This is a genomic window from Microcoleus sp. FACHB-1515, assembly GCF_014696105.1.
Classification (GTDB): domain Bacteria; phylum Cyanobacteriota; class Cyanobacteriia; order Elainellales; family Elainellaceae; genus JAAUTJ01.
In genome coordinates this window covers 1-55818 of record NZ_JACJPO010000011.1, presented here as the reverse complement: position 1 = coordinate 55818, position 55818 = coordinate 1, and the positions used below count along the sequence as shown (strand labels likewise).

The 55818-nt window shown below is 53.3% G+C and carries 55 protein-coding genes, 1 tRNA gene and 1 pseudogene; 28 read left to right on the top strand and 29 right to left on the bottom strand.

The window, feature by feature from the left end; genetic code table 11:
* Positions 1 to 30 precede the first annotated feature (30 nt).
* On the bottom strand, positions 31 to 765 hold the full coding sequence (locus H6F67_RS02155) for a pentapeptide repeat-containing protein (protein ID WP_190762863.1): 735 nt from the start codon (positions 763 to 765) through the stop codon (positions 31 to 33).
* 6 nt (positions 766 to 771) lie between these two features.
* Positions 772 to 1410, bottom strand: coding sequence for a hypothetical protein (locus H6F67_RS02150; protein ID WP_190762861.1), 639 nt, complete (start codon positions 1408 to 1410; stop codon positions 772 to 774).
* Positions 1411 to 1429: 19 nt separating this feature from the next.
* On the opposite strand from H6F67_RS02150, the gene H6F67_RS02145 reads away from it, so the two are divergent.
* Positions 1430 to 1585, top strand: coding sequence for a hypothetical protein (locus H6F67_RS02145; RefSeq protein WP_190762859.1), 156 nt, complete (start codon positions 1430 to 1432; stop codon positions 1583 to 1585).
* Between the two features lie 29 nt (positions 1586 to 1614).
* The gene (gene dapB / locus H6F67_RS02140) at positions 1615 to 2445 is read left to right on the top strand and encodes a 4-hydroxy-tetrahydrodipicolinate reductase (RefSeq protein WP_190762857.1); all 831 of its coding nucleotides are present in this window, start codon (positions 1615 to 1617) and stop codon (positions 2443 to 2445) included.
* A gap of 313 nt (positions 2446 to 2758) precedes the next feature.
* Here dapB and H6F67_RS02135 read toward each other — a convergent pair whose 3' ends face one another.
* The 3 genes from H6F67_RS02135 to H6F67_RS02125 form a co-directional block, all read right to left on the bottom strand.
* On the bottom strand, positions 2759 to 3319 hold the full coding sequence (locus tag H6F67_RS02135) for a sugar O-acetyltransferase (RefSeq protein ID WP_190762855.1): 561 nt from the start codon (positions 3317 to 3319) through the stop codon (positions 2759 to 2761).
* The gene (locus tag H6F67_RS02130; RefSeq protein WP_190762853.1) at positions 3316 to 3837 is read right to left on the bottom strand and encodes a hypothetical protein; all 522 of its coding nucleotides are present in this window, start codon (positions 3835 to 3837) and stop codon (positions 3316 to 3318) included. The genes H6F67_RS02135 and H6F67_RS02130 overlap by 4 nt, the downstream gene beginning before the upstream one ends.
* A 78-nt stretch (positions 3838 to 3915) precedes the next feature.
* Positions 3916 to 4494: a Uma2 family endonuclease gene (locus H6F67_RS02125; protein ID WP_190763031.1), complete on the bottom strand. Its 579-nt coding sequence runs from the start codon at positions 4492 to 4494 to the stop codon at positions 3916 to 3918.
* Between the two features lie 148 nt (positions 4495 to 4642).
* Here H6F67_RS02125 and H6F67_RS02120 point away from each other — a divergent pair, with 148 nt between their 5' ends.
* The 6 genes from H6F67_RS02120 to H6F67_RS02095 all read left to right on the top strand — a co-directional run bounded on the left by H6F67_RS02120 (position 4643) and on the right by H6F67_RS02095 (position 12881).
* On the top strand, positions 4643 to 5644 hold the full coding sequence (locus tag H6F67_RS02120) for an ABC transporter ATP-binding protein (protein WP_190762851.1): 1002 nt from the start codon (positions 4643 to 4645) through the stop codon (positions 5642 to 5644).
* A gap of 1 nt (position 5645) precedes the next feature.
* Entirely contained in the window at positions 5646 to 6443 is a 798-nt protein-coding gene (locus H6F67_RS02115) for an ABC transporter permease (RefSeq protein WP_190762849.1), read from the top strand.
* Between the two features lie 166 nt (positions 6444 to 6609).
* On the top strand, positions 6610 to 7722 hold the full coding sequence (locus tag H6F67_RS02110; RefSeq protein WP_190762847.1) for a spermidine/putrescine ABC transporter substrate-binding protein: 1113 nt from the start codon (positions 6610 to 6612) through the stop codon (positions 7720 to 7722).
* Between the two features lie 18 nt (positions 7723 to 7740).
* A complete protein-coding gene (locus H6F67_RS02105; RefSeq protein WP_190762845.1) occupies positions 7741 to 8652 on the top strand; it encodes an ABC transporter permease in 912 nt (303 codons plus the stop codon).
* Positions 8653 to 8670: 18 nt separating this feature from the next.
* A complete protein-coding gene (locus H6F67_RS02100; protein ID WP_190762843.1) occupies positions 8671 to 9474 on the top strand; it encodes an ABC transporter permease in 804 nt (267 codons plus the stop codon).
* A gap of 68 nt (positions 9475 to 9542) precedes the next feature.
* On the top strand, positions 9543 to 12881 hold the full coding sequence (locus H6F67_RS02095) for a PAS domain S-box protein (protein ID WP_190762841.1): 3339 nt from the start codon (positions 9543 to 9545) through the stop codon (positions 12879 to 12881).
* A gap of 1 nt (position 12882) precedes the next feature.
* Here H6F67_RS02095 and H6F67_RS02090 read toward each other — a convergent pair whose 3' ends face one another.
* From H6F67_RS02090 to H6F67_RS02080, 3 genes are read right to left on the bottom strand one after another with little or no spacing between them, the layout of a single operon-like run.
* Entirely contained in the window at positions 12883 to 13275 is a 393-nt protein-coding gene (locus H6F67_RS02090; RefSeq protein ID WP_190762838.1) for a DUF4346 domain-containing protein, read from the bottom strand.
* A gap of 38 nt (positions 13276 to 13313) precedes the next feature.
* Positions 13314 to 14513 (bottom strand): GNAT family N-acetyltransferase, encoded by a 1200-nt coding sequence (locus H6F67_RS02085; RefSeq protein ID WP_190763028.1) that lies wholly within the window; start codon positions 14511 to 14513, stop codon positions 13314 to 13316.
* A 44-nt stretch (positions 14514 to 14557) separates the two neighbouring features.
* A complete protein-coding gene (locus tag H6F67_RS02080; RefSeq protein ID WP_190762836.1) occupies positions 14558 to 15244 on the bottom strand; it encodes a RibD family protein in 687 nt (228 codons plus the stop codon).
* Positions 15245 to 15449: 205 nt separating this feature from the next.
* Here H6F67_RS02080 and H6F67_RS02075 point away from each other — a divergent pair, with 205 nt between their 5' ends.
* Positions 15450 to 17381, top strand: coding sequence for a sensor histidine kinase (locus tag H6F67_RS02075; RefSeq protein ID WP_242020453.1), 1932 nt, complete (start codon positions 15450 to 15452; stop codon positions 17379 to 17381).
* A 141-nt stretch (positions 17382 to 17522) separates the two neighbouring features.
* On the opposite strand, the gene H6F67_RS02070 is transcribed toward H6F67_RS02075, so the two are convergent.
* Positions 17523 to 17741, bottom strand: coding sequence for a hypothetical protein (locus H6F67_RS02070; protein ID WP_190762832.1), 219 nt, complete (start codon positions 17739 to 17741; stop codon positions 17523 to 17525).
* Between the two features lie 481 nt (positions 17742 to 18222).
* Here H6F67_RS02070 and H6F67_RS02065 point away from each other — a divergent pair, with 481 nt between their 5' ends.
* From H6F67_RS02065 to pyrR, 3 genes are read left to right on the top strand one after another with little or no spacing between them, the layout of a single operon-like run.
* A complete protein-coding gene (locus H6F67_RS02065) occupies positions 18223 to 18795 on the top strand; it encodes a GNAT family N-acetyltransferase (protein WP_190762830.1) in 573 nt (190 codons plus the stop codon).
* Entirely contained in the window at positions 18792 to 19751 is a 960-nt protein-coding gene (gene cbiB, locus H6F67_RS02060) for an adenosylcobinamide-phosphate synthase CbiB (RefSeq protein ID WP_190762828.1), read from the top strand. The genes H6F67_RS02065 and cbiB overlap by 4 nt, the downstream gene beginning before the upstream one ends.
* 43 nt (positions 19752 to 19794) lie before the next feature.
* Entirely contained in the window at positions 19795 to 20334 is a 540-nt protein-coding gene (pyrR, locus tag H6F67_RS02055) for a bifunctional pyr operon transcriptional regulator/uracil phosphoribosyltransferase PyrR (protein ID WP_190762826.1), read from the top strand.
* A gap of 52 nt (positions 20335 to 20386) precedes the next feature.
* Here the strand turns inward: pyrR and H6F67_RS02050 are convergent, their stop codons facing one another.
* The 3 genes from H6F67_RS02050 to surE all read right to left on the bottom strand — a co-directional run bounded on the left by H6F67_RS02050 (position 20387) and on the right by surE (position 23464).
* Positions 20387 to 21193 carry a cyanophycinase gene (locus H6F67_RS02050; RefSeq protein WP_190762825.1) on the bottom strand — a complete coding sequence of 269 codons (807 nt, stop codon included), beginning with the start codon at positions 21191 to 21193 and terminating at the stop codon, positions 20387 to 20389.
* Between the two features lie 187 nt (positions 21194 to 21380).
* On the bottom strand, positions 21381 to 22310 hold the full coding sequence (locus tag H6F67_RS02045; protein WP_190762823.1) for an MBL fold metallo-hydrolase: 930 nt from the start codon (positions 22308 to 22310) through the stop codon (positions 21381 to 21383).
* A gap of 314 nt (positions 22311 to 22624) precedes the next feature.
* Positions 22625 to 23464, bottom strand: coding sequence for a 5'/3'-nucleotidase SurE (gene surE, locus H6F67_RS02040; protein ID WP_190762821.1), 840 nt, complete (start codon positions 23462 to 23464; stop codon positions 22625 to 22627).
* A 259-nt stretch (positions 23465 to 23723) separates the two neighbouring features.
* On the opposite strand from surE, the gene pheS reads away from it, so the two are divergent.
* Complete coding sequence (pheS, locus tag H6F67_RS02035) at positions 23724 to 24725, top strand: phenylalanine--tRNA ligase subunit alpha (RefSeq protein ID WP_190762818.1); 1002 nt, start codon at positions 23724 to 23726, stop codon at positions 24723 to 24725.
* Between the two features lie 40 nt (positions 24726 to 24765).
* Here pheS and H6F67_RS02030 read toward each other — a convergent pair whose 3' ends face one another.
* Positions 24766 to 25317, bottom strand: coding sequence for a chorismate lyase (locus tag H6F67_RS02030; protein ID WP_190762816.1), 552 nt, complete (start codon positions 25315 to 25317; stop codon positions 24766 to 24768).
* Positions 25318 to 25562: 245 nt separating this feature from the next.
* On the opposite strand from H6F67_RS02030, the gene H6F67_RS02025 reads away from it, so the two are divergent.
* Positions 25563 to 25700, top strand: a complete 138-nt coding sequence (locus H6F67_RS02025; protein ID WP_190762814.1) for a photosystem II reaction center protein K — start codon at positions 25563 to 25565, stop codon at positions 25698 to 25700.
* Between the two features lie 160 nt (positions 25701 to 25860).
* Here H6F67_RS02025 and H6F67_RS02020 read toward each other — a convergent pair whose 3' ends face one another.
* Positions 25861 to 26313, bottom strand: coding sequence for a hypothetical protein (locus H6F67_RS02020; RefSeq protein WP_242020452.1), 453 nt, complete (start codon positions 26311 to 26313; stop codon positions 25861 to 25863).
* A gap of 464 nt (positions 26314 to 26777) precedes the next feature.
* On the opposite strand from H6F67_RS02020, the gene H6F67_RS02015 reads away from it, so the two are divergent.
* The gene (locus tag H6F67_RS02015) at positions 26778 to 27551 is read left to right on the top strand and encodes a tetratricopeptide repeat protein (protein ID WP_242020451.1); all 774 of its coding nucleotides are present in this window, start codon (positions 26778 to 26780) and stop codon (positions 27549 to 27551) included.
* A 27-nt stretch (positions 27552 to 27578) separates the two neighbouring features.
* On the opposite strand, the gene H6F67_RS02010 is transcribed toward H6F67_RS02015, so the two are convergent.
* The 3 genes from H6F67_RS02010 to H6F67_RS02000 form a co-directional block, all read right to left on the bottom strand.
* Positions 27579 to 27794 (bottom strand): hypothetical protein, encoded by a 216-nt coding sequence (locus H6F67_RS02010; RefSeq protein ID WP_190762812.1) that lies wholly within the window; start codon positions 27792 to 27794, stop codon positions 27579 to 27581.
* Positions 27795 to 28198: 404 nt separating this feature from the next.
* A complete protein-coding gene (locus H6F67_RS02005) occupies positions 28199 to 28705 on the bottom strand; it encodes a hypothetical protein (protein ID WP_190762810.1) in 507 nt (168 codons plus the stop codon).
* A gap of 42 nt (positions 28706 to 28747) precedes the next feature.
* Entirely contained in the window at positions 28748 to 28963 is a 216-nt protein-coding gene (locus H6F67_RS02000) for a hypothetical protein (RefSeq protein WP_190762808.1), read from the bottom strand.
* Between the two features lie 387 nt (positions 28964 to 29350).
* On the opposite strand from H6F67_RS02000, the gene H6F67_RS01995 reads away from it, so the two are divergent.
* The 7 genes from H6F67_RS01995 to H6F67_RS01965 all read left to right on the top strand — a co-directional run bounded on the left by H6F67_RS01995 (position 29351) and on the right by H6F67_RS01965 (position 36983).
* Positions 29351 to 30373, top strand: a complete 1023-nt coding sequence (locus H6F67_RS01995) for a YihY/virulence factor BrkB family protein (RefSeq protein WP_190762806.1) — start codon at positions 29351 to 29353, stop codon at positions 30371 to 30373.
* A gap of 156 nt (positions 30374 to 30529) precedes the next feature.
* Positions 30530 to 31510 (top strand): metal ABC transporter substrate-binding protein, encoded by a 981-nt coding sequence (locus H6F67_RS01990; RefSeq protein WP_190762804.1) that lies wholly within the window; start codon positions 30530 to 30532, stop codon positions 31508 to 31510.
* 2 nt (positions 31511 to 31512) lie between these two features.
* Entirely contained in the window at positions 31513 to 32265 is a 753-nt protein-coding gene (locus tag H6F67_RS01985) for an ATP-binding cassette domain-containing protein (RefSeq protein ID WP_190762802.1), read from the top strand.
* A 7-nt stretch (positions 32266 to 32272) separates the two neighbouring features.
* Positions 32273 to 33130 (top strand): metal ABC transporter permease, encoded by an 858-nt coding sequence (locus tag H6F67_RS01980; RefSeq protein ID WP_190762800.1) that lies wholly within the window; start codon positions 32273 to 32275, stop codon positions 33128 to 33130.
* Positions 33131 to 33224: 94 nt separating this feature from the next.
* Positions 33225 to 36125: a glycerol-3-phosphate acyltransferase gene (locus H6F67_RS01975; protein ID WP_190762798.1), complete on the top strand. Its 2901-nt coding sequence runs from the start codon at positions 33225 to 33227 to the stop codon at positions 36123 to 36125.
* Between the two features lie 197 nt (positions 36126 to 36322).
* Entirely contained in the window at positions 36323 to 36541 is a 219-nt protein-coding gene (locus H6F67_RS01970; RefSeq protein WP_190762796.1) for a hypothetical protein, read from the top strand.
* Positions 36542 to 36545: 4 nt separating this feature from the next.
* The gene (locus tag H6F67_RS01965) at positions 36546 to 36983 is read left to right on the top strand and encodes a DoxX family protein (RefSeq protein ID WP_190762794.1); all 438 of its coding nucleotides are present in this window, start codon (positions 36546 to 36548) and stop codon (positions 36981 to 36983) included.
* 45 nt (positions 36984 to 37028) lie between these two features.
* Here H6F67_RS01965 and H6F67_RS28015 read toward each other — a convergent pair whose 3' ends face one another.
* Positions 37029 to 37163, bottom strand: coding sequence for a hypothetical protein (locus H6F67_RS28015; protein WP_277874546.1), 135 nt, complete (start codon positions 37161 to 37163; stop codon positions 37029 to 37031).
* Positions 37164 to 37872: 709 nt separating this feature from the next.
* On the opposite strand from H6F67_RS28015, the gene H6F67_RS01960 reads away from it, so the two are divergent.
* On the top strand, positions 37873 to 40560 hold the full coding sequence (locus H6F67_RS01960; RefSeq protein WP_190762792.1) for a DUF4347 domain-containing protein: 2688 nt from the start codon (positions 37873 to 37875) through the stop codon (positions 40558 to 40560).
* Between the two features lie 62 nt (positions 40561 to 40622).
* On the opposite strand, the gene H6F67_RS01955 is transcribed toward H6F67_RS01960, so the two are convergent.
* Together H6F67_RS01955 and lepB are read right to left on the bottom strand one after the other, a co-directional pair.
* Entirely contained in the window at positions 40623 to 40856 is a 234-nt protein-coding gene (locus H6F67_RS01955; protein WP_190762790.1) for a hypothetical protein, read from the bottom strand.
* Positions 40857 to 40925: 69 nt separating this feature from the next.
* Positions 40926 to 41591, bottom strand: a complete 666-nt coding sequence (gene lepB, locus H6F67_RS01950; RefSeq protein WP_190762787.1) for a signal peptidase I — start codon at positions 41589 to 41591, stop codon at positions 40926 to 40928.
* A gap of 181 nt (positions 41592 to 41772) precedes the next feature.
* Between lepB and H6F67_RS01945 the strand changes: the two genes are divergently transcribed.
* Both H6F67_RS01945 and H6F67_RS01940 read left to right on the top strand, forming a co-directional pair.
* Entirely contained in the window at positions 41773 to 43083 is a 1311-nt protein-coding gene (locus H6F67_RS01945; protein ID WP_190762785.1) for a dihydroorotase, read from the top strand.
* A gap of 75 nt (positions 43084 to 43158) precedes the next feature.
* On the top strand, positions 43159 to 44361 hold the full coding sequence (locus H6F67_RS01940) for an acetate/propionate family kinase (RefSeq protein WP_190762783.1): 1203 nt from the start codon (positions 43159 to 43161) through the stop codon (positions 44359 to 44361).
* A gap of 8 nt (positions 44362 to 44369) precedes the next feature.
* Here H6F67_RS01940 and thiD read toward each other — a convergent pair whose 3' ends face one another.
* The 6 genes from thiD to H6F67_RS01910 form a co-directional block, all read right to left on the bottom strand.
* The gene (gene thiD, locus H6F67_RS01935; protein ID WP_190762781.1) at positions 44370 to 45182 is read right to left on the bottom strand and encodes a bifunctional hydroxymethylpyrimidine kinase/phosphomethylpyrimidine kinase; all 813 of its coding nucleotides are present in this window, start codon (positions 45180 to 45182) and stop codon (positions 44370 to 44372) included.
* A gap of 126 nt (positions 45183 to 45308) precedes the next feature.
* Entirely contained in the window at positions 45309 to 46397 is a 1089-nt protein-coding gene (ald, locus tag H6F67_RS01930) for an alanine dehydrogenase (protein ID WP_190762779.1), read from the bottom strand.
* A 201-nt stretch (positions 46398 to 46598) separates the two neighbouring features.
* Entirely contained in the window at positions 46599 to 46775 is a 177-nt protein-coding gene (locus H6F67_RS01925; protein WP_190762777.1) for a hypothetical protein, read from the bottom strand.
* A 35-nt stretch (positions 46776 to 46810) separates the two neighbouring features.
* Complete coding sequence (locus H6F67_RS01920; RefSeq protein WP_277874545.1) at positions 46811 to 47953, bottom strand: D-alanine--D-alanine ligase family protein; 1143 nt, start codon at positions 47951 to 47953, stop codon at positions 46811 to 46813.
* A 208-nt stretch (positions 47954 to 48161) separates the two neighbouring features.
* Positions 48162 to 49292, bottom strand: coding sequence for a DNA polymerase III subunit beta (dnaN, locus tag H6F67_RS01915; protein ID WP_190762775.1), 1131 nt, complete (start codon positions 49290 to 49292; stop codon positions 48162 to 48164).
* Between the two features lie 418 nt (positions 49293 to 49710).
* On the bottom strand, positions 49711 to 50640 hold the full coding sequence (locus H6F67_RS01910; RefSeq protein ID WP_190762773.1) for a histone deacetylase: 930 nt from the start codon (positions 50638 to 50640) through the stop codon (positions 49711 to 49713).
* A gap of 194 nt (positions 50641 to 50834) precedes the next feature.
* Here H6F67_RS01910 and H6F67_RS01905 point away from each other — a divergent pair, with 194 nt between their 5' ends.
* From H6F67_RS01905 to H6F67_RS01895, 3 genes are all read left to right on the top strand, one after another.
* Positions 50835 to 51686: a class I SAM-dependent methyltransferase gene (locus H6F67_RS01905; RefSeq protein WP_190762771.1), complete on the top strand. Its 852-nt coding sequence runs from the start codon at positions 50835 to 50837 to the stop codon at positions 51684 to 51686.
* A gap of 54 nt (positions 51687 to 51740) precedes the next feature.
* Positions 51741 to 52454 carry an HAD family phosphatase gene (locus H6F67_RS01900; protein ID WP_190762769.1) on the top strand — a complete coding sequence of 238 codons (714 nt, stop codon included), beginning with the start codon at positions 51741 to 51743 and terminating at the stop codon, positions 52452 to 52454.
* 40 nt (positions 52455 to 52494) lie between these two features.
* A tRNA-Ala gene (locus tag H6F67_RS01895) sits at positions 52495 to 52567 on the top strand.
* 516 nt (positions 52568 to 53083) lie between these two features.
* Here the strand turns inward: H6F67_RS01895 and H6F67_RS01890 are convergent.
* The 3 genes and pseudogenes from H6F67_RS01890 to H6F67_RS01875 all read right to left on the bottom strand — a co-directional run bounded on the left by H6F67_RS01890 (position 53084) and on the right by H6F67_RS01875 (position 55599).
* Positions 53084 to 53912: pseudogene (locus H6F67_RS01890) on the bottom strand (IS1 family transposase).
* Positions 53913 to 54664: 752 nt separating this feature from the next.
* The gene (locus tag H6F67_RS01880; protein ID WP_190762765.1) at positions 54665 to 55129 is read right to left on the bottom strand and encodes a hypothetical protein; all 465 of its coding nucleotides are present in this window, start codon (positions 55127 to 55129) and stop codon (positions 54665 to 54667) included.
* Between the two features lie 179 nt (positions 55130 to 55308).
* Positions 55309 to 55599: a hypothetical protein gene (locus H6F67_RS01875; protein WP_190762763.1), complete on the bottom strand. Its 291-nt coding sequence runs from the start codon at positions 55597 to 55599 to the stop codon at positions 55309 to 55311.
* Between the last annotated feature and the right edge of the window lie 219 nt (positions 55600 to 55818).

Below are 55818 nucleotides of genomic sequence, written 5' to 3'. Positions count from 1 at the left end.
GCAACCGGATTGGTGCGAGTGAGAATCACTTTAACCGTCTATCTGGGGTGGAAGTGCTGCACCTTCTAGCTGAGCGTGATGCAAATCTGCACCGAGGAGAAAACTCGATCGCAAATCGACGTTTTGCAAATTCGATCGCGTCAAGTTCGTGCCGCGCAGCAGCGATCGATCCAGCCGCGCTTCGGTCAAATCGGCCTTACTCAAGTTTGCCCAGCGCAAATCGGCTTCGGATAAATCGGCTCCGCTCAAATTTGCACTTGCCAGATACGCACCGATCGCATGAATCGCAGAGAGATTCGCCTGCGTGCAATTTGCTCCCGCTAAATGAGCATTGACGATCGCCACTGCGTGCAGATTGGCCTGCGTCAGATCGGCAAAATCGAGACTGGCGCGATCGAGCCGCGACAAGCTGAGGTTCGATCGACTCAAATTTGCCCCGCTCAAGTTAGCATCGCGTAAATCCGCGTCCCACAAGTTTGCGCCAATCAAATTTACCCCGCTCAGATCCGCACCGCGCAAAATGGCCTGCCGCAAATCTGCGCCGATCAAGTTTGCGCCTTGCAAATTTGCGCCGCTGAGGTTTGCGCCTTGCAAGGTGGCAATCGCCAAATCCGCTTGCGTCAAATTCGCATCGCGTAAATCCGCCGCCTGCAAATTGACGTTGCTCAAATTCGCGCCTGCCAAATCCGGCGTGACGTGCGGATAGTGCGATCGCCACTCGTTCCAACCGCTGGTGAGCCGCCGCAGATGTTCAAGATTCGCCATCGATCGCTATTCCTTGCGGGTGGAAGCGACTTCGCGTCCGGCGACATTTTCCATTGCGCCCAGCACGGCTCGCGAGGCGGCCAAAATGTCGCGCTCCGCTCCGCCCAAAAACAAGCGGCCAAAGCTGCCGACTGCCGACACTTGCAGGATGTTGATCAGCGCGGCTTTTTCGGCTTCGTTGGCGGCAAGGGCGGCATAAGCGGCAGGTTCCACTTCAAACACATACAGCGTTTGTCCAGCCAAGATCATGTTGCCTCGGCGCGATCGATTAATCAACTGCACATGATAGGCGTCCATGTTGCGAATAATCTGGCTCGACACGATGCGCGGCTTCAGGCAGTCGCGCCGACTTGCCCCCATCGCCTCAAGAATCGCTTGCCCTGCTGCTTTGGTTTCGCCCTGATTGCTCGAATGCACTTCCAGCAAGCCATACAGCCGCTCGATGAACAATACGCCCGGACGCACCACTGCCGACTTGAGCGCGACATCCATCAGGCGATTAATCTCGATGCCGGGAGAAATTTCAATCCACAATGAGGCATCTCCGGGCAGCGGCAAAAATCCGGTTGAAACTGTGCCAAGATAAGCAGCGTGCTGAGGCTGGACGTTATCCAAGTAAACGTAGCTGCGTAATTCTGTTCCCACTTCGTCTCCAGCCGAACTCGTGCCAACATCTGAGTTTAACGTGCAACCCGTGTTGCGATCGCAGCTTTGCGACTTCCGGCTACGTCATCCCCTTGAATTTCTGGCGGCTCAAGCGCGATCGAACCAAGAAATTTCACCCGCAGCAACTCGCTTGATCTGCCCTGCTGTGATCTAAAATGCCTTTGGCGATCGCAAGGCTTGACAATGGTTTCATCTGCTTCTCCCATTCCCGTAGTGGTCAACGGTGCAACTGGCAAAATGGGTCGCGAAACCGTCAAGGCGATCGCGCAGGCCAGCGACATGACTCTTGTGGGCGCGATCGCTCGCAATCCTGCTTTGATTGGACAGGACATCGGTGAAATTGCTGGCTGCGGAGCGCTAGAAGTTCCCGTTCTGGAGCAGCTTGAGCCGACATTAGTGCAGGCTGCTCAGGAACGCCAGCCCGCTGTGATGGTGGATTTCACGCATCCCGATCGCGTCTATGACAGTGTGCGAGCCGCGATTGCGTATGGGGTGCGTCCGGTTGTGGGCACAACGGGCCTGAGTGAAGACCAGCTTGCGGATCTGGCAGATTTTGCCGACAAAGCCAGCACGGGCTGTGTGATCGCGCCGAATTTTTCGATCGGGATTGTGCTGTTGCAGCAAGCGGCAATTCAAGCTTCGCAGTATTTCGACTATGTGGAAATCATCGAACTGCACCACAACCAAAAAGCCGACGCGCCCAGCGGTACAGCGATTCAAACCGCTCAGCTTTTAGGCGAATTTGGCAAACCGTTTAATCCGCCGCAGGTCGAAGAAACCGAGAAAATTGCGGGCGCACGAGGTGCAGTTGCAGATGAAAATATTCGCATCCACAGCGTTCGCCTACCCGGACTAATCGCCCACCAGGAAGTGATTTTTGGAGCCGCCGGACAGATTTACACGCTGCGCCACGATACGAGCGATCGCGCCAGCTACATGCCCGGTGTGCTGCTCTCGATTCGCAAAGTGCTTCAGCTTCAGTCGCTGGTTTATGGCCTGGAAAAGCTGCTGTGAGGGGTGTCAGGTGTTTCCCTCGCTTGGCGCACCCGACACCCGATCCTAAATAAGAAATTGTCCGGCTCCATAAGCCCCCAGAGCCGGACAATCTACCTGTAAGGACGCTCCTTGGTGGAAGTGGGTCAAGCGGCTCAAATTGCCCCCTAGCCGCCGGATGCTTCCAAAAGCGCTCTCCAGAGTTGAATCCATTGTGCAGTGACAGACAATTGAGCTACGTCGAGACAACTACCGAATTTTCCAAGCGATGCGTGCTCGATCGCCCCTGCAAATCCGTAAATTCACGCCTGACCTCGCCAGCAGCACAATTGCTTTACGAATCGATCGATCGCACCACCCGACAAGGATTGCCCACTGCAACCACGTTAGCCGGAATATCTTGGGTGACAACGCTGCCTGCACCGATCGTCGTGTTGTCGCCGATCGAAACACCGGGAAGAACAATTGCACCGCCGCCGATCCAGACGTTGTGGCCGATGCGAATTGGCAGGGCAAATTCTAGACCGCTCGATCGCACGATCGGATCGAGTGGATGCGTGGCCGTGTAGATCTGAACATAAGGGCCGCACTGAAGATTGTCCCCGATGTGAACTTCGTTGCAGTCGAGAATGACACAGCCGAAATTCATGTACAGGTTGTCTCCAGCGTAGATGTTGCTGCCATAGTCGCAGTAGAACGTCGGCGTAATCGAGGGGCTTACTCCGACTTGGCCGAACAGCGATCGCAACAGTTCCTCACGGCGATCGGCTAGCGTGGCGCTGTTGAATTCCCGCAGCAGGTCGAAGGCGCGATCGTGCATTGCGGCTAGTTCTGGATCGACAGCGCGATAAAGTTCGCCAGCCAGCATTTTTTCGCGTTCGGTTTTTTCAGTCATGAGTGTGGAGAATCCTCAGCGAGCAGGGCGCGGACTTCTTTGAGCAGTTCTTCCTGGGCTTGCTGCATGGTTTCTAGTTTTTGCAGCATCACGGTCAAGCGTTGCTGTTTGGACGTGAGCATCGGTTGAGCGGGCGGTTTGCGCCTCAGCCCACGCAGCCCGATCGCAAATAGCCATTGAATCAGCAACAGGGGCGATCGCAGAATTCCCAGCCAAATTTGCTCGGTGAGCCGAGCGATCGCCTGAAGCAATCCGCTCAGCAGCAGCAGCACAACGAACAGCAGTCCCAACGTCAGCAGCGGATGATCCACGCCCCAGCCAAACAGCGGATGCGCCTGAAGCCAATCCGCGATCGGCTGCGTCAGTGCCCCTTGAACGCCGCTACTCCAGTTGCCGATCGAAGTTTGCACGGGCAGGCGAACCGCCTCGATCGAATGCGTCAATCGAGAAGTCATCTGTTCGGCAGGTTCGCGCCAACTCGTCTGTCGCCAATGTTGCTGCCAGTGCAATCCGTTCATGGTTTGTAATGCTGATGGTTCGATCGAGCTAATCGCGATCTTGCCCAATCTCGATCGAAAGTTGCTATCTCCACAAAACTAATCCCACAGAAATTCCAGGTTGAGAACAAATCCCGGAAGAACAATTTCATCTGAAAGTGTCGCAGGTTTTTCTAATATTTCGGTCGCACCATTCGGGCGATGAATTTCTACTCGTTGCGTCTGCGGATCGATCAGCCAACCGAGCTTGACACCGCTATCAATGTATTCTTTAAGTTTGGCTTGAACGTCGTTTAAGCGATCGCTAGGTGACAGTAATTCGAGGACAAAATCCGGGGCGATCGGTGGAAATTTTTCTTTCTGTTCGGGCGTCAAAGCGTCCCAGCGGTCTTGTCGAATCCAGGCGACATCGGGCGATCGCTCTGTCCCAGTTGGCAGCTTGAAACAGGTGGAAGAATCAAACACGACACCAAGTTTACTTTGTTCATTCCAAATTACAAACCGAGCCGTTAAACTCGCGTTGCGTTTTCCAGTCTCGCCACCTGTTGGAGGCATAATAATCAACTCTCCTTTAGTGTTGCGCTCGAATTTGACTTCAGGATTTGCCCTACAAAGCTGATAGAACTGTTCATCCGTCATTTCAAAAACAGAATTGAAATTGATGGTATAGGCTGTCATGGCGTGGCGATCGCGCAATTTACCCAACATTTTATCTCAGGCAACCCTGCCCCATCGCGATCGCCTACAATAGGCAGCGCGGCTACACAGAAGGTCGTCGATTGAGTAGGCTAGTTTGGCCTGGAAACGTTCTTCGGAAGTGAGAAATATGATCGAAGTCGAAAATTTAACCAAGGTTTACGCTTCCACTCCGGCGATCGCAGACGTTTCTTTTGCCGTTGAACCAGGGGAAATTCTGGGATTTCTGGGACCAAACGGAGCCGGAAAAACCACGACGATGCGGATTTTGACCGGGTATTTGCCCGCCAACAGCGGCACAGCGCGAATTGCCGGACACGACGTGCATACCGACTCGATGGCGGTGCGGAAGCGGATCGGCTACCTGCCCGAAACGCCGCCGCTGTATACCGATATGAGCGTCGAAAGCTTTTTGTATTTCGTGGCGCGAATCAAAGGCGTTTCAGCGGGCGATCGCGCCACTCGCGTCACCTCTGCTCTCAAGCGCTGCAACCTGGAAGAAAAACGGCGCGTCTTGATTCGCAAACTCTCAAAAGGCTTTCGGCAGCGGGTCGGAATCGCTCAGGCGATCGTGCATGACCCGCCCGCGATCATTCTGGATGAACCGACGGTCGGGCTTGATCCGCGTCAAATTATCGATGTACGGAACTTGATCAAAAGTTTGGCGGGCGATCACACGATTATTCTTTCGACGCATATTCTGCCAGAAGTCAGCATGACCTGTAGCCGCGTGGCGATCATCAACAAAGGGCGGATCGTGGCGACGAATACGCCCGATCAGCTTGTGACGCAGTTGGGTGGCAAAACGCGCTATGAACTCGAAGTGGAAGGCGAATTTGAGGCCGTGCGGAATCGACTGGGCGCGATCGAAGGTGTCCAGTCGGTCGAATCCCTACGGCTTACCGATGCGCCAGAAGGACGCTATCGGATTCGCGTCGAGTCGCAGTCTCCCGTTGATGCAGGGCGATCGATCTCAACGGCGATCGTTCAGTCGGGTTTGGGACTGTATGAAATGCGGCGATCGCAGGTCAGCCTGGAAGATGTGTTCTTGCAGCTAACGACCGAGGAAGCGATCGATCCTGCTGATGCCGATGTGAACGAATCAGACGAACCGCGTGAAGGAGCCGCTTAAGATGGGAATTATTTTTGCCAACATTATCGCCATCTATCGCAAAGAGCTACAGGGCTATTTTGCCTCACCGTTTGCCTATGTGATTGCCGGAATTTTTTGGGTTTTGAGTGGCTTTTTCTTTACGTTAATTTTGCTGGGGCCAGAAGGTTTAATTGTCGGAGCTGCCGCGCAAGATCAGCAGGGCGGTGGCCCACCGATCGATGTGCCCTATCAGTTTTTGAGTATATTTTTGAGCGTATTGGGATCGATCGCCCTGTTCCTGTTGCCGATGCTGTCGATGGGACTTTATACCGAAGAACGCAAGCGCGGCACACTGGAATTATTAGCAACTTCTCCCGTCACAAACTGGGCAGTTGCGCTGGGCAAATTGCTCGCCGTTCTGACATTTTTCATCACAATGCTGCTGCCATTCATGGCGTTTGAAGCGTTTGCACTCTCTGCTTCGAGTCCGCCGATTCAACCGACTGTTTTTTGGTTGGGGCACTTGGGATTAATTTTGCTGGCGGCGGCGATTTTGTCGCTGGGCATGTTTGTTTCGTCGTTGACGGATAGCACAATTTTGGCTGCGGTGATGACCTTTGCGATCGTCCTTTTGCTTTGGGTCATTGACCAAACTGCAAACAGTATCGGCGGCAATTTCGGCGCGGCGATCGGTCATTTAACGCTCGTAAAGCACTACACCAATTTCATACAAGGGATTTTTTCCAGCAGTAGCCTGATTCTGTTTGGCAGCTATGTCGTGTTGGGCTTGTTTCTGACTGCACAAGCGATCGAAGCCTTCCGCTTTCAGCGCTCTTAATTTTTAGAATTAAGCATTTTTAGAATTGAGCAACTGCTGTTTCGATCGGCTTTCGCGATTTGTGCCAGAGCAGAGGTGATAGTGTAGGGGCATCTAGAATTTCTGGGAAATTTCTAGCGCGATCGCTTGTCTTTCGATTTGTCTGTCCAGAAAATTTCATGGTCTAATGAACGCACTTTCTCGATCGCCTTCGACCCGACGCCGTTTTCTGCAATTTTCGGCAGCGGCTTTGTCCGGCGTGGCGCTGGCCTGTCGGCCTCAAATTGCCGATACTGGCTCCGACAACTCTGGCGGCGGCAGTTCCGGCCAAAATTCGCTGAGCATCTACTCGTGGTCAAACTATTTTGACGATGAACTGCTGAGCAGCTTTACGGAGGAAACTGGAATTCGCGTCGTGGCAGATGTCTTCGACTCAAACGAAACGATGCTTGCCCGTGTGCAGGCCGGAGGCGGCGCGGCCTACAGCATCATCTACCCGTCTGACTACATGGTGCAGCAGATGATCGAACTCGATCTGCTCACCGAACTGGACAAATCCAAGCTAGAAGGACTTGATAACCTGCTGGAGCAATGGCGAAATCCGGTTTATGACCCGAACAACGCCCACAGCGTTCCGACCACTTGGGGCACAACGGGCTTAGTGTTCAGTCGATCGCGCCTCAACCCTGCTCCTGCCGACTGGGATTTTCTGTGGGAAAACCAAAGTCGGCTAAACGGGCGGATGACGCTGTTCAACGACGTGCGCGAAGTGATGGGCGCGGTTCTCAAGTCGCTCGGCTTTTCGTACAACTCGACCGATCCCACTGAAATTGAAGCCGCCTACAACCGTTTGCGCGAACTCAAGCCTGCGATCGCCTCGTTTACGACAGACGGCTGGCGCGACCAGCTTGTGACCGGAGATTTGCTGATCGCAATGGGCTATTCCAGCGATGCGATCGATCTACAAAGCGAAGCGCCCGACATCGAATATGTGATTCCGGCCAGCGGTTCTTCGCTGTGGACGGATACGATGGTGATCCCCAAAACCGCGCCGAATCCCGAAGGCGCTTATGCCTGGATGAATTTTCTGCTGAAGCCGGAAAATGCGGCTCGTGCGGTCGATCGCCTCAAGTTTGCCACGCCAAATCGAGCGGCGATCGATCTGCTCAGTCCTGAATTGAGAAACAACGAAAATCTGTTTCCGCCTGCTGAAGTTTTGGCAAAATGTGAAGGAATCGCCCCGGTGGGAGCGGCGACCGAACTGTACGATCGCTATTGGACACAGATCACCAGCGCATAATCTCATCGCGTATCAGCTATGGCCGCTTCTTCTCCTTCCGCTTCGACTCCGGTTCAAACGAGTTCACCGTCGATCGCCAATCGCCTTTCGCGCCTGGTTCAGCCGCTGTTGCTGCTGGCTCCGGCTGGGGTTTGGCTTTTTCTGCTGCTGGTGATCCCCACGCTGATGATCCTCAACATCAGCTTGATCCCCGGTTTGCGTCCCGGTGAAATTCCCGGTGCATACGGCTTGGGAAACTTCCTGAGAATTTTCGACCCGATTAATTTGCGCGTCATGGGGCGATCGCTCTACTTCGCGATCGGCACGACGATTATTTGTCTGCTGCTGGGCTTTCCCGTTGCCTACTGGATCGCTTTGCTTTCGCCTCCGCGCTGGCGAAATCTGCTGCTGGTTGCGTTTGTGCTGCCGCTGTGGACATCCTCGCTGCTGCGCGACTACGCCTGGATTACGATTTTGCGACCGACAGGCGTATTGAATTCGTTCCTCGGCGCGATCGGTCTGCCGCCACAATCACTGCTCAACACGGGCACAGCCGTAATCATCGGCTTGAGCTACAGCTTTTTGCCCTACATGGTGCTGATTTTGTATGCCTCGCTGGAAAAACTCGATCGCCGCCTGCTCGAAGCCGCTGCGGATTTGGGCGCAAATGCCCGTCAAGCTTTCCTGAAAGTCACCGTCCCGCAAACCTTACCGGGAATCGCCGCAGGCAGCCTGTTGGTCTTCATCATCAGCCTGGGTGATTTTGTCGCGCCAGAACTGCTGGGCGGCGCATCCAGCATGACGATCGCCCGCTTAATCTACAACCAGTTCCTCGGAGCTACGCGCAACTGGGGCTTTGGCTCCGCGCTGAGCATGATTTTGATTCTCGCTGTGAGTTTGGCGATCGCGCTGCTGTTGCGCTATGGCGATCGCGACATCGAAAGCTACTAGTTAAACGAGTTTGAACTGATGACTCAATCGACGCGATCGCTTCCTTCTTGGCAAACCCTGTTCACCTGGCTCATGTTCGGCTTCATGTACCTGCCGATCTTGGTGCTGGCGTTCTATAGCTTCAATGCCTCGCGCTACAGTGCCGGATGGGAAGGCTTCAGTTTGCGCTGGTATGCCAGCATGATTCAAGACCAGCGGATTTTGTCGGCCTTGAAAGACAGCTTGACGGTGGCGTTTACGGCTGTGGTGGTGTCGGCGGTGCTGGGCACAATGATGGCGGTTGGGCTGGCGAAATTTCGGTTTCCGGGCAAAAGTTTGTATCGCGGCGTGTCGTATTTGCCGCTGATTATTCCCGACATTGCGATCGCCGTTGCGACGCTGGTGTTTCTCGCCTCGGTCGGTCTTGCCTTGAGCATCTGGACAATTATTGCAGCGCATATTGTGTTTTGTTTGGCGTACATTGCGATCGTCGTTTCCACTCGCTTATCCGGCCTGAATCCGCATTTGGAAGAAGCCGCGCTCGACTTGGGCGCAAATCCGTTTCAGGCGTTCATCAAAGTGCTGCTGCCGGAAATTGCCCCTGCGATCGTCTCTGGTTGCCTGCTGGCCTTTGTGTTGAGCATGGATGACTTTTTGATTTCCAGCTTTACGGCGGGCGGCGGCGCGACGACTTTGCCGATGGAAATCTTTAGCCGCGTTCGCACCGGAGTCAAGCCAGACATGAATGCGCTCAGCGTTGTGCTGATTTTGGCGTCGGGCGCATTGGCGTTTGCGTCGGAATATATTCGCTATCGCAGTGAGCAGCGACGACTCGGGCAGTAAGCGCGATCGTTGCTCAATCCTTCATCTGTGGGCAAACTAGAAGAAACATTTCGTTACTCTTGGCCCCTATGAAATCGAGGCAGACGAATCAGACAGCGCCTGCAACGGAGTCGATTGATTTGGACGATGGTGAACTGCCAACGCGCTCTGCTCGGTTTCTCCTGCAAATCATCAACAGCTTTCGCGATCCGGTGTTGATTCAAGACCGTCAGCATCGCTGGCTCTTTGTGAACGACGCGCTGTGTCAACTGCTGGGGCACGATCGATCGCACCTGATTCGCAAAACGGACGCGGATTTTTGGCCGCCTGCTCAAGCGCAAATCCTGCGGGAAAAAGACGATCAAATCTTTCAAACGGGGCTGGCTTGCGAAACTGAAGCTTGGATGACCAGCGCGACGGGCGAACAGCGGTGCATCGCCACGCAAAAATCGCTGCTCCACGATGAAGCGGGCAATGCGTTTTTGGTGGCCGTCCTGCGCGATGTGACGACCTCAAAGCAGATGGAGCAAGATTTGCAGGCCGCTCAGCAGCGCTTTCAACTGGTGATCGACAATATTCCACAAACGATTTGGTGGAAAGACCACAACGGCGTTTATCAAGGCTGCAATCGAGCAGCGGCAACAGTAGCAGGCTTGGTATCTCCGTCTGAAATTGTCGGAAGAACAGATGATGACCTGCCCTGGACAGCAGAGCAGGCCGACTTTTATCGCAGTGGCGATCGCGACGTAATCTGCACTAGGCAACCGCAACTGCACCGGATCGATCGGCAGCAGCAGGCCGACGGACGCCAAGTTTGGCTGGATGCGAACAAAATTCCGCTCTGCAATGCGGCGGGCGAAGTGCGAGGCATTTTGGTGACGATCGAAGACATCACTGAGCACAAACGCATCGAAGCCGCTTTGCAGCACAGCGAAGAGCGCTTTCGCACGCTGACGATGAATGTGCCGATCGCCATCTACCGCAGCTTGAATGATGCAGACTGGACGATGGAGTACATCAGCGATTTCTGTGAGGTACTCACAGGCTATCCCACTTTAGACTTCATGGCGCATCGGGTCAGGACGTGGGAGAGCATCACCCATCTTGACGATCGAGATAGAGTACGGCACACCGTTGAGGCAGCGATCGCCCTCCACCAGCCGTTTGAGATCGAATATCGCATTCTGCACCGCGACGGCAGCATCCGCTGGATCTATGAAAAAGGTCAAGGAAAGTTTGACCCGTCTGGCGATCTGCTGTATTTGACGGGCGCAATGCTGGATATTAGCGATCGCAAACGCGCAGAAGCCGCTTTGCAGCACAGCGAAGCACAGTTTCGCAGCTTGACGAGCAACTTGCCTGCCACAATCTACCGCTGCCTGTGCGATCAGGACTGGACGCAAATTTTTGTCAGCGATTTCTGTGAAGAACTGACGGGCTATCCGGCTGCGGAATTTATTGGCAATTCCGTCCGCTCTTGGGAGAGTGTGATTCATCCGGACGATCGCCCAGTCGTCGAGCTAGCCGTTTATCAAGCGCTGGCGATTCAACAACCCTACATTCTCGAATTTCGGATTGTGCATCGCGACGGCAGCATCCGCTGGGTCTATGAAAAAGGCCAAGGCACGTTTGACGAATCGGGCAACTTGCTGTTTCTCGATGGCGCGATCATGGACATTAGCGATCGCAAGCAGGCCGAAGCTGCGCTACATCAGTTAAACGAGGAACTCGAAGAACATATTCTCGATCGCACCATTCAGCTTGAACAGGAAATTCAGGAGCATCAGCGAACCGAAACGGATTTACGCGAGTCGCAGCAGCGCTTGGCCTTGCTGATTGAGCAAACGCCGCTGGCCGTGATCGAATGGAGTCCGCAGCTTGAAGTGACCGAGTGGAATTCGGCAGCCGAGCAGATTTTCGGCTATCGACGTGAAGAAGCGATCGGCAAATCGCTCGGCTTTCTGATTGATTCACAGCAAGAAGCGGTTAACGAAGCGATCGCGCAAGTGGTCTTGAACCAGCGATCGTCCCGCCGCAGCGTCGGAGAAAATCAAACCAAATTCGGCCAGCAAATCATCTGCGAATGGCACGACTATCCACTGATTACCGCTGAGGGCGAACTGCTCGGCTTTGCGTCGCTTGCCCAAGATATCACCGAGCGCAAACGCACCGAGGAAATTTTGAAGCGGCAGCTTACGGCGATCGAAGCATCGCTTAACGGCATTGCGCTTTGTGATGCGGAAGGTCGATTCACCTATATGAATCAAGCGCACGCTGAAATCTACGGCTATGACCATCCGCAAGAACTGATTGGGCAGCACTGGAGCATTTTGTATGACCCACTAGAGCAGCAGCGCCTTGAGCAAGAAATTATGCTGGTATTTGCGCGGACAGGTCGCTGGCTTGGCGAAAGCATTGGTCGGCGGCGCGATGGTAGCACGTTTCTTGAAGAAACTTCGCTGGCGGCGATCGCAGATGGTGGTTTGGTGTGCGTGGTGCAGGATATTACCGATCGCAAGCTGGCTGAAACTGCAATTCGCCAGTCGGAAATGCAGTTGCGCCAGCGAGCCGAGCAGCTAGAGTTTGCGCTGCAAGAACTTCAGCAGACACAGGCACAACTGATTCAAAGCGAAAAAATGTCGAGCTTAGGTCAGTTGGTTGCTGGCGTGGCGCATGAAATTAACAATCCGGTCAACTTCATCGCGGGCAACTTGACGCACGCCAACAGCTACATGCAAGGCTTGATTGGCTTGCTGCAAGTCTATCAGCAGCACTACCCCAATCCGATCGCCGCTGTGCAGGCAGAAGCCGACGCGATCGATCTCGATTTTCTGATGGCCGATTTGCCCAAGCTGCTCAGTTCGATGCATGTCGGTGTCGATCGCATTCAGACAATTGTGCGATCGCTACGCAATTTCTCGCGCATGGACGAAGCCGAAAAGAAAGCGGTCGATCTGCACGATGGCATCGACAGCACCCTGGTAATTTTGCAAAATCGCCTCAAGGCGCTGCCCAATCGCGTCGAGATTGAAGTCGTCAAGCAGTACGGTTCGCTGCCAAAAATTGAGTGCTATGCCAGTCAACTCAATCAGGTGTTTATGAATTTGATTAGCAACGCGATCGACGCGATCGAAGAACGGCTGTTGCACGCTTCTGAGCCTGCCCCGCGCATTGCCATTTCAACCACGATGACTGCAACAGAAGTGCAAATTCTAATTGCCGACAATGGCATGGGCATTCCGCCCGAAATTTTGCCGCGCCTGTTTGATCCGTTTTTCACCACGAAACCGATCGGCAAAGGAACGGGAATGGGCTTGTCGATCAGCTACCAAATCATCACCGAAAGACACGGCGGCTCGATCGAGTGTCGATCGACGATCGGGGAAGGAACCAAGTTTGCGATCGGAATTCCGATCGCGCCGAAATGAATTAATCTTGCACGTAATCTTGACCGCTAATTAGCGCTTGCTCAGCTCGCACAAATTCACGACCTAAATAAGCGGCATGGTCGAGATAGCGAATTGGGCAGGGTTTGGTTTCTTCAAAGATTTTGATGCAGAGTTCTTTTGCGGTTCTTCCCGTAAAAGTTGCCGTTGGTGTGCGTTCAACTTTGCCGCGTGTGGGCAACGGCTTTCCTGTTTCAGGATCGCAAGCTAAACCTTTGTCATTGATGAAGTTTGAAAAATGTTTGGCGCAAATCAAATTGGCAGCGCGATCGAGATAGATCAAAAAATATCCATCTGGATCAAGCTCGATGTAGCGCTTGGAAAGTTTGTCGTCGAGTGCAGCCAATTCTGCCGCCAGTAATGCCGTTTGAGTCATACCGTTGATTGCAGTTTTATCGATACATCCAATTTACTCTAAATGTTCGATCGATTGGGATTATCAGTGGCTTGAGCAAACGGCAAATCTGCATTAATCGCATCAATTTCGCGCTGCTCCATTTGATTCACTTCCGCCATGTAGGAGGTAAGAATTTGCGACAGTTTGGGATTGTAAAAACGGTGGAGCGAGTAGTTGGGCGTGGCCGGAAAACCGCGCCGCTTTTTGTGTCTGCCGCCCGCTCCAGGATCAAAAGTTTGAATGTTGCGATCGATCGCCCATTCGATCGGCGTGTAGTAGCAAGTATCGAAGTGCAAATTATCAAACTCAGTTGCACAGCCCCAATAGCGGCCATAAAGCTGATCGCCTTTGGTCAAACAGAAAGACATCGCCATTGGATGACGTTCATCACCTTCGCTATAGGCAGCAAAAAAGACGACGCGATCGCGATAGCAATCGTCTAGCTGCTCAAAAAATCGGCGGGTTAAATATTTGCTGCCCCACCAGCCAAACTTGTCGCAGGTGTCGCAATAAAAGCGATACATCTGACTAAACATTTGGCTGGGGATTTGATCGCCTGTAAACACTTTCAGTGTGAGTCCCGCACTGGCGACGGCTTTGCGTTCGCGCTTAATGTTGCGTCTTTGATTGGCGTTGAACGCCTTCAAATAATCATCAAAAGTTTGGTAGTCGTGATTTTGCCAGATGTAGCTGTGGTGCAGCCAAGGCGTGAAGCCGCGCTCCTCCATTTTGATTTGCCAGTCCGGGTCAACATAGAGAAAGTTGCACCCTGAGATCCGATTGCGCTGGCAAAACGAATCGATCGCTTCCACCATGCGATCGGTTAGCTCGTCTTCATCTTCGCCAGGCGCAATCAAAAAGCGATAGCCTTCGGCAGGCGTAAACGGCGACATGCCCAGCAGTTTCGGGTAATACTGCACGCCCAACCGCTGCGATAAATCTGCCCACTGATGATCGAAGACGAATTCGCCGTAGCTGTGGCCTTTCAGGTAGAGCGGTGCGGCGGCAACCAGCGATCGATCGCGCCAGATTGTCAGATGATTCGGCAGCCATCCGGCCTTGGCGGTCGCACTACCTGACGCTTCCATGCAGTGCAGCCACGACCATTCAAAAAACGGCGTCTTCAGCGGCACGGCCATTTCGTCCCAAACCGATCGCGGCACTTCGGTCATGCTGTTGATCCAGGCGACGGTGTAGCGGGGTTTAAGCTGTTCCATTTTGGGACGGATAGAGCGATCGAGGTGGCCTTTTTCAAGGTAGTTCAAACTTCACGATGTTGCAGGCGATAGTGCAAAAAGACTTCGTGGTCGATCGCTTCAGCCGATAGAAGCTGGAGGCGCGGGGCGATCGCTTCTGGAAAGCCAATTCCGGCAGCGGGAGTGGGGGCGATCGTGCCGCCAAGCAGCAGCGGGCAAATCGTCAGCCGCAGTTCGTCAATTAGGTCAAGTTCCAGTAAATTCCAGACGATCGAACCGCCGCCCAAAACGGCGATCCGTCGAATGCCGCTGTGTGCAAATTCCTTCCAGGCCGCTCGCCAGTCGATGCCGCTGGGTGTGCCGATCGTCAGGACGCGATCGAAATGGGGCGCATCCCAAGCTTGAGCGGCGGGCGTGGTCAGCAGCCAGCGGGGAACAGGTTGAGAGAAAAATCGCCAGTCGGAATTCAGCTTGGCCGATCGCGAGGCAACAATCTGAATCGGTTGGGGCGGCTGATGGTTCTGCTGGCGCAGCTTGAGCAAATCGGGATGGGTGACGCGCAGCGTGGTTTCGTAAGCTCTGAGCGTTTCGGCACCGAAGAGAACCGCATCGGCTTGAGCGACTTGCGCTTCGAGGTGCGCTTTGTCTGTCACCGAGCCGAAACGAGCGGGCGATCGATTGGCATCCGCGATCTTACCATCCGCGCTCATCGCCAGCACAACGACGGTATAAATAGAGAAAACCCTTTGCATTTCACAATTTTTTCATGAACTTTGGCTGTACGGATGGCGATCGCACGAAGTCTAGGGAATAGTAGTTTTACAATTGCAGTGTCGTTCCCGATCGATCGCGTTGCCACCCGTCTAGAATTTCTAAAACGGCTGGTGAAGGTCGATCGTATTGTCGTCTTCACTGCTGTCGGCAGGTTTGCACCTCCAATCGTCAGTGCTTATGGCTATGCTAGGTCAATCTTCGTTTCGCCGCGTGCTGCTTTCACGCGCTCTGCTGCTGACCATTCCGATTTTGCTGTTGGGAGTGGCCGTGACCTTCCGCAAAGCCCGCACCAGCCTGCTTTACACGGCGCGGCAAAATTTGATGGAAAGCGCCACGCGCAAAGCGGACTACGTTCACGCTTCAATTTCCGCACTGCAAACGAGCTTAGCGATCGCTGGAGAATCGCCCAGCCTGACCAGCGGTTCGCCTGCCGCCACTCAGTCTTATCTGCAAAAGCTGCTGCCGCAGTTGCCAACTGACGTGCGCTGCTTGCAGCTTCGCGATCTACAAACACAGCGCTTGATCGCGAGCACCTGCGGCAACGAAGCGATCGCACCCGCGCAGGCCGACACTGCAACGCCGTTTACGCTGACGCCCATTACAACGCCACTGCCCGCGCAAGCATCGAGCCAACTGCGGCTGCTGCTGACGACGATCGTGGCAAATGCCAGTGGCGATCGCCGCTATCAACTGGTCGCACAAACAACGATTACGCAGCTTGAAAGCGGCGAACCCTGGTCGCTGCTGGGCTACACGGTGATTCTTGACCAGAACGGACAAGTGCTAGCGCATCCGTTTGGCGATCGCGTCGGCAAACCTGCAAATGTAGCGGGCGATGTCGATCGCTACGAAGATATTTTGGAAAATGCTCAGCGGGGCGATCGTGCGGTGCGCCATCTGTTTGAATTTGGCGGCGATGGAACGGAATGGCTAGCAGGCTTTAGCCCGCTCGACATTGCCACCCGCACCAGCCAGCAGCAAACCTGGACGGTTTTGGCCGTGACGCGGCTTGATCATGCGCTGGAAGGCCTCAAAGAAATTACGCAAATTCTGTTTATTCTCACGGCGGGTTTGCTGATCACGCATTTGCTGGCAATGCTGTATCTTGCTCGCGATCTTGCCCGTCCGCTTGAGCAGCTTGGCAAATATGCCAGCCGCATCCACAAGCGCGACCCGCTAGAGCGTGCACCCAAAAATTTTCGCGTCAAAGAAATCAATCAGCTTGCCGAAGTGCTTGACAACATGGTGCGCCGCTTGGAAGAACGCGCCCAAGAGCTAGAGGCCGCTTGGCAAGAAGCAGAAGCTGCCAACAAGCTCAAAAGTGAATTTCTCGCCAACACGTCGCACGAATTGCGGACGCCGCTGAATGGAATTATCGGCTGCATCCGACTGGTGCATGATGACTGCTGCGACAGCCGCGAGGAAGAACTTGAATTTTTGGAACAGGCGGACAAAGCTGCAATCCACCTGCTCAACATCATTAACGATCTGCTCGATATTGCCAAAATTGAAGGCGGCGAAATTCCCCTGTCGCTGGAACTCATCGACATTCAGGAAATTTTGCGCGAAGCCATTCATCTCGAAAGTGTGCAGATTCAGCAAAAAGGATTAACGCTAACCGCTCCCGACACGACCAGCCCAATTTGGGTGCGGGCTGATCCGGCGCGACTCAAGCAGGTGCTGCTCAACATTATCTACAACGCCATCAAATTCACTGACCAAGGCGGCATCTCGATCGCCACGCGCATCGAGCGTGCCACACTCAACCCTGCCCCCAACGCGCCCAGTCCTGACGGCTGGATTATTATTGCGGTGCGAGATACAGGCATCGGCATCGATCCGGCTCAGCAGCACAAGCTGTTCCGTCCGTTTGTGATGGTGGATGGCAGCACGACGCGCAAGTATGAAGGCACAGGCTTGGGCTTGGCAATTTCGCGCAATCTAATCGAGCTGATGGGCGGCAGCATTTCGCTTCACAGTGCCGGAATCGGGCAGGGTACAACGGTCGAGGTGGCCTTGCCGATCGCTTCTGCGCTCGAATCGATCGATTCCGCACCGAACGCGCAAATCGATCGATCTGCGACAAAACATCCTGCCATCCGCCACAGCCTTTAGGGACACGGCGCTGCTATGTCTCGACATCCCTCACCCTAAAACCATCCATCACCTTAAAACAAGGCTGGGGTGGCGATCGATCGCCACCCCAGCCTTCGAGTGATTGATTTAGCGGAGACAAACCAGGTTTTAACCAGAACCCTACAAAGAAGCAGGCACCTCGACCTTTGCAGATTGCGCTTTCACCATCGAATTGGTTTCAAACGCGATCGCAAATTGAGCTTTCGGGCGCATTTGTTGAATCACTTTGAGGTATGATTCAGCATCAACACGACGACGAAACCGCATGACGAGCGATCGCTTTAGGTCGGGCAGCAGTTGATGGATCACCCAGGGATTAAGCTGTTCTTGGTAGTTCATAGGACTTGGTGTGAGGTTGATGTGAATGAAGTTGACGACAAACGAAACCTAAATTAAATCGGAAGATTTTCGGCTTGAACGCTACATGTGGTAGAAGCGTTTTTGCTTGTCCCCTATAGATAGCGGTTATTTTTGGGGATTGCAACAGTGTTAACAAAACTTAATAATCTCTGCTGAGATCAAACATTGCTGCTGTTTCCCCAAGCGGCAGCGATCGAACTGGGCAGAAGCTAAATGGTCGGATGGCATTCGGAGGCGGCAATGCAGACGGAGTTGGCAGCGGCTAGCCTTTTTTGCAAGAAAAAAACAGCGATCGAGTATAAACGCGATAGCTTTAACGAAGGTCGGAGCGCGATTGCCTGCGATCGCACCTGAGCGCTTGTCGCAGAAGGCTCGCTATTTGTAGTACACCACCACAACTCTGTTGCGCTTCGGCTCAATTCTTAGCAACACAAAACTTGAGTGAATCCACCGTTTCGTCATGACTTCCGACTCTGATTTACCTGCCCCAAACCTGGAGGATTTTGATGTCGAAATCCGCGACATGGGCATCGACGATCTTGCCCCGGTTTATCACTTGGGCGAAAGCTTGTTCACCAGCGACCTCTATCCCTACATCTACCGCACTTGGGACGAGTGGGAAGTCATCGGCCAGTTCAACACCGACCCGGAATACTGCCTGGTTGCTACAGTTGGCGATCATTTAGCCGGATTCACGCTGGGCACAATCATCAGCAAAGCTTCGTGGGTCTATGGCTACATTTTGTGGCTAGGAGTGAGTCCGCAGTTTCAGCGGCGGGGCATTGCCGATCAGCTTGTCGATCGCATCGTCGAGCGCATGATCGATGAAGGCGCAAGATTCATGATGGTTGATACCGATCCGGCCAACATTCCCGCCGTCAAGTTTTTCACCCGCAAAGGCTTCGGCAACGTCCGCAAGCACATTTTTCTGTCGATGAACCTCAACAAGCATGAATACTACGGCAAACTGATCGCTTACGAGCGCAGCAAAGCCGATCGCCAGCGCAACAGCCGCCCCCGCCGCCGCACATGACTCCGGCTCTCATTCTGACGATCGCCGCCCTGCTCGACTTCCTGATTGGCGATCCCCGCCGCTTGTTTCATCCGGTTCAGGCGATCGGCTGGGGAATCACGCAATACACCCACTGGGCGCTCAAGCATTTTGACTCAGAGCGATCGCAATTTTGGGCAGGCGTTGGCTTAACCGTTAGCGCGATCGGTCTGAGCGGATTGGCAGGCTGGGAGATTGTTTGGCTTGCGTCGAGCCTGCATTCGATCGTGGAAGTTGCAGTTGCCGCCGTTCTGCTCGCCTCTTGTTTTGCCGGACGCAGCTTGAAGGATGCTGCGATCGATGTGCTGGAACCGCTCGAATCTGGCGATCTAGAAACAGCAAGAACTCGACTGGCGCAATATGTCGGACGCGACACTGAAAAACTATCGGAAGCAGAAATTCTTCGAGCCGTGCTGGAAACCGTCACGGAAAATGCGATCGATGGCGTTTTGGCTCCGCTGTTCTGGGCGATCGTCGGCGCGTTCACTTCGATCGGCAGCGTCCCTGTGGCTCTCGCCTACAAAGCTGCCAGTACGCTCGATTCGATGGTTGGCTATCGCGAGCCGCCATACACATTCCTGGGACGCGCTAGCGCTCGCCTCGAAGACGGTTTGACCTGGATTCCCTGCCGACTTGCGGTGCTGTCGATCGCGCTGCTCTCTCGTCGTCCGCTGCACGTTTGGCAAATCTGCCTGCGCGACGCTCCTCAAGATCCCAGTCCGAATGCTGGATGGAGCGAAGCCGCTTATGCCGCCGCGCTCGGTGTGCAGGTTGGCGGTAAAAACACTTATCGCGGCATCCTCAAATTGAAGCCGCTGCTGGGCGATGCGATCGAACCCATCACGCCCCAAACGATTCACCAGGCCACTCGCCTAACGCGAATTTGCTTCCTGCTGTGGCTAGCGATCGTCCTGCTGTTCCTGTACCTTCGATCGTGAGGTAAAAACGTCGCCACCTGATTCCCAATACCCAACACTCCTCATGCCCGAACCCGTCGAAATCTTTTCCGCTGACAAAATGCGCCGCACCATCAACCGCATTGCCTCGCAAATTGTGGAGCGATCGGACTTGTCCCGACTCACCTTAATTGGCATCTACACCAGAGGCGTGCCGCTGGCTGCAACGCTGGCAAAACAAATCGAATTATTGGAACAGGTGCAGATTCCAGTCGGCTCGCTGGACATTACTTTTTATCGGGACGACCTCGATCGAATCGATTTACGCACACCCGAAAAAACCGAGATTCCTTTTGATCTAAGCGGCAAAATTGTTGTTCTGGTGGATGATGTCATCTTCAAAGGTCGAACCATTCGCGCTGCATTAAATGCGGTGAATGATTACGGTAGACCAGAAATCATTCGTCTCGCAGTTTTGGTCGATCGCGGCCATCGCGAAGTTCCAATTCAGCCAGATTTCACAGGCAAAAAACTTCCCACCGCGAAAGAGGAAATCGTCAAAGTTTACCTACAGGAAATTGACGGGCGCGATGGGGTGGAATTGTTGCGACGATCGATCGAATGAGGCAGAAGGTCGAGTTTTTGTTTTCTCTTCCTGCTGCCCTCTACCTCCCGCTTTAACTTGCGATCGGCGTCCGATTTTCGATGTGAAAGCGATAGCCGTGCGGCAAGATGTGTAGTTTTGCGCCACAGATTGCCATATCTTCGTCCTTCAGCAGGTTGTCGGCATTTGTGTGCGTGACATTAGCGACATCGACGATCGTGACGGCGCCATCCCCGATAACTTCCAGCGTGTTGCCATTCACCACGATCGCCGTATTCTCATCAATGCCAAAGCCAAGGACGGCGGGCTGCTGCATCAGAGCCGACAGCAAGCGACCCAAACGACCGCGCTGAGCAAAATGCTGGTCAATCACAAATCCCGGTAGAAAGCCCATTCCCGGCTCCATTTCCGCCACTTCCACACGCGGGTTCGTTTCAGCTTCGCCGCTCACGATCATCATGTCGGGCATCATCGCGGCTCCGGCACTCGTTCCGCCAATGACCAAGCCTTGCTTGAGGCGATCGAGCATGACGTGATGCAGCTTTGTGTCGCGAAGCATTTCGGTAATGCGGGCTTGATTGCCGCCTGTGAAGAACACTCCAGTGGCTTGTTCGATCAGGGCGATCGCTTCAGGATCTTCGGCATCTTCGCGCTTGCCCGTGTCAAGTACCTTCACATCTTCTGCGCCCAGTCGCTCAAAAATTTCGGTATAGCTGTCGCCGACTTCTTTGGGCAGTTCGGTCGCAACTGTCATGATCACGAGATGAGCTTGCAATCCGCCTGCCTGCCGCACAAATTCTCTCAAAATTTTGCAGTCGCCTTCTTTGTCTTCTGCGCCGCCAATAATAAATAGCTGTCCGCGTTGACCGTTGCCTTCCATAAATTTTTGCCTATCTAAACCTGTATCGCTTCTACTTCTTAATGAAACATAGAGCCTACTAGTTCAGAAATTCACCATTTGGTAGAAATCACTACAGAACTTCTCATTCTTTGGTGTTGTGTCGGAATTAACGCAGACAAGTGCTCGCTAGCGCGAGTGGAGTCAGGTGCGATCGCTTCACTTTGTTTTATTTGCTGGAAGCCACACCGGAAATCGAAGTTGATTTCGTTGCGACATGACCATTGGTCTCAGTGATGTCTAAATCCGCAGCAAGAATATCCACTTCAAGACCTTCATAGGCAACAACGCTGTTGGGAAACTGCTCAGCCGTTTGAACGCCGATGCGATCCATAAAAGCGTCATCATGCAGCGGATCGTGGTGGAAGATCACAAGCTTTTTGGCGTTGGCAGCTTTGGCCGCTTTGACGGCTTCTTGCCAGGTGGAGTGTCCCCAGCCGACTTTGCTCGATCGCTCCGAGTAGTATTCTTCGTCGGTGTAGGTCGCGTCGTAGATGAACAAATCGGCATCGCGAGCGAGCCAAACAACGTTTTCATCGAGTCCGTCGGTGAAATGCTCGGTGTCCGTGACGTAGGCAACTGAATGGTCGCGATAGGTGACGCGATAGCCGATCGCCTCACCTGGATGATTGAGCAGGCGATTTTCAACCAGAATGTCTTCGATGCGAACCGATTCTTCGATCTGCAAATCGGTAAAGCTCAAATCGGCTCCCATAATTTGCAGCGGCACGGGAAAGTTCGGGTGCAGCATTTGGTCGTTGAGCCGCTGCTCGATCGTAGAGCCGTTGGGCGCGATCGCTCCGTAGATTTTGAATCGATTGCCCTTGACAAAGGCGGGCACAAAGAACGGAAAGCCCTGGATGTGATCCCAGTGCGAGTGGGTGAAGAACAAATGGGCTTCGAGCGGCATTTGCGACAGCAAGGTTTGCCCCAGCAGCCGTAAGCCTGTGCCGCCATCAAAAATTAGTCGATGGCCGCCAACGCGCATCTCGACACACGAAGTATTGCCGCCATAGCGGACGGTTTCGGCTCCCGGACAGGCGATGCTGCCTCGGACTCCCCAGAAGTGAACTAGGAATTGATCCTGCAAATTAGACATGAGTGGTTCCTACCGGATTCTCATCGACTCAAGCACAAAGTTTCACTTCACTCGTGCCCACGACCTCTATCTTAGTAAACCCAGGTTTGACCAGCATTTCCCTAAATAAAATGCTGTTGCGAAATTTGGCAGTAAATCTTTACAAGATTTTACAAGTGAAACTCAAGCGGTATTGCACTCTTAGATCCAGTGTAGACTGCAAAACCCCCTTGGGGGGGAATTTTAAGGTACAGAATTTTGAAAATATTCGGGCGAATCTAACGAGGCGATCGCTCCGTGATTTTAGCTAGGATGGTGTGTTCAAAATCTCTACTCTATTTTAGATCCGGCCACCACGATCGCAACTGCTGTAATCCCGTTCCGCAGGTTTGGTTGTACTGCAACGGCGTCACCGTGATGTAGTTGTGGCGAATGGCCTGTACGTCAGTTGCCATCTTTTGTAGCCAAGCAAGATCAACAGGTTCCAGCTTCGCATTCGGCCAAGCCGTAAATTCCTCGGTCGGATCGTCTACTTCTTCAAGCAGTTCGCCCGCCAGCCAGTAATAAGTTTTACCACGCGGATCAGTACGCTTTTCAAACTGATCAAAATAGCGACGCACGCCTTGACGAGTAAGTGCGACTCCCGCGATCGCTTCTTCCGGCACAGGCGGCACATTCACGTTCAGCAGCATCGGCTGCGGCCAAGGATTGTCCTTCATCTGATCGATCAGCGATCGCGCAAAGTTCGCCGCAGGCTGAAAATCTTTTGCGTTGTGATTTGTCAAGCTGATAGCAACGCTGGGAATATTTTCGAGCAAGCCTTCCATTGCCGCCGAAACTGTGCCGGAATACAGCACATCGGTTCCCAAATTTGCACCGTGATTAATTCCCGAAAAGACGGCATCCGGCAAACCGTCGAGCAGTCCGCCTAGCGCGAGCTTCACGCAGTCGGAGGGCGTTCCTGAACAAGCCCAAGCCGCGATCGCCGGGTGGAACATTGATTCGACGCGATCGACCCGAATCGGATCATGCAGCGTTAAACCATGTCCTGTGGCCGATCGCTCTCGATCCGGACACACCACCATCACCTGATGCCCCGCTTCCGCCAGCGTATTTGCCAACGTCCGCACGCCCAGCGAAAAAATTCCATCATCGTTACTAATCAAAAGCTTCATCAGAAATCTGTGAGGTAAAGACGCCACTCTACTTTAGATTCCCCGATCGAGTTTCTTCATTGCGCCCAGCCACAGCCTTGAGATCAACCTCAGGCTGAAAGCGAAAACCCGTTGAAACGGGTTGGGGCAATTTTCATTTGAACGAACTTTAGCTTTCAGCTTGAACTTTCGTTTAGGGCTTGAGGCAATGCCAATCATCTCTACCTAAATTGCGCGATCGACCTCGTACACTAGTAGAAACACCGCGTAATGATTTGTCATGACCATGCCCCTGAGCGAGCTTGAAGCTCAACTGACCGCCTTGCAGCAAGACGCTGAGGGCGCGATCGCCGCCACGACGACGCTTGACCAGCTTGAGCAACTGCGAATCCAGTATCTCGGAAAGAAAGGTAGCCTGTCTCAGATTTTGGGCGGCATGGGCAAACTGGACGCGAGCGATCGTCCGCGCATTGGCGCACAGGCCAACGTTGTCAAGGAAGCGGTGCAAACGGCGCTTGATCAGGCGCGATCGAAGCTGCAAGCGGCACAAATTGAAGCGCAGCTAGCCTCGGAAACGCTAGACGTGACGCAGCCTGCGGTTTATCGATTGCAAGGTCACGCGCATCCGTTGACTAGTACGATCGATCGGGCGTTAGACATTTTTGTGGGCTTGGGCTACACGGTTGCCCAAGGCCCCGAAATGGAAACGGACTATTACAATTTCGAGGCGCTCAATACGCCTGCTGACCATCCGGCTCGCGATATGCAAGATACGTTTTATCTGCCGGACGGAAATCTGCTGCGGACGCATACATCTTCTGTGCAAATTCGCTACATGGAAAACAATGAACCGCCAATTCGCGTCGTTGCGCCGGGACGAGTGTATCGTCGTGACACCGTTGATGCAACGCACGCGGCGGTCTTCCATCAAATCGAACTGCTAGCGGTTGATGAAGGCTTGACCTTTACTGACCTCAAGGGCACAGTCAAGGTTTTCCTGCAAGAAATGTTTGGCGATCTCCCGATTCGCTTTCGCCCCAGCTTCTTTCCGTTCACTGAACCTTCGGCAGAAGTGGATGTGCAGTGGCGAGGCCGCTGGCTGGAAGTGTTGGGCTGCGGCATGGTTGACCCCAACGTCCTTAAAGCCGTTGGCTATGACCCAGAAATCTATACGGGCTTTGCGGCAGGTTTTGGCGTCGAGCGGTTTGCAATGGTGCTGCACCAAATGGACGATATCCGCCGCTTGTATTCGAGTGATTTGCGGTTCTTGAAGCAGTTTTAGCGGAATGGCGCGATCGCCTTGAGGTTCGATCGCGCCTCGCCTACTGCATCGCGCCGAGATATTTCTGCAAGTACGGCGAAAATACTTCATAAATGACGGTCAATGGCTGGCCGTGATGCCAGAACAAATAGTGTCTGCCCCAAAAGGGTCCCTTCTGCTCGAAAGCTGCTTCCAGCGCAGGACTGTGGCCGTAGTAAAGTCCCTGCACATCGCGATAAAGTTCGGTTCGCAGTCGCGCTAAGCTGGCCCAGATGGGAAGCGATCGATTCTGCAAATATTCGTCCACGTGGCTCGCTTCCCACCAGGACGTTGCGTAGGCCAATCGCTGTCCGGAAGCCGTCCGCAACCACGCCTGCCGCCGCAGACGTGGAGCGGGAATCGCTTCGATCGAAGTGGGTGCGCCATCGAGATCATCGCCAATCAGCGACATGTCGATCACGTCCACCTCGGTCGGTTCGCCCGTGAGAAGCTGCAAATAGCGCGTTGGCGAACCATCACCCAGCAGCATCATTTGCCAAGCGGGAGCAAGCTGATCGTGGGGCAGGCCGCGCTGCACGTCTGCTTCGTCGCCTCGCCAAATCGTCTGTAGCATATGCCAATCGGTTTCTGTGGAGTGGGGACGCTGGACAGAGTTTGGTTGAATTAGGGAAGTCAAAGGATTTACAAATCTTAAGCTTGCTTTACTTCAGATCATACCGCGCTCGGTTGATGTTCGCCGCGATCGCTTCTCAAGCGCCAATTGAGCAAGTACAATTCTGGCTCGATCGCTAGCCTTGCGATCGGCAACCATGTTAAGATGCTTGTCAATTATGAACATGTTCAAGAGGTAAGCGGTTCATGGAAGCGGTGTTGCTGTTGGCGAAATTGCCCGAAGCCTACTCGATTTTTGATCCCCTGGTAGACGTGCTGCCGATTATTCCGGTCTTTTTCTTTCTGCTTGCCTTTGTGTGGCAGGCTGCGGTTGGCTTCCGCTAAGCGGATTTGAAGAAAACTGAATCACAAGCAAAATTTGCAAAAGAGCCGATCGAATCGATCGGCTCTTTTGCTGTCTCGCGTTTTTGTCTTTTTGCAACCCACTTCAGCCATTTGCTGAGGATTCAAGTGAAGACCGATTGCGCTCAATTAAGTTGCCGCACTAGAGAACCTTGTGCGTATGCGAGTGCTGCTTCACGTTATCTTCGGTTCTGACAATGCGCTCTGAATTAAGGACGCGCTTGCGATCGAGCGAAAAGTTCCAGTCTTGGCGCGTTGTGCCTGCGGGAATGTGCACTTGGGCATCCGGACGGCTTTTGTAGGTGCGGGCAGCAGCAAGTGTCCGAAAGGCAAAATCATCGCAAAACTGCGTCTGTGGCGGAAAATCAGCAGGCAGTTGCGGCTGGTCATTGGGCAGCACGGCACCGATCGTGGTGGCGCACGCGGATTCGTAGGAAGTGGGAATGCCTTTGACGATCGCTTCTAGGGCAGCAGACGGAATTGGTTCGGCAACCTGAACCGGATGCACGCCGTCTTCGTCTTTAACAAAACAGGTGGCGAGGCCGATTACAACGTAATCATCAGTCGCGAGATCGGGAGCGTTTACAGAAGTCATCGAAGTTTGGCAAAAGGGCATGTAGCGGCAGCTTGGCGATCGATGGGCGCGACCGATCAAGCTGTTTGCATTCTACCTTGTCGATCGAATAGCGCGATTCACGCAGACTGCCCACCCTGGGGATTTCACCATTACAGTTTTTTAACAGAATGTGAACCAAACGGGATTTTTGCGATCGCGCTTATGAATTTTTCGCCACACGATCCGAAATTGCACGGATTAGCGCGGTAGGTGTTGGTGAAAGGTGGAAGCGCTTGCAGTCTTTGACTAATCTGGCTTTGATTGCGATCGCGCTTGTGAAGCTGCCCTGTATCGGTTAAATCACACTTCCGTAATTTAACTCTCCCGCTCGGTAGGGCAGCAGACACATCATCAAGTGACACACAGATAGATGTGCTGAAACTTGAAAACCTCGAAACTAACTTTGGTGGCTATGTCACCCGCCCTAACTCCGTGAGGATGAGATGAATACGCGCTCTTCAACCAATCGCTTACCGCGTTTAGGCAACCTCAACCGCTCGCTGACTGGCTCGGTCATTCCCGGATCGCGCTCGGTTCACCGCATGTCAAAGCGCTGGACTTCGCGTCGCCCCCGACTCAACCAGAAGCAGCGCAACCAAGAACCCGCAATTGCTTGGGAGGAAGGCAAACTGCGCCAGCAGGCAATGACCGAAGTGCGCCAAGGCCGCTATGACGAAGCGATCGAACTGTTCACCCGCTTGATCGATCGCAATCCGCACAGCGCTTCGTACTACAACAATCGCGGTCTGGTTTACTTCCAAAGCGGCCAGCTTGATGAAGCCTTTGCTGACTACAACAAAGCACTGGCGCTCAATCCCAATCTGGATGGCGTTTACAACAACCGCGCCAACTATCACGCGGCCAAAGGTCAACTGCTCGAAGCGATTCTCGACTACAACATGGCGATCGATTTGAATCCGGCCAATGTCCGTGCCTGGATCAATCAGGGAATCACTTTTCGCGATCTAGAAATGTACGATCGGGCGATCGAATGCTTTGATCTGGCTTTGCCGCTCGATCGCCTCCAAGGACACATCTTCGCTGAACGTGGACGCACCTATCAGCTTCAGGGCGACTGGAACTTTGCAATGGCCGACTACCAGCGGGCGATCGAGTATCTGCCTTTGCCTTGCGACTTGGGCAACGATCCCTCCCTGCGACTGCGGTTGCAGGTCGAAGTTTGGCTCGATGAACTGATTAGCCCGCTGGAAGCTTAGGCGACTGTTCGGGGGAAGGACAAGCGACTATTCGATCGAGATTGACTGCGGACCACCGTTGCCGTTAGACGTGCTGGAAGTCGGCGCAACGTAAACCGTTGTTCCTGCCTGTTCATTCAGCCAGCTTTTCACAGGGTCATCTGCGAGGCTGAGGCGAAACACGCCAGAGAAAAAACCGCCGAAAAACGAAATTGGCTGGTTGGTGAGTTCGCGAAACAGCGGTGCAAGTTCGTCAAGAAACATAGCGAATAATTTACGATCGTGCGCTTCGATCGTAACGCGAAATTAAGTTGAGCAGCCTGTCCAACAGTCGATCTATCCTACTATCAGTCGGGACTAGCGAAACTTTTCCTGTTTTCGATTTCCGATCGAAGGCGGTCAAGTCGCCCCCAATATTATTTACGTGCTCGCTCCTGTTGTCAGCAAAAAGCAAGCTTTCGATCGCGAATTGTAATCAAAGCATCAGGCAAAGAATCGATCGAAACGGTGATTGACCTGATGAAATACTTTTCCTAAATAGACGAGAGCGATCGCCCTCAAAAAAATTCGGGAGACGGATGAACCGTTCCCCGAAAGAGAGGAGAGACTGTAGATTTCAACTTGAGGAATTTGCGGCGATCGCTCCTCAAACCGAACTTAGAAAAAACTTAGATTTGAATTTCACCGCCCTGCTGCCGCACAAGATCGCGAACTTTGCCCAAATCTTTGGCCTGCGCTTGAATCAGCAGCAAATATTTGGAATTTGGGCGAGGATCAGCGTCAGCACTGGGCGCACTCGATCCGGTCAGCAGGCCGATTAGAGCGCCACCCAGCGCACCTGCGGCGACTCCAATGACGCCGATCACAACGCCTGCTTGGGACGAGCCTGCGAACGAAACCGGGCTGTCACCAGGGAAATTTTGAGCGCTAAAGCTCAATAAAATGGCGACAATGCTGCCAAACAAACCACCTGTAATTGCGCCGCTTCTTGCACTTTTTGCGCCCTTCGATTTTGACAAAGGCGGATTGGGGTCGATCGCGCTTTCTTGAATTGACAATCCTTCGGCTGGAATGCCTGCTTCAATCAGCACTTGCTGAGCGGCTTCGGCCTGAGCGCGATTGAGAAAAATTCCGCCAGTTTTTGCCAAAGATTCGGTGGGTTGCTGACTACTCATCGCTTCAAAATCCTTTTTCAAAATCAAATTGAGATGCAAAAACTATTTCCGATTCGGTTTTAGAAAATACCAGCCCAGTGCGACCAAAGAAGCGATCGACAACTGCACGAGTTCGCTAGCGGTCAAATGTCCGTCTGAAAAAGCGGCAATGCTGCGATCGGTGATGCCGAAAATCCAAGCGGACATGCCGATAAACCAAAGACCTTGCCGGAGCGGTTCAACGAGCGGAAGCAGTTTGGAGGATGCGGAATTAACCATTGGCTGAATTGAGAAGTGAGATCGCGTCAACTGGCAGCGTCACCGCATAAGAACGACTTCCGCCTGATCCAATGCAACTCTGCATAAACATTAAGAAATTTAGATAAGACTTGCCATTACTCCAAAGTAGTATTAACGGAAATTTTGGCTTCTGCCGCTCGAAACGGTGTCGCCTGCAACCGTTTTTCTTCACACTGCGATCGCCCTCTCTACGACTCCACAACTCTGCCTTGTAGCTGAGCGGTTTTAGCGAAAATCGCCCGCATGAAAGAGGATGTGGTTCGCCCAATTGCAGTACACCTGACTTGTATCTTTTGATTCGATCGCTCTCAGTAGTGAAGGTTACATCATCGATTTTTATTCACACTTTTATTTGGAACCCCAGCAATGAAACTCAAAAGACTCATTAGTTTGTTGAAAGAAACGGTGAAGGAATGGAACGAGGATAAAGCCTCGCGATTGGCGGCAGCGCTAGCCTACTACACGGTTTTTTCACTTGCGCCGCTGCTGATTTTGGTGATTGCGATCGCCGGAGCCATCTTGGGAGAACAAGCGGCAGAAGGTCAGCTTGTTGGTCAAATTCGTGGACTTGTAGGCCAAGATGCTGCTGAATTAATTTCGACTGCAATTCGTGGTGCAAATCGTCCCGGTGAAAGTTCTGGTTTGTTTCCTTCGCTGGTTAGCATTGCAATTTTGCTGTTTGGTGCAACCGGAGTTTTTGTGCAGCTTCAAGAATCGCTGAACACGATTTGGGAAGTTGCTCCTAAACCCGGACGGCAGGTGAAAGGCTTTTTGCAGCAGCGATTTTTATCGTTTGGCATGATTTTAGTCATTGCCTTTCTGCTGTTAATTTCACTGGTGATCAGTGCTGTTCTCGCAGCTTTGAATAGCTACATGAGCAGTTTGCTTCCGGGTGTTGATTTCCTGTGGATTGTGTTGAACTGGGTAATTTCTTTGGGCGTTATTACCTTTTTGTTTGCCTTAATCTTCAAATTTCTACCTGATGTCGAAATTACCTGGAGAGATGTGGCGATCGGTGCCTTCATTACGGCTATTTTGTTTTCGATCGGCAAAACACTCATCGGCATCTATCTCGGCAACAGCAGCTTTAGCTCGACTTATGGTGCAGCCGGATCGCTCGTAGTCATTCTGGCCTGGGTATTTTATTCAGCACAAATTCTCTTTTTCGGTGCAGAATTCACTCAAGTTTATGCCCGTCGCTACGGCTCGCGGATTGTGCCCAGCGAACATGCTGTGCCTGTAACCGAAGAAGGACGGGCGCAGCAAGGACTGCCTCGACAAGAAGATCTAGAGGAGACCGCTGAACAAATGGATCGACGGAGCGATCGCCGCATGTCTCGATCGCAGCGGTCTTCTTCCAGTCGGCGCGGTCGATCGCGTCGCCATTAAAAGCGAAAAGATTGCTGGCGATTCGTAGGATGAATTCAAATCAGTCTTGCGATCGCCAGTGATTGATTTTTGTTGCTTTTCATAATTTTTTCATTTTTTGAATCGAACTGATGTATTCTAAAAAGAAATTCAACTTTTGATAATGGAAGAAGAGTCATGACTCGATCGAAAGCTGTTTTGCAGCGAACGACTTGTCGGTGGGCGATCGCTGCACTTCTAGCCACTTTCTGTTTGACAAGCTGCACTCAAAGCAATCCTACAGCAGAGCCTGCTACGACCAACGCAACGAACGCCGCTCAAAGTCCGCAGACGCAAGAGAAAAAAGTAATTCTCACCACGTTTACCGTGATTGCAGACATGGCGCGAAACGTCGCGGGCGATCGAGCGATCGTCGAGTCTCTAACAAAACCGGGAGCAGAAATTCACGACTACGAACCGACGCCGAGCGATTTAATCAGAGCGCAACAAGCCGATTTAATCTTGGATAATGGATTGGGTTTGGAGCGCTGGGCAGAACGATTTTACGGCAGCTTAAATGATGTGCCCAACGTGACAATTAGTGAGGGAATTGAAGCGATCGCCATTGCCGAAGGAAACTATCAGAATCGTCCAAATCCCCATGCCTGGATGTCGCCACAAAATGCTTTGATTTATGTGGAAAACATTCGCAAAGCGCTGAGCGAAATCGATCCGGCAAATGCAGCAACCTACAGCGCGAATGCGAAAGCTTACAGTCAGCAAATTGAAGCGATCGATCAAAAATTGCGAACGGAACTAGCTCAACTGCCCGAAGATCAGCGATACATGGCAACCTGTGAGGGAGCATTTACCTACCTGATTCGAGACTACAACCTGAAAGAAATTTATCTATGGGCAGTGAATTCTGAACATGAAGGAACACCCCAGCAAATTCGACGTGCGATCGATCAAGTGAAATCGAATCAGGTTCCAGTCGTCTTTTGTGAAAGTACCGTCAATCCAGAAGCTCAAAAGCAAGTCGCCCAGGAAGGCGGAGCCAAATTTGGTGGCGTATTTTATGTCGATTCTTTGACTGATGCAAGCGGCAACGCACCAACCTATCTCAAGCTTTTGGAATACAACGTCAGCACTTTAATTCAAGGACTGCAAGGGAGCTAATTGTGGATCGTCAAGCCAGCATTGAAGTTGAAAACGTCACGGTTGACTATAACGGCAAAATCGCTTTGCACGGTGCAACGCTATCGCTCAGCGAAGGCACGATCGCCAGTTTAGTCGGCATGAACGGCAGCGGCAAATCAACTTTATTCAAAGCAATCATGGGCTTCATCACGCCCTCAACTGGACGAGTTTTAATCAATGGTCTGCCAATTCGATCGGCGCAAAAACGGGGACTGGTTGCCTACGTGCCGCAAGCAGAAGAAGTGGACTGGAATTTTCCGGTTAGTGTCTCGGATGTCGTCATGATGGGACGCTATGGACACATGAATTTGTTGAGAATTCCCCGATCGATCGATCGCCGCGTTGTCGCTGAAAGCCTCGATCGTGTGCAGATGACGCAGTTTCGCGATCGTCAAATTGGAGAACTCTCAGGCGGACAAAAAAAGCGGGCATTTCTAGCTCGCGCCCTGGCACAGCAGGGAACCGTGATGCTGTTAGATGAACCATTTACGGGCGTTGATGTCAAGACTGAAAAAGCGATTATTCAACTGTTGATGGAACTGCGCGATCGAGGCCACACGATTTTAATTTCGACGCACGATCTCAGTTCGGTTTCAACCTTTTGCGATCAGGTTGTCTTCATCAACCAAACCGTTTTAGCTTATGGTGCGACAAACGAAGTATTTACCCAGGAAAATTTGAATCGTACCTTTGGTGGCGCAATACCAAAAATTCAGTCGAATCCCAATCCGTAGGAGCAGTATGAACGCGATCGCAGAATGGCTCGTTGCACCGCTTCAATATGAATTCATGATCAAAGCTGTACTGATGAGCGCGTTTGTCGGCTTAGTTTGCGCGGTTTTGTCTTGCTACATGACGCTGAAAGGTTGGGCATTGATGGGCGATGCGGTTGCTCATTCTGTTACGCCTGGAGTGGTGCTGGCCTATATTTTGAATTTGCCGTTTGCGCTAGGTGCATTTGTGTTTGGTGTAGGTTCTGTTCTGGCGATCGGTTTTATCAAATCCAAAACCCGCATCAAAGAAGACACAGTAATCGGCTTAGTCTTCACCGGATTTTTTGCGCTTGGTTTAGTTCTGATTTCAAAAAATCCCACCAATGTTGATCTAATGCACATTTTGTTCGGCAATGTGTTAGGAATTCCCACTTCTGATCTGATTCAAACCTTTGTGATTGGCTCATTCACACTGATTACCGTTTTGATTTTGCGAAAAGATCTGCTGCTGTTTTGCTTTGACCCAACCCATGCTCGATCGATCGGTCTGAACATCACCGCACTCTACTACATTCTGCTGACTTTGCTGTCTTTAACGATCGTCGTAGCGCTGCAAGCAGTGGGCGTCATTTTGGTTGTTGCAATGCTGATTACTCCCGGTGCGATCGCCTATCTACTGAGCGATCGATTCGATCGAATGATGCTGATTGCGATGTTTTTTGGAGTAGTTTCCAGCATTTTAGGAACCTACATTAGTTTTCATCTGGATGCCTCAACGGGCGGCTGTATTGTCGTCCTGCAAACGCTGCTGTTTGTTGCCACAATGATTTTTGCGCCCAAGCATGGCTTACTGGTGCGGATGTTTCAAAAATCGTCAGTTGCTTGAACCTCAGCACGATCGCCACTAGTTTTTGTAGAATATCGGCTGTTTCGTAAAATACTGCTAACGGTTCGATCGCCACGCTTGATTGCCATACCAAATGAATCAAATTTTGGGCGCACTGCTAATTCTTCTAATTTGTCCGCTCTTGGGCGGTTTGCCTCTGATTCGCTGGCTAATAATCGCGCTCAGCAAACGCAATTTAGCTCAGCTTGGAACCGGAAATATCAGCGTTTCGGCAGCGTTTTATCATGGCGGACGGCTAGCAGGAATTCTGGCAATTCTGTCGGAAGCGCTAAAGGGAATTGTGGCCGTTTTGCTGGCGCGATCGCTATTTCCTCAAGCTCCCGTTTGGGAAATCATTGCGCTAATTGCTTTGGTGATTGGCCGCTATGCGATCGGACGCGGAGCAGGCACGACAAACGTGACTTGGGGCTACATTACGCACGATTGGACGGGCGCACTGCTGATTTTTTTGATCAGCTTTGTCAGCTTTACAATTTGGCGCGATCGCCAGCAGGGAAAATATGCAGTTTTGATTTTGATCCCGCTAATTACTGCGCTACGGCATCCAACAGAGGGCGATAGAATTGCGGCAACGGTGATTTTAAGTTTGCTGCTTGCCTGGATTTATCGAAATATGCCGGACGACCTTGATCTTTCTACTTCTTCTTCGCAGGCGAGTTCGCAGCGGATGTTTCGCTTCTTTCGCGGAGATCGATCGCTCTCCCTCGATCGATTGCTGCCACCGGAAAAAGTCGGCTCCAAAGCGGCAACCTTGGCTCGGTTGCGGAGTTGGGGCTATCCCGTGCCGCCCGGATGGGTGCTGCCGTCCGGAGACGATCCGGCTCCCTTGATCGATCGCGTCCAGCCGACGATAACGGCTCCGGTCGTCGTTCGATCGAGTGCGATCGGAGAAGATGCGATCGGTGCGTCAGCCGCCGGACAGTACGAATCGATTCTCAACATTACGAGTTCTGCGGCACTGGAGCAGGCGATTTTGCGCGTTCAAGCGTCCTACAGCCAGCCCAACGCCGTGCAGTATCGGCAGGATCGAGCAAGCAAATCTGGCGGCATGGCGGTTTTAGTGCAGCAGCAGATTCAAGGCGTTTTTTCGGGTGTGGCCTTTAGCCGCGATCCGTTCGCGCAGCGCTCCGTAGGAACCGCCCGTGAAGGGGCGGCAGTCGCGATCGAAGCCTTGCCTGGAACGCCTCAGCAAATTGTGTCCGGCCAGGTGACGCCGGAGCAGTATCGGGTTGAAATTGACGAGGCGATCGAACCCGATGCAGATTGGATTTTGCCGGACGGCATGGAGTTGACGATCGAGGGAGCAGGCGATGTGCCGCCGCAGATTATTCGTCAGGTAGCCTATCTCGCTCGGCATCTGGAAGCCCGTTTTCACGGCATTCCGCAGGACATCGAGTGGAGCTATGACGGGCAGCAGCTTTGGCTGTTGCAGTCGCGCCCGATTACAACGCTGATTCCGATTTGGACGCGCAAAATTGCCGCTGAAGTGATCCCCGGTCGCCTGCCGCCGCTCACCTGGTCGATCAATCGTCCGCTCACCTGCGGCGTGTGGGGCGAAGTGTTTTCGATCGTGCTGGGCAAGCGATCGCGTGGCCTGGACTTTGAGGAAACCGCCACGCTGCACCACTCCGCCGCCTACTTCAACGCCACGCTGCTGGGCGAAATTTTTTTGCGGATGGGTCTGCCGCCCGAAAGTCTGGAATTCCTGACACGTGGCGCAAAATTCAGCAAGCCGCCGATCGCCTCGACGCTGCGAAACATTCCCGGCCTGCTGAGGCTGTGGCAACGCGAACGGCGACTGCCTCAGGACTTTCAGCGCGATCGCCCCTCGTTCGATGCCGCCTTTGCCCATCTTGACGCTGAACCGCTGGAAACCTTGACGGCGAATCAACTGATCGAGCGAATCGATCGCATCCTGGAACACCTGCGACCCGCCACCTACTACAGCATTCTTGCACCGCTGAGTCTCGCGTTTCGGCAGGCAATCAGCAAATCGAAAGCTGATCTCGACAACAGCCAAACGCCCGAAGTCGCCTCGCTGCGATCGCTCGAAGCGCTGGCCGATCGATCGCGCCTGCTGCTGCCGCCCAATCTGCCGATCGATCGGGTGCAGGAGATGTTGATGGCTCAGCCGCAGGTGATGCAGGAATTTGAGGCGATCGTGAATGAGTACGGCTATCTCAGTGAAGTCGCGACCGACATCGCCGTGCCGACCTGGAAAGAACAGCCGGAAATTGTCTGGAATCTGTTCGTGCAATTGTTGCAACAGCCGTCGCGATCGCGATCTCAGCCATCGCGATCTCAGATCTCTCGATCGAACAGTCAACCTCAGCAGCGGCTTGACCTGAAAGGCGAAGTCAGCCGAGTTTACAGTCGCCTACTGGCCGAACTGCGCTGGAGCTTTGTCGCGCTGGAGCAGCAGTTTCAGCGCCAGGGATTGCTCGAATCCGGTGATATCTTTTTCCTGAAGCTGGATGAAGTGCGGCAACTGGTCAAAACGCCACAGAATTTTGCTGCCCTGATTGCCCAGCGGCGATCGCAACTCGATCGCGATCGGACTTTTGAAGTGCCTGTTCTGGTCTACGGCAACGAGCCGCCGATGCGCTTATCTGGCGCGATCGCACCTGCCAAAGGTCAACTGAAAGGAATTGGGGCGAGTCCGGGCTGGGTGGAAGGGCGGGTTTGCGTGTTGCGCTCGATCGAGATGCTGCCGAGTGTTCCGCCCAACGCGATTCTGGTTGTGCCCTACACGGATGCAGGCTGGTCGCCGCTTTTGTCGCAGGCGGCTGGCTTGATTGCGGAAGTCGGGGGGCGACTGTCGCACGGGGCGATCGTGGCTCGTGAGTATCAAATTCCTGCTGTCATGGATATTCAGGATGCAACCCGGCGGTTGCGAGACGGGCAGCGCGTCCGCATCGACGGCGCAGCGGGAACGGTGGAAATTTTGGAAGAAAGTGTGGAATCTGACAGGTAGCGGCTGGAGAATTCGCTAGACTTGCGGTTCCCAGTTCTTCCGGTTTTCCAGGTTGGGTTTGGGAAAAAAGTAGGTAAGCTGCGATCGCGCCTCCAAATCTCTGTCCAATTGCAGTTTTGTTTCTCACCTGCGGATGGTGAGGGCAATCGATCGCACAGGTCAAAATTGAAACATAACCAGCAAAGATTAATGAACCTATGGACAGACTAGAACGCACCTTTATGTGGCTGTCGCGCTTGCCGGAGCCGGAAAATCTAACCGTGCGATTTGATGAGTCCAAACAGCTTATCGTTGTCTGTCGTGACTACCGCAACGCCACGCGCATCTGGAACTTGCGGCACCACCTGCTGCCCGAAATTAGCCGCCTCAAAGTGTTTGTCAATTCCGATTACTACGCTTCCTACCCGGTTCAGTAGCTTTATGAACGTATCTCGAATTAAAGAAATTCTACGCTTCACGCTGGCGATCGCGCTGGTGATTGTGGGAACCACGCATTTCCTTACGCCGATTCCCTATGTGCGAATTGTGCCCGGAATGCTGCCGTACCCGCTAGGGCTGGTGTATCTCAGCGGATTTTTTGAAATTTTAGGCGGACTTGGCCTGCTGATTCCTTGGGTGAGTCAGGCGGCAGCTTGGGGATTGATTGCGCTGTTTATCGCGGTTTTTCCGGCCAACATCAACATGGCGGTCAATGCCATTGCGATCGAAGGTGTTCCACACATTCCCGCGCTGTACTGGGCACGGCTGCCCTTTCAAGCTGTTCTGATTGGGTGGGCATGGTGGTACACGCGCGAACCGCAGGCGCAGCCGGGAGCCAATCAGTTTCAAAAGCTCACCGATCCCAATACGGCAAAATAGCAGGCTCGATCGACGAACCTACTATTTTGTTTCAGTCCAAAAAATCTAGTCTTTTTGCTGCGAATCGTTTTGCTTTTTTTGACGCTCAGCTTCAAAATCGGCAAACGTCCGGTTGAGCCAGTAGTAGAACAGCGTTTCGTAGCTGACGCTATCTGGAATGCGATCGGGTGCTGAATTCATCTGACTTTCGAGTGAAAACTTATATTCCTGTAATGTATCTATGAATACGGAATACTTCTTGAGCATCAATACTTATTCCTTCTGATTCTTAGATTAATATTTGTTCTCAATTTTCAAGATTACTAAAAGTAAATTTAATCAGTAGAAGTTTTTGCCTGACTTTCTGTTGCGACCTGGTAAAGCGTACAAGGTTCGACCGTGACGCTTAGCTGTTCACAGCTATGTTTCCTCAATCGATTTTGGGAATCATTTGAAAGGATGGACGATTTCTAAACTGGCTAGCCTGCGTTACCTGTGACAGGTGGTCATGGCATGATACGACTGACCTAAATCGGACGGCTGTAATGGCAGTCGCTCTGCGTAAACTAGGCACTTATGTCAAAAATTCGTTGTGATTGGCGCAGCTTGAAGGCTAAGCAGGTTTCATGAAGTGCCTCTGCGCTCCTCCCAGGAAGATCACAGCGCTGCAAAAGGTTTGCACTACCAAGTTTTTCGTTCCTTTCCCCCGAAGGGTATCGCTTTTGAGCAGGGTTCTCGCGCTACCATTCGCTCGTTTCACTCTTTTGTTCATTTCGTGACTTTTTGCCCCTAGTCGCTGTCATCAGGCAGAACTCAACGGCAAACGATCGACTAGACGTGAACACAGCCGATCGCCGCTTGAATTTTGTGCTGCTGACATGAACCTGCACAAAGTCCTAGAGGAATTTGAATGACAACTACTTCTGCTGCTGCGATCCACTCGATCGCATTCGTTGATGCTGCCGTTGCAGACAGCCACTTGATGCTGGGAGCCACACCCGGAGTTGAAGTGATCCTGCTCGACTCTACCCAAGACGGTATTGCTCAGATCACGTCAGTCCTGCAAGGCCGCAGCAACGTCGAAAGCGTGCAAATCTTCGCGCATGGCGCATCGGGAAGTTTGCGGCTAGGAACCGCGCAACTGAATACGGAAAGCCTGGAAAGCTACGCCAGTCAGCTTGAGCAGTGGCGATCGGCCTTTAGCGAAACCGGAGATCTGCTGCTGTTTGGCTGCGATGTGGCTGCCGATGGCACCGAGTTGATCGATCGCCTCAGTCAGTTAACCGGAACTGATGTGGCTGCTTCCACCAACCTCACCGGAAACGCTCCCGGTGCTGATTGGAACCTGGAAGCGCAAATTGGAACCGTGACGGCGCAAAAAGCACTACAGACGGACAGTTTCCAAGGTGTCCTCGCAGATATCACCGTCACCAACACCAACGACAGCGGGGCGGGATCGCTCAGAGCCGCGATCGCTCAGGCGCGATCGGGCGACACGATTCGGTTTGCCAGCAGTTTGCAGGGTCGAACGATTACGCTCACGTCCGGCGAAATTAGCATTCCAGTCGGGAAGAATTTGACGATCGACGGCAGCGGCGCGTCTGGTCTGACGATCAGCGGCAACAATAGTTCGCGAATTTTTCTGCTCAACTCCACATCAGTTCAGCCGACAACGCTCAACGTTCGCAATTTGACGCTGGCGAACGGCAAAACGAGCGATCGCGGCGGTGCAATCAGCACCACGCATCAGGGCGTCCTCAACATCGAGAACGTCACGTTCAACAACAACGTTGCCGATCAAGGCGGTGGCGCGATTTTCAGCGCCTTTGAAGGCACGGTGACCGTCACCAACAGCCGCTTCAACGCCAACAAAGCGACAGCCGGAAACGATGAGCGCGGAGCGGGGGCGATCGCCTTTTGGGGGCCGCGCAGTCTCACCGTCCGCAACAGCGACTTCACCAACAACGAAGGCATCAACGGCGGCGCGATCAACAGTCTGAACGGCAAGCTGACGATCGAAAATTCCCGCTTCATCAACAACAACACCTTGGCGGCTCGCTTTGCTAGCGGTCAGCCGAACGATTTTCTGCGTGGCTATGGCGGCGCGGTTTATGCCGATCGCGCCAGTTCGCTCGAAGAAGCATCCGGCAGCATTCGGATTACCGGAAGCACCTTTCAGGGCAACAAAGGCAAGCGCGAAGGCGGTGCGGCCTATCTGTTCACAGGTCGGCAAGATCGCGTGGATATTTCGCGCAGCCAGTTCACTGAAAACACTGTTCAGCCGCTCGAAGGCGTTAATCAAGGCAACGGTGGCGGCTTGGTTGTGATGAGCAACGAAGTTAATCGCGGCTTGACGATCGATCGCTCCTCGTTTGCAAACAACACCGCGACGCTGCAAGGCGGCGGTTTGTGGATGATGAACGCACCAACGACGATTACCAACAGCACCTTTTCTGGCAACCGCACGACGAGCCAGGATTTTAGCAGCGTTGGCGGCGGCATGGCGCTCTACGGTCAAACGACGATTTTGAATACGACGATCGCCAACAACCGCGCCGGATGGGTCGGCGGCGGCGTGTCGGCCAGTGATGGCGCGAACGTTACTGCCAAAAACACGATCTTTGCCAACAACACCGCCGACAACGGTGGTAACGACTGGAAAATTCGCCAGCAAACCAGCCGCGAATTAACCAACGGCGGCGGCAACATTCAGTTTCCCGGTTTGCTCAGCAATCAGTTCAACCGCTTCAACGACAACACGGCAACCGCCAACATTCGCATCATCGATCCGAAACTGGGCGCGTTGCAAAACAACGGCAGTGGCCTGTTGACTCATGCGCTGCTCGCGGGCAGTCCGGCGATCGATGCGGGCGTCAGTGGTGCACCAACCGTTGACGCTTTCGGCCAAACTCGCGACGCCAAACCGGACATCGGTGCGGTCGAATTTCGCACCAGCACTTCGGGCGGCGGCAGTTCCGGCGGCGGTTCTGGCGGCAGTTCTGGCGGCGGTTCAACTCCGGGTGGTTCTACCAATCAAACGCTGACGGGCACAGACGCCAATAACGTGCTGCAAGGCGCAGACGGACGCGATCGACTGATTGGCAATGGCGGCGACGATGTGCTGATTGGGCACGGCAACGCCGATCGACTGACGGGTAGTGTGGGAGCTGACTTGTTTGTCTACAGCGGCGCGTCAATGAGCAGCGCTTTGGCCGGATCGCGCCTTGCCAACCTCGATCGCATCACGGATTTCCGCTTTGCCCAGGGCGATCGCTTCCAGCTTGACTACGATGGCGATCGATCGACTCGCGAGCAGCCCAGTGGTTTGTTTAATGCCGGACGAGTGCAGGGCAGTTCGCTGACCGCTGCCGCTCGCTCTGCCTATCGCGACAAAAATCAGCGTGCCAAAGGCAGTCAAGCGCTAAACGCCAACGAAGCCGTCTTCTTCACCTGGCAGAACAAGACGTATCTTTCGGTCAACAACGGCACGAAGGGCTTCAGCGTCGATCGCGACTTGATGGCCGATGTCACGGGCATCCGCATGAGAAACGGCGATGCCAGCGCAGGAGTGCTGAACACGAACAACTATTTCGCCTAGGGAAATTGAACGAGGACTGAGGACTCGCTGTTTCTTGGCACTCAGTCCTCAGTTTCTCCTGATCAGTTCGTGCCGCGTCCCCGACAAAACCAGCCAAACAAATTGGTTTCGCCGCGCATCTGTTGCAGATCGCGGCGATTTTGAGCGGCGATCTCGCGATACCACTGGCAATAGTCCTCTAGCTGCTCACGATGGCGAACTTCTTCGTAGAATTCGTGAGCAACTTCGTAGGTTTGAAAAACTTCACTTCCGATCGGCGGAAGCGGAACAATGCGACGCAGGGCAGGATCGCTCATGATGGCTCGATCGAAACAAGAGCCTTTAGCCTAACGAATTTGACCAGCGATCGACTCACTCCAACGACGCTATTCACCTTCGCGGTAGGGCGGTTCTGGGCCAATGCCACCGATGCGATCGGGCGGCCAAAAGCGAAAAACTGCATGACCGATAATTTTGTCGCGTGGCACATAGCCCCAAAAGTGGCTGTCGTAGCTGTTGTTGCGATTGTCGCCCATCACAAAGTAGGAATCGGGCGGCACGGTTTCTGGACCCCAATTATAGTTGGGTGGAGCGGCGAGGTAGTTTTCTTCAAGCGGCTGGCCGTTGATGAATACTTTCCCGTCGCGCACCTCGACTTTTTCGCCCGGAAGTCCGATTACGCGCTTAATAAAGGCATCGCGCAAGCTGGGATTCAGGCGGCGCAGTTCATCGGTCGGGTTGAATACGATGATATCGCCGCGCTCTGGGTCGCCAAAGCGATAGCCGACTTTTTCGACGATCAGGCGATCGTTGACTTCTAAGGTTGGAACCATCGACTCCGAGGGAATGTAGCGAGCTTCGGCCACAAACGTGCGAATCCCGATCGCCAACACCAAAGCGGAACCGACGATTTGCACCGCTTCGAGCCAGGGATTGTCGTTGCGACGGCGATCGCTCGATCGGCGCTGAAGATGCACCTTGGGCGGAACGGGCTGACCGGACGATTGGGAACCGTCGTTGGGCTGGGCGTTTGAGCGGGGAGGAGTCGGCATGGATAAGGAAAATAAGCCGTTGGAACCAAATGAGCGGGCGGCAGCTTGACGAAGAACTGCCCATCAACCAAAGATACTAGCGAGTTCAAGCGAAAAACACCAAACTCCGCATTTGCATCGAGAATCAATATTAAAGCTTGAGTGTAGCTTACTCGGTAAATCCACCTTTGCAAAACTTTCTATGTCTGCTCACCTATTGATTCGTCAAGCCACTGTTCTGATCGATCGCGCCTTCCAAGTCAGCGATGTGCTGGTGCAGGACGGCAAAATTGCCCAAGTTGCCCCCGAAATTGCGATCGATTCCGATACTCCAGTCATCGACGCAACTGGACTGACTTTGTTGCCCGGCGTGATCGATCCACAAGTCCACTTCCGCGAACCCGGATTGGAATATAAAGAAGATTTGTTTACGGCTAGTTGTGCCTGCGCCAAGGGCGGTGTGACTTCGTTTTTGGAAATGCCCAACACGAAGCCGCTAACGACGACGCAGGAAATGCTCAATGACAAGCTCGATCGCGCTTCGCAAAAGTGTCTGGTCAACTACGGCTTTTTCATTGGCGCAACGGCGGAAAATCTGCCAGATCTGGAAACCGCAAATCCCACTTGCGGCATCAAAATCTTCATGGGATCGATGCATGGAGCGCTTTTGGTCGATCAAGAATCTGCCCTAGAGCGCATTTTCGCCAGCGGACGCCGCCTGATCGCCGTTCATGCCGAAGACCAAGCCCGCATCCGCGCCCGCCGCGAACAGTTTGCCGGAATTACCGATCCTGCCGTTCACTCCCAGATTCAAGACAATCAGGCTGCGCTCAACGCCACGCAACTCGCCCTGAAGCTGTCAAAAAAATATCAGCGTCGGCTGCACATCCTCCACCTCTCGACTGGAGAAGAAGCCGAACTGCTGCGCCACGATAAGCCCGTCTGGGTGACAGCCGAAGTGACACCGCAGCATCTTGTGCTGAACACCAGTGCATATGAAACGATCGGCACGTTCGCGCAGATGAATCCGCCCTTGCGATCGCCCCAAGACAACGAAATCCTCTGGAACGCCCTGCGCGATGGCGTCATCGACTTCATCGCCACCGACCACGCGCCGCATACGATCGAAGAAAAAGCCCAAGGCTATCCCAACACTCCATCGGGAATGCCCGGAGTGGAAACCTCGCTGCCAATCATGCTGACGCAGGCCAAGCAAGGCAAATGCACAGTGGAGCAGGTGGCAAACTGGATGTCTACGGCTGTCGCCAAGGCGTACAAAATTCCGAATAAAGGCATCATTGCCCCTGGCTATGACGCCGATCTCGTCCTCGTCGATCTGGACACCTACAAGCCCGTTTTGCGCGAAGAACTGCAAACCAAATGCGGTTGGAGTCCGTTTGAAGGCTGGAATTTGACGGGCTGGCCTGTGGTGACGATCGTGGGTGGGCAAGTGGTGTTCGATCGCGGCAAACTCCACACCGACGTTCGCGGCAAAGCCCTCAGTTTCGGTTAGGTTGAAACGCTGAATAGATGCTGAACGCAGTGAGGAGCGATAGATTGTCGATCGACTCCTCCGCCCCCTTAAGCCATGAAAATTCTCATCCTCAACGCTGGATCGAGCAGTCAGAAAAGCTGCCTTTATGACATCGACGCGCTGCCTGATTTGCCTCCTGAACCGCTGTGGGAAGGCTCGATCGATTGGACGCATCAGCAAGGTGTAGCCGAACTCAAAGTGAAAGCAAAAGGCAAATCGATCGATCGCCAGATTGAAACGATCGATCGCACCGTCGCCACCGAAGAACTACTCAAAACCATTTGGAGCGGCGAAACGCAGGTGATCAGCGATCCGAGCGCGATCGATCGAGTCGGGCATCGGGTTGTTCACGGCGGAGCGGAGTATCAGCAGCCGACGCGAGTGACAGCAGAAGTCAAGGCAGCGATCGATCGTCTTGCCGCCCTTGCTCCGGCTCACAATCCCGCGAACCTGGACGGAATCGAGGCGATCGAGCAGCTTTTGGGCGATGTGCCGCAAATTGCCGTTTTTGACACCGCATTTCACAGTCAAATGCCTGCATCTGCGGCGACCTATCCGATCTCGCAGGAGTGGATCGATCGCGGCATCCGGCGCTATGGCTTTCACGGCATCAGCCATCAGTATTGTGCAGAACGGGCGGCGCAACTGCTGGGGCGATCGTCTGAACTGCAACTGATCACATGTCATCTGGGAAACGGTTGCTCGCTGGCGGCGATTCGAGACGGACACAGCATCGATACGACAATGGGCTTCACGCCGATCGACGGGCTGATGATGGGAACGCGATCGGGCAGCGTCGATCCGGGGATTCTGATTCACCTGCTGCGAGAAGGCTTGACCATAGACGATCTCGATCGACTGCTCAACAAAGAATCGGGACTCAAAGGCGTGTCTGGCGTGTCTGGCGATATGCGATCGATCGCGCAGGCCATCGAGCAAGGCAACGATCGCGCAAAGCTGGCCTTTGAGGTATACGTGCATCGATTGCGATCGAACATCGGCGCAATGCTGGCGAGTTTGGGCGGGCTGGATGCGATCGTGTTTACGGCGGGCGTGGGCGAAAACTCGGCTGCTGTGAGAACCGAAGCTTGTGCCGCTTTCGAGTGGTTGGGCTGGAAGATCGATGCAGCGAAAAATCGAGTGAAATCGGCGGACGATCGCGACATTGCCGCTGCCGATTCATCCGTGCGAATTTTGGTGATTCACACCCAGGAAGATTGGGCGATCGCGCAAGCCTGCTGGAATCTAAACATTTGACAACGCATCTAGTCCAGCAGCAGCGGAAAGAAATGTCCGACGGGGCCTTGTCCTTTGCCAATTCGCAAGGAGAAGTGGAGGGCTTGGGTGACGTAATCTTTACCTGCTTGTACGGCGGTGAGCAGGTCACGACCAAAGGCGAGGTTGGCGGTAATTGCAGCGGCGATCGTGCAGCCCGTCCCGTGTGTGTCTGTCGTGTCGATCGTTTCAGTTTGGAGAACTTCGAGGCGATCGCCATTAAAAAACACGTCCACGCCGCGCAGTTCACCGCTCATGCCGCCGCCTTTCACCAAAACGGCTTTCATTCCCAGTTGCAAAATGCGCTCAGCAGCTTGCTCCATGTCGCCCAAATGGTTGATTTCCATGCCGCTGAGAATTTGGGCTTCGTAGCGGTTCGGCGTAGCGAGGACGGCTTGCGGCAGCAGTTCGCTTTTCAGCGTGGCGATCGCTGCATCGTCAATTAGTTGCGCTCCCGTCCGCGACACCATGACGGGATCAACGACTAAATTTGGTAGGGCGAGAGCAGCGGCGCGATCGGCAACAGTGGCGATGATTTCCTGATTCAGCAGCATTCCGGTTTTTGCGGCCTGTACGCCAATATCTTCGACGACCGCATCGATTTGGGCGGCGACGGCTTCCGGCGGCAGGGCATCCACTCGCGTCACGCCGATCGTATTTTGGCTGGTGACGCAGGTGAGCGCACTGGTTCCATGCACCAGATGAAACGCAAAGGTGCGTAAATCTGCTTGAATTCCGGCTCCGCCGCCGCTGTCTGATCCGGCGATCGTCAGCGCCACCGGAACCGTCAACGATTCGCTCATTTCCACTGCTCCTAACGTCTCAATGGCTACTCTAGCGCGATCGAGATGCGGGTTGATTTTGGGGGAACCATCGTATCGATTGAACCTCCGATCGCTGTGGCGCAAAAAGCGATCGGAGGATTGATGCTATTTCGCCAGATCGGGAAAGACCTCGCGCACAGCCGGATGCACCAGCTTGTGCTGATCGACCGTCAAGCCTTTTGCCAAAGCCGCATCACCGTCCAGCGCTTTCATTCCTTCGTTTGCCAGTTTCATCACATACGGCGCGGTGCTGTTGTTGAGCGCTTGCGTTGCCGTCCAAGGCGTTGCTCCGGGCATATTCGGAACGCCATAGTGAACCACGCCCGCTTCCACATAAGTCGGATGCGTGTGCGAAGTGGGACGCAAGGTTTCGATGCAGCCGCCTTGATCCACTGCCACATCCACAATCACCGAACCGGGGCGCATCTGCTCGACGAGCGATCGCTTCACCAAAATCGGCGCACGACGGTTGGGAACCAAGACCGCACCAATCAGCAAATCGGCATCGGGGACGATCGCCTCGATCTGTGGAGCCGTGCTGAACAGCAGTTCTGCTCTCGATCCAAAGATCGTTTCGAGATAGGCCAAGCGTTCCAGGTTCACATCAACAATTTGCACCTGAGCGCCCATGCCGATCGCCATTCGTGCCGCTTCCGTGCCGACCACACCGCCACCCAGCACGACGACGCGACCCGGACGCACACCGGGAACGCCACCGAGCAGAACGCCGCGCCCGCCCTGCTGCCGTTCCAGATAGCGAGCGCCAAACTGGACGGACAATCGACCCGCAATGATGCTCATCGGCGTAAGCAGCGGCAGCGATCGATTTGGCAGTTCAACGGCTTCGTAGGCGATCGCCGTCACGCCACAGTCGATTAGATGCTCGGTGAGGCGGCGATTAGCGGCAAGGTGCAAATAAGTAAACAGCAGTTGACCTTTTTGTAAATATTGATACTCGTCGGCAAGTGGCTCTTTCACCTTGACAACCATTTCGCGATTCCAAACATCGGCTGTTCGGCTGACAATTTCTGCGCCCGCCTGTTCATACGCTGCATCGGGAAAGCCTGCGCCAATTCCCGCCTCAGTTTCGACAAAAACCTGATGGCCTGCATCGCGCAAACCCCGGACGCTATCAGGGCTTAAGCCGACGCGAAACTCTTGATCTTTCGTTTCTTTAGGGACACCAATTTGCATATCAATACCTCAATCATTATTAGAGAAGTTTTTATAACTTCTTCTTCTAGCTTAAGTCGGCAAAATTGAGACGGTTGAGGAGTGTTTGAAAACCTTCTGGTGGTTAGATTGCCCAACGGAGATCCCCCTTCATAGGCAGGGCTAATTCATAGTGGTCGAAGAAGTGGTCGAAGAGAAATGAAACTGACGATGAGATTGACCTCAACTAGCGATCAGCGTCAGTTGAATAGACAGGCTCAAGCAACTGGCAGAGTGTCGCACGGCCACTGACAAGCGCGATCGATTGTCGCTCGTGCTGCTGCTGGTGCTGTAGGGAATCATCAGCAGTAGCCAAGCAGCAAGGCGTGGTCTTGAGCGCCCCAGCGGTAGCGATCGCACACCCTCCACTCCTGCTCGATCTGTTAAAACACGCCCTAACCGCCGCTCCGATCGATCGCCAACTCCACCAGTCGATCGACCAGTTCGGGAAACGAAATGCCGCTGGCTGCCCACAGCATCGGGTACATGCTCTGGCTGGTGAATCCGGGCATCGTGTTGATTTCGTTGATGAAGATTTCGCCTGTGGATTCTTGGTAGAAGAAATCGACGCGGGCAAGTCCGGCAGCATCGACGGCGAGGAAGGCTTGCAGCGACATTTCCTGGATTTGCTGGGCGATCGTACTCGGTATTTGCGCGGGAATATTGTGGCTGGAAAGGCCATCGGTGTATTTGGTTTCGTAGTCGTAGAAGTCGCTGCTGTAGATAATTTCGCCCACGACGGAGGCTTGCGGAGTGTCATTGCCTAAGACGGCACATTCCAACTCGCGGACGTTGGGCACGGCGGCTTCGACAATCAGGCGGCGATCGAAACTGGCGGCACTGTCGAGCGCGGCTTCAAGCTGGTCGCGAGTTTTCACTTTTGAAATGCCAACGGACGAGCCGAGGTTTGCGGGTTTGACGAAGCACGGGTAGCCTAATTCGGCTTCGATGCGATCGCACAGCTTCGGAAAGACGCAAGGATTTGACCAGACCTGAGCGCGATTGACGGCGACATAGTTCACCTGTGGCAGTCCAGCTTGAGCAAAGGCCATCTTCATCGCAATCTTGTCCATTCCCAAAGCGGAACCGAGGACGCCCGACCCGACGAATGGAACCTGCATCAGCTTCAGCAAGCCTTGCACCGTGCCGTCTTCTCCGTTGGGACCGTGCAAAATCGGAAACCATACGTCCACATCCGCAACTTGCGCGGCAGACTGCCAGCGAGTGCTTCGCAGACCTTCGGCGATCCGACTCTGTTGCGTTGTCAAGGCGGCGCGATCGCTCGCTTCTGGCAAGGCAGCAGGCGGCGTTCCACTCGTCAAAACCTGCTGCGCTAAGTTTCCGGCTTCCCAGCGGCCATCTTTGTGAATGTAGACCGGAGCGATCGCATATTTGCCGCTTTCTGCAAAGGCACGGGAAATCGCCTGCGCCGATCGCAACGACACTTCATGCTCACCGGAACACCCGCCAAACAACAAGCCTACTCGAATCGCCATGCGATCGCGCCTCCTCACGTGCTGTCGCCAGTAGCCTACCATACTCAACTGGAAGCGGAGCGATCACTCTAGTTTTAGCAACGCTGAGCAGTTGCCTGAATGACGTTTCAGTTGGCGACCAAGGGCTAACGTTCTACCAACTGCCACCGATTCGTTGCAGATGTATACTGCCATCTGCAACACCCACGAGAGCTTTTTCGTGTAAGCTAGCTCTCATCTGTCGGCTTAAGTTTGATTCATTACACAGCCGTCAGGATCTTACTTGGACAGGCATGACGAGGTAGGTCATCTTGAGGCCGCCTAGAGGCGTCAGGACAGAAGGGCTAGTAGCCGTATTGAACTGCATTTGCACTTCTATCGTGTTGATCGCTTTGAGTCCTTCAAGCAGATATTTGACATTAAAGGCGATATCAAAGTCATCGCCGGAAAGTTGGGCGGGGACGGCTTCTCTGCCGCTGCCCACATCGGCAGCATCCACCGCGACGACCACTTCTTGCTCGACTCCATTCAGGCTGAGCTTGACAATGCTGCTTTTTTGGTCGGCAAACACGGCGATGCGTTCGAGTGCGCCGATGAACAGGCGGCGATCGATCGTCATTTGCCGTGAAAACTGGCGGGGAATGAGTTGACGGTAGTTGGGATATTGACCTTCCAACAGGCGGCTGGTGAGGCGCTGATTTGCCCACTCAAACACAAGCTGACCGGGATCAAAGCGGACGGCGATCGGTTCTGTTGTGGCGTGCATTGCCAGCATTCGCTCTAGTTCGCGAAGCGCCTTGCTGGGAACCGTCACCTGAAAGCTCGTTTCAGTTGCGGCTTCTGATTCGTCCCCGGTGTGCACGACCGCAAGGCGGTGGCCGTCGGTGGCCGCAAATTCCAGCCCATCTGATTCGCCAGTGAGATGCACACCCGTCAACACCTGCTTGGTTTCATCGCTGCTCGCGGAGAACAACGAGCCGCGCAACCCTTCGAGCAGCACATCAGCAGACAGGTGAACTTCGCGACCCGAATCGATCGCAGGCAGGTCGGGGAACGACTCGGCATCCATGCCGCGCACCTGATAGCGTCCGGCGGCGCAGGTCAGCGTGGCGAGCGTGTCACTGTCGTGCGCCAGCGTGATGTTACCGTCAGGCAGACGCGAAACAATGTCGCACAGCAGCTTAGCAGGTAGAGTGAGCGTGCCACCCGCCTCAATTTCGGCAGGAAAACTCGTTTGCACTCCCAAACTCAAATCAAATCCAGTCAGGCGAATTTGGCGCGTTTGCGGGTCGGCACTGAGCAGCACGTTTGCCAGCACAGGCTGAGCCGGACGCGAAGGAATGGCGCGGCTGACCAGCGATAGATGCGCGTTCAGTTCGGCTTGGGTGCAGGTAAGTTTCATGGCGTCGAGTCGAGATAGCTGCGGTTTGGAACGACATCGTAGCACTGCACAGGCAAAGCTTCAATTGAGGCAATTGTCGCCTAAACCGAAGGGCGATCGCCCCTGCCAGTCTGCGGAAAATTGCTGCCTGTGGAAATTGTGGAAAACCTGTGAAGAGTCGAATTCGCACCGCCAGCCGATCGCTTGCACTTGTGGAAAACCTGTGGAAAACCCTTGGTCATGTTCAGAGCTAGTTTGCGGTTGGTTCATTTTTTTGTCGTAGTTTTAAGGTTTTCGATTGATTTTCCTCAACCTTTTCCACAGAAAAACCGACTTTTTCCACAGATAATTGGAATTTCGATCGCCATTTTGCAATGTTTATTTACAAAGCTTTTTCAAATTCATTTTATACAAATGTACTACATCGTGGCGATCGAAGTCACGCTCCGATCGAAAATTGCGGCTGAGCCGCCACATCGCGAGCCGCTCGATGCAGCAGCGAGTGTCGATAAACTAAAGCCTCAAAATCATCTGCATAGCCGCCGCCGATCACACAGGCGATCGGATAGCCCCGCTGCACACAGGTCGTCAACACCTGCATATCGCGACAGAACAAGCCGCGATCGCTCAAGGCCAGCTTGCCAAGGCGATCGTCAAAATGCGGATCAACCCCAGCGTCATACAGCACCAGATCGGGCTGCACCTGACTGAGCAAATCAGGCAGGTAGCGATCGAGCGTTTGCAAATATGCTTCATCCTCCATCCCTTCCGGCAGCGGAACATCGAGATCGCTTTGCTGCTTTGTGCCCGGAAAATTCACCTCGCAGTGCATCGAAAAAGTAAAAACGCTGTCATCACCTGCAAAAATTACTGCCGTTCCATCCCCCTGATGCACGTCTAAATCGACAATCAAAACTTTCTGCACCAAACCGAGCCTTTGCAAGACACGCGCCGCGATCGCCAAATCATTAAAAATGCAAAACCCCGACCCAAAATCCGGAAACGCATGATGCGTTCCGCCCGCTGTGTTGCAGGCCAAGCCGTGTTCCAGCGCCAACTTCGCCGTCAAAATCGTGCCGCCCACCGCAATACAAGTCCGATGCACCAAAGCCGGACTCCAAGGCAATCCAATTCGCCGCTGCGCCTTCGCATCCAGCATCCCCTGACAATATGCCTGCACATAAGCGGGCGTATGCACCAGTTCCAGCCATTCCACAGGCGGCAACTCCGGCTGATGAAATTGCGATCGCACCGCCACCCCTTCCGCAATCAGCCGCTCATACAGCGCCCGAAACTTCCCCATCGGAAAGCGGTGTCCAGGCGGCAGCGGAGCAACGTAGTCAGGATGGTAGACGATCGGGCAGTCCATCGGGAGGTCGGGGGTCGGCGGAGAGGGGGGTTTAGAGAGGCGAGATCTTGTGTGTCATTCATTTAGTCAAGATCTGCTTCTCCAGAATATTTGAGAAACACAAAATCCGTTGAAAGACCCTAACGCTGAACTTGCGATCGCTCGATCCAGAAATATTGATTAAAATTTGTTAAACAGTCTGAGTAAATTTTGTCATGGCAGTCGGCAAAGAAACTTTATTCGATCGCTTCCTCGCCCCAATTTTTCGCAATCTCATCGATCGAGACGCGATCGACGCCTACTACCACAGCCGCGATTGGGAAACTGCCAGCCAGCAATTTTGTAACCCCCAAGTTGACTATCCCGACTACTATCAGCAAAACTTTCACGGCATCCAAGGCGGCTATCTCAACCTCAGCGCCGCCTTTTCCTACGATCCGATCGTCCAATATGTTTTGCCTCCCGGTGAATCGATCGTGCGATCTGCCCTGATCGATCGCATCACCAGCCAGCCCCGCCGCATTCTTGACCTCGGCTGTGGCACAGGCTCCACCACGCTCAAGCTCAAGCAAGCCTTTCCCCAAGCCGAAGTGGTTGGCCTCGATTTGTCGCCCTACATGCTCGTCGTAGCTCAAGACAAAGCCCAAACCGCCAACCTCGACATCTCCTTTTGTCACGGCTTGGCCGAAGCCACCGGATTTCCGGCTCACAGCTTTGATCTGGTCACGGCTTCGCTGCTGTTTCACGAGCTTCCGCCTGCGATCGCCCGCGATGTTCTACGCGAATCCTTCCGGCTGCTGCGATCGGGCGGCGAAGTGCTGATTCTCGACGGCAACCAGCCGATTTTGCGATCGACTCCCTGGCTGATGGAAGTGTTTGAAGAACCCCACATCAAGGCGTTTGCCCAAAACAGCCTTGATGCTGACTTGTCTGCGATCGGCTTTGACAATGTCGAAACCGAAGCGATCTGGCTGGTTCATCAAATCACACGCGGCGTTAAACCGATCGTCGGGCGCGTCCAGTTTGAAGCGATCGAACCCACAGCCGAAGCCTGGGCAATGGGATAATACCAATAAAGCTCAAGTGATACCCAGGCTAATTCTGCACTCTGTGCCGCTGCTATGACCCTAAAAGCCGTTCTTTTCGACTTCAACGGAGTAATCATTAATGACGAACCGCTGCACCAAAAGCTGATTGAACAACTGCTGATCGAAGAAAATCTCCGCCCCAACCCGCAAGATTTTTGGCAGTTTTGCATTGGCCGCAGCGATCGCGCCTGCCTTGCCGATTTGCTATCAAGCCGAGGCCGCACCGTCACCGACAAATACCTTGACGAACTCGTTGCTCGCAAATCTCGTGCCTATGTGCAGCAGCTTGAATCGATCGAAAAACTCCCGATCTATCCCGGTTTGGCCGATTTGATCTATCAGCTCAAAGTCGCTCAAATTCCGATCGCCCTTGTCAGCGGTGCAACCCGTGCCGAAGTCGAACTCGTCCTCGATCGCGCCAATCTGTCCTCGGCCTTTACCCTATCCGTCTGTGGCGACGACATCACCCACAGCAAGCCCGACCCCGAAGGCTACAAGTTGGCGATCGATCGGCTGAGTCAAATCGTTCCCAATCTGCATCCGAGCGAGTGTCTGGCGATCGAAGATTCGTTCGCTGGCCTTGAAGCCGCCAAAGCCGCCAAAATTCCTGTTGTCGGCGTCGCCAACACCTACCCGTTCCACATGATGCAGCGCTTATCCAACTGGGCAGTCGATTACCTGTCTGATTTAGAACTCGATCGCGTCCGCGCCGTCTTCTCCGGAGGCGAGCGCCAACCCGTCAGCTAAGTTGCGATCGCGCAGTTGATGCTAAAATAGTGAAGTTTTCGGGGAGTTAGCTCAGTTGGTAGAGCGCTGCGATCGCACCGCAGAGGCCAGGGATTCGAGTTCCCTACTCTCCATTTGTCCTTTAAAGAATTATTCAGCAGTTGTGAATAGCCAAAAAATATGGCGCAATTCGCAAATCAGTGGCGCAATCGGCTTTTTTAGGACTGTTTAGCAACTTGCAAATCGGTGGCGCAAATTTGGGTTGATTCGCAAATGAGTGGCGCAGTTTTTCAACGACATCAATAGAGTTTGCCTTGAGGGGCTAGACTCTAGGCGAAACGGCTTATTCAACGATCCTATTCCAAGTTTTTCACTCGTGAATGAGTGGCGCAAATTTCAAGATTCGCAAATCAGTGGCGCAAAATTAGTTGAATTCGCAAATAACTGGCGCAATCGTTGAGGCAGTTTTCTCGTTTGGCTCGATCGAGTGCTAGAAAAGAAGCACCAGCTACACCTAAAAAGAAGGCAAAGTCATCGCCCTCAAAATCATCCTGCTTTGTATGAAAAACCATACGCTCACACAAAAAAGGTGGACAAAGCCCAAATCGAGCTTTTGCCCACCTGTAAAGCATGAAATTTCTGGTTGTGCTTCAGATAATGGTGGGGTAAGTTAACAGGTCATGCCAAGTCCAGGGTTGCCGTGTCAGTTCCGCTCTTTGGGCTGCTGTTGTCTTGAAGCGACTATGCCGCCAAATCCAATTGAAGTAACTCACCACTAACCGGGTCGTTACTTTCGTTTGTTCCCATACTTTGCCAAACTTGTTCTGCTTGCGATGCCAACGCCCCGTTTGCTGCCTGACAATGCCATTGGTTCGCTCTAGCCGTTGCGTCTTGTCTTTGCCAATGTGGTGAAGGATTTCGGGGGCAATACTCGTTCATAACCTCCCCAATCATCGCTGTTCCATTGTTTACACGCTGTCTTTCCCTCACTACTGACAATCAATTCTTCAATCAAGTCATCGGTGTGTTTTCCGACTCTTGCGGCTAAAATCAGTCCACTTGAATCAGCTAGACTCATACCAATCGAGCAATCCCCTACCTCTAATTCACCGGCGAGACATTGCTTTTGTTTTTTGCAACGAATGACCACAATTCATCCGCACTCACTTCCTCCGTTTGTACCGCTTGAACCTGAGCATCATGGACTAATTGAGCTTGCTGGCTTGCTGCACGAACAATACTCACAACGGTGTTGTAGGCAAGTCCACTTGTGCGGCTGATGCCTCGCAGACTACTGCCCTCGCTGTGAGCCTGTAAGACTTGCCGGATCTGCTCTTCACTCACATAGCGATGATAGTACAGGGTGTCAAATCGTTCGTTGAACGTCTGCTTGCACTGGGGGCAGAAATACCGCTGACTACCATTTGGGGCTTTGCCATGTTTATGGGTGCTCAGATGACCACAAAGCCGACATTCCATAGATCATGTTTGGAAGTAGAGGTCTCTCCACTTTACTCGACCCACTAAAAATTGACGCACTACCGAATGATTTCGGGAATGCGCCCGAAGGCAGCGAAGCGTATCGCGCACCAGCTTGTTATGGATTTTTTGCACTCAACCCTCCATGCCGAATTCTGGATTGGTGTAAAGTCAGCATCACCGGAAAGGACATTAATACGCAACGGTTTTTTGATGCTTTGCCATCCTGGAATAGCGCATCCCACACTTTTCGTTTGGGCATCGTCCTTCGACCCAAAGCGAAGGAATGGGAAAGGGAGTCTCACAGCCTGGGCACTTCATCAGCAGTTTAAGTTTGTGGCGATCGCATCTTGGACTCGATCTAGATTTGAACTGCCACTTAATCTGATGACAGGGGCACTCGGCATAACAAGCGCCACACAAACGAATCGGTCTGGGATCAAGATTGTCTTTTTCCGAGGGTAGCATTTGGGCTAGTCTGTCCACTTCTAGACCAATAGCTGCCCCTAAAGCAGCAAGTTGTTCTTCTATGGGAAATGGGTTTAAATATCCCTGTTCCCACTGCGCCACAACTGCACCAACACCAATTACTTCTCCTAAACTCGTAGCAGAGGGTAAGTTGTTGCCCATCAATCGTCGCAGCCTGCCCAGATAGTGCGGCAAGCTTTCCCCTGGATAGGGTTCAAGATAGACAAGTTTGGTACGGCTCGTCATTGTGGACGCCTTGATCGAAAAGTTTTATGAATTTATCGTTACTCGGATGGCTGACCTTCTGGCTCACTAGTTGGCGGTAGAGCCGGTTGAGGAGACTGAGTGGAGCCACTAGGGGATGAAGCTTGCAGGTAGGTAAGGGCTGGAGGCTTATATGGAACACCATACTTAGCTGCCGCTTTTTCTAGAACTTTCCCGTCAATCTTTTGAAACCCCTTCTCAAGCGATCGCAACGTTGCGACTTGAATGATCTTAATCAGCTTGCCAATGTAAGAGTGAGTTTTTAGAGCCAGCGTCTGTAAATTCTGTCCCTCCGAGAGCCGGGAAGCTTCTGGTAATCGCAAATACTGCTCTTCGATCGTGTTGAGGGTTGCAATAAAGTCTTTCACCTCCAAGCTACCAAAGCTATACAGATGCGGAAACCAATCCAGCAATCCATAGTCCTCTACAAGCTGGTCAAGCTCAGAAATGCCGCACAGCACAACGGCAATTCCCTGCTGAGCCATCAAATTTTCAGGTCAATGAACGCTTCCTTCTGCAAATTCTCAGCGTGATCAACAATGACCATTTCGTAGCCAAAAGGGCGGAGGCAGCCAGCAACTCTGGGGCGAAGGTCTTTCCGCTTACCGCGCGGTAAACCATGCCCAACTGCGGTCAAAATTCTCGCGTGCAGCCTTCTGGAACTTCAGTTGGAAGGAGCATCCACCAGCACCGTCTGCTTATCGTCCATCTGTGCATCATGACTTGATGCTGCGCTTTTTCCAGTCAAAGGCGGACCAATAACGCGCACCCCCTGGCACAATGCTCGATACCGATCTAGATCCTGAAAGTAGTGCTTGGCATACTCAGTGGGGATGAACTGTGATCGCAGCAACTGCTCAATCTCCGCAACAACGGCTTTAGCACCGATCGAGAGATCGCGACAGGGAGGCAGAACTTCAACGGACGGGTGCGAAATGTCGTTGGAAAGTACCATAGCAGTTACCAATCATCGTAGGAGGAGGTTCGCAGCGGAATCAGAACGATCGGTTCACATTGCACATGACTATTCGCGACAACCTCCGGCATCGGCACAACAACTGTTTCAGAGGATGTTTAGAAATACGGAGAAGGTTGCAAAAGACTCAGGCCAGTGTGCGTAACATCAGTCGAATCATCGCAATGTAGATGAAGGCTTCAGACGAAGCGGGCAATC

Bases quoted from the DNA above. Each gene is read 5' to 3' on its own strand.
- H6F67_RS02155 (WP_190762863.1), bottom strand. From the start codon at position 765: ATGGCGAATCTTGAACATCTGCGGCGGCTCACCAGCGGTTGGAACGAG.
- dapB (WP_190762857.1), top strand. From the start codon at position 1,615: ATGGTTTCATCTGCTTCTCCCATTCCCGTAGTGGTCAACGGTGCAACT.
- H6F67_RS02135 (WP_190762855.1), bottom strand. From the start codon at position 3,319: ATGACTGAAAAAACCGAACGCGAAAAAATGCTGGCTGGCGAACTTTAT.
- H6F67_RS02130 (WP_190762853.1), bottom strand. From the start codon at position 3,837: ATGAACGGATTGCACTGGCAGCAACATTGGCGACAGACGAGTTGGCGC.
- H6F67_RS02125 (WP_190763031.1), bottom strand. From the start codon at position 4,494: ATGACAGCCTATACCATCAATTTCAATTCTGTTTTTGAAATGACGGAT.
- H6F67_RS02120 (WP_190762851.1), top strand. From the start codon at position 4,643: ATGATCGAAGTCGAAAATTTAACCAAGGTTTACGCTTCCACTCCGGCG.
- H6F67_RS02115 (WP_190762849.1), top strand. From the start codon at position 5,646: ATGGGAATTATTTTTGCCAACATTATCGCCATCTATCGCAAAGAGCTA.
- H6F67_RS02110 (WP_190762847.1), top strand. From the start codon at position 6,610: ATGAACGCACTTTCTCGATCGCCTTCGACCCGACGCCGTTTTCTGCAA.
- H6F67_RS02105 (WP_190762845.1), top strand. From the start codon at position 7,741: ATGGCCGCTTCTTCTCCTTCCGCTTCGACTCCGGTTCAAACGAGTTCA.
- H6F67_RS02100 (WP_190762843.1), top strand. From the start codon at position 8,671: ATGACTCAATCGACGCGATCGCTTCCTTCTTGGCAAACCCTGTTCACC.
- H6F67_RS02095 (WP_190762841.1), top strand. From the start codon at position 9,543: ATGAAATCGAGGCAGACGAATCAGACAGCGCCTGCAACGGAGTCGATT.
- H6F67_RS02090 (WP_190762838.1), bottom strand. From the start codon at position 13,275: ATGACTCAAACGGCATTACTGGCGGCAGAATTGGCTGCACTCGACGAC.
- H6F67_RS02085 (WP_190763028.1), bottom strand. From the start codon at position 14,513: ATGGAACAGCTTAAACCCCGCTACACCGTCGCCTGGATCAACAGCATG.
- H6F67_RS02080 (WP_190762836.1), bottom strand. From the start codon at position 15,244: ATGCAAAGGGTTTTCTCTATTTATACCGTCGTTGTGCTGGCGATGAGC.
- H6F67_RS02075 (WP_242020453.1), top strand. From the start codon at position 15,450: ATGCTAGGTCAATCTTCGTTTCGCCGCGTGCTGCTTTCACGCGCTCTG.
- H6F67_RS02070 (WP_190762832.1), bottom strand. From the start codon at position 17,741: ATGAACTACCAAGAACAGCTTAATCCCTGGGTGATCCATCAACTGCTG.
- H6F67_RS02065 (WP_190762830.1), top strand. From the start codon at position 18,223: ATGACTTCCGACTCTGATTTACCTGCCCCAAACCTGGAGGATTTTGAT.
- cbiB (WP_190762828.1), top strand. From the start codon at position 18,792: ATGACTCCGGCTCTCATTCTGACGATCGCCGCCCTGCTCGACTTCCTG.
- pyrR (WP_190762826.1), top strand. From the start codon at position 19,795: ATGCCCGAACCCGTCGAAATCTTTTCCGCTGACAAAATGCGCCGCACC.
- H6F67_RS02050 (WP_190762825.1), bottom strand. From the start codon at position 21,193: ATGGAAGGCAACGGTCAACGCGGACAGCTATTTATTATTGGCGGCGCA.
- H6F67_RS02045 (WP_190762823.1), bottom strand. From the start codon at position 22,310: ATGTCTAATTTGCAGGATCAATTCCTAGTTCACTTCTGGGGAGTCCGA.
- surE (WP_190762821.1), bottom strand. From the start codon at position 23,464: ATGAAGCTTTTGATTAGTAACGATGATGGAATTTTTTCGCTGGGCGTG.
- pheS (WP_190762818.1), top strand. From the start codon at position 23,724: ATGACCATGCCCCTGAGCGAGCTTGAAGCTCAACTGACCGCCTTGCAG.
- H6F67_RS02030 (WP_190762816.1), bottom strand. From the start codon at position 25,317: ATGCTACAGACGATTTGGCGAGGCGACGAAGCAGACGTGCAGCGCGGC.
- H6F67_RS02025 (WP_190762814.1), top strand. From the start codon at position 25,563: ATGGAAGCGGTGTTGCTGTTGGCGAAATTGCCCGAAGCCTACTCGATT.
- H6F67_RS02020 (WP_242020452.1), bottom strand. From the start codon at position 26,313: ATGACTTCTGTAAACGCTCCCGATCTCGCGACTGATGATTACGTTGTA.
- H6F67_RS02015 (WP_242020451.1), top strand. From the start codon at position 26,778: ATGAATACGCGCTCTTCAACCAATCGCTTACCGCGTTTAGGCAACCTC.
- H6F67_RS02010 (WP_190762812.1), bottom strand. From the start codon at position 27,794: ATGTTTCTTGACGAACTTGCACCGCTGTTTCGCGAACTCACCAACCAG.
- H6F67_RS02005 (WP_190762810.1), bottom strand. From the start codon at position 28,705: ATGAGTAGTCAGCAACCCACCGAATCTTTGGCAAAAACTGGCGGAATT.
- H6F67_RS02000 (WP_190762808.1), bottom strand. From the start codon at position 28,963: ATGGTTAATTCCGCATCCTCCAAACTGCTTCCGCTCGTTGAACCGCTC.
- H6F67_RS01995 (WP_190762806.1), top strand. From the start codon at position 29,351: ATGAAACTCAAAAGACTCATTAGTTTGTTGAAAGAAACGGTGAAGGAA.
- H6F67_RS01990 (WP_190762804.1), top strand. From the start codon at position 30,530: ATGACTCGATCGAAAGCTGTTTTGCAGCGAACGACTTGTCGGTGGGCG.
- H6F67_RS01980 (WP_190762800.1), top strand. From the start codon at position 32,273: ATGAACGCGATCGCAGAATGGCTCGTTGCACCGCTTCAATATGAATTC.
- H6F67_RS01975 (WP_190762798.1), top strand. From the start codon at position 33,225: ATGAATCAAATTTTGGGCGCACTGCTAATTCTTCTAATTTGTCCGCTC.
- H6F67_RS01970 (WP_190762796.1), top strand. From the start codon at position 36,323: ATGGACAGACTAGAACGCACCTTTATGTGGCTGTCGCGCTTGCCGGAG.
- H6F67_RS01965 (WP_190762794.1), top strand. From the start codon at position 36,546: ATGAACGTATCTCGAATTAAAGAAATTCTACGCTTCACGCTGGCGATC.
- H6F67_RS28015 (WP_277874546.1), bottom strand. From the start codon at position 37,163: ATGAATTCAGCACCCGATCGCATTCCAGATAGCGTCAGCTACGAAACG.
- H6F67_RS01960 (WP_190762792.1), top strand. From the start codon at position 37,873: ATGACAACTACTTCTGCTGCTGCGATCCACTCGATCGCATTCGTTGAT.
- H6F67_RS01955 (WP_190762790.1), bottom strand. From the start codon at position 40,856: ATGAGCGATCCTGCCCTGCGTCGCATTGTTCCGCTTCCGCCGATCGGA.
- lepB (WP_190762787.1), bottom strand. From the start codon at position 41,591: ATGCCGACTCCTCCCCGCTCAAACGCCCAGCCCAACGACGGTTCCCAA.
- H6F67_RS01945 (WP_190762785.1), top strand. From the start codon at position 41,773: ATGTCTGCTCACCTATTGATTCGTCAAGCCACTGTTCTGATCGATCGC.
- H6F67_RS01940 (WP_190762783.1), top strand. From the start codon at position 43,159: ATGAAAATTCTCATCCTCAACGCTGGATCGAGCAGTCAGAAAAGCTGC.
- thiD (WP_190762781.1), bottom strand. From the start codon at position 45,182: ATGAGCGAATCGTTGACGGTTCCGGTGGCGCTGACGATCGCCGGATCA.
- ald (WP_190762779.1), bottom strand. From the start codon at position 46,397: ATGCAAATTGGTGTCCCTAAAGAAACGAAAGATCAAGAGTTTCGCGTC.
- H6F67_RS01920 (WP_277874545.1), bottom strand. From the start codon at position 47,953: ATGGTAGGCTACTGGCGACAGCACGTGAGGAGGCGCGATCGCATGGCG.
- dnaN (WP_190762775.1), bottom strand. From the start codon at position 49,292: ATGAAACTTACCTGCACCCAAGCCGAACTGAACGCGCATCTATCGCTG.
- H6F67_RS01910 (WP_190762773.1), bottom strand. From the start codon at position 50,640: ATGGACTGCCCGATCGTCTACCATCCTGACTACGTTGCTCCGCTGCCG.
- H6F67_RS01905 (WP_190762771.1), top strand. From the start codon at position 50,835: ATGGCAGTCGGCAAAGAAACTTTATTCGATCGCTTCCTCGCCCCAATT.
- H6F67_RS01900 (WP_190762769.1), top strand. From the start codon at position 51,741: ATGACCCTAAAAGCCGTTCTTTTCGACTTCAACGGAGTAATCATTAAT.
- H6F67_RS01880 (WP_190762765.1), bottom strand. From the start codon at position 55,129: ATGGCTCAGCAGGGAATTGCCGTTGTGCTGTGCGGCATTTCTGAGCTT.
- H6F67_RS01875 (WP_190762763.1), bottom strand. From the start codon at position 55,599: ATGGTACTTTCCAACGACATTTCGCACCCGTCCGTTGAAGTTCTGCCT.